52 protein-coding genes and 2 tRNA genes (2 of these 54 only partly in view) are annotated in these 55059 nt (G+C 70.4%); 34 read left to right on the top strand and 20 right to left on the bottom strand.

The annotated features are described in order from the left end of the window. A protein-coding gene (locus ACG04Q_RS11570) for an alpha/beta hydrolase (protein ID WP_394511072.1) crosses the window boundary here: on the top strand, window positions 1-356 show its 3' end. Its footprint begins 466 nt before the window's first position; the window shows 356 of its 822 coding nt (coding positions 467-822); its start codon lies off the left edge, out of view; its stop codon occupies window positions 354-356. Here the strand turns inward: ACG04Q_RS11570 and ACG04Q_RS11565 are convergent. From ACG04Q_RS11565 to ACG04Q_RS11555, 3 genes are all read right to left on the bottom strand, one after another. Beyond that, window positions 346-966, bottom strand: a complete 621-nt coding sequence (locus ACG04Q_RS11565) for an LON peptidase substrate-binding domain-containing protein (RefSeq protein WP_394511071.1) — start codon at window positions 964-966, stop codon at window positions 346-348. The genes ACG04Q_RS11570 and ACG04Q_RS11565 overlap by 11 nt on opposite strands. Before the next feature lie 6 nt (window positions 967-972). Continuing rightward, entirely contained in the window at window positions 973-1890 is a 918-nt protein-coding gene (locus tag ACG04Q_RS11560) for a patatin-like phospholipase family protein (RefSeq protein ID WP_394511070.1), read from the bottom strand. A gap of 251 nt (window positions 1891-2141) precedes the next feature. Beyond that, window positions 2142-2567 carry an Lrp/AsnC family transcriptional regulator gene (locus ACG04Q_RS11555; RefSeq protein ID WP_394511069.1) on the bottom strand — a complete coding sequence of 142 codons (426 nt, stop codon included), beginning with the start codon at window positions 2565-2567 and terminating at the stop codon, window positions 2142-2144. A 125-nt stretch (window positions 2568-2692) separates the two neighbouring features. Between ACG04Q_RS11555 and ACG04Q_RS11550 the strand changes: the two genes are divergently transcribed. Then, complete coding sequence (locus tag ACG04Q_RS11550) at window positions 2693-3730, top strand: ornithine cyclodeaminase (protein ID WP_394511068.1); 1038 nt, start codon at window positions 2693-2695, stop codon at window positions 3728-3730. An 8-nt stretch (window positions 3731-3738) separates the two neighbouring features. On the opposite strand, the gene ACG04Q_RS11545 is transcribed toward ACG04Q_RS11550, so the two are convergent. Then, window positions 3739-6660, bottom strand: coding sequence for an HD domain-containing phosphohydrolase (locus tag ACG04Q_RS11545; protein WP_394511067.1), 2922 nt, complete (start codon window positions 6658-6660; stop codon window positions 3739-3741). Between the two features lie 273 nt (window positions 6661-6933). Here ACG04Q_RS11545 and ACG04Q_RS11540 point away from each other — a divergent pair, with 273 nt between their 5' ends. The 15 genes from ACG04Q_RS11540 to ACG04Q_RS11470 all read left to right on the top strand — a co-directional run bounded on the left by ACG04Q_RS11540 (window position 6934) and on the right by ACG04Q_RS11470 (window position 20380). Beyond that, window positions 6934-7506, top strand: a complete 573-nt coding sequence (locus ACG04Q_RS11540; protein ID WP_394511066.1) for an outer membrane beta-barrel protein — start codon at window positions 6934-6936, stop codon at window positions 7504-7506. 65 nt (window positions 7507-7571) lie between these two features. Then, window positions 7572-8495 (top strand): DNA-binding protein YbiB, encoded by a 924-nt coding sequence (gene ybiB, locus ACG04Q_RS11535; RefSeq protein ID WP_394511065.1) that lies wholly within the window; start codon window positions 7572-7574, stop codon window positions 8493-8495. Window positions 8496-8610: 115 nt separating this feature from the next. After that, window positions 8611-9378, top strand: a complete 768-nt coding sequence (locus tag ACG04Q_RS11530) for a sulfite exporter TauE/SafE family protein (RefSeq protein ID WP_394511349.1) — start codon at window positions 8611-8613, stop codon at window positions 9376-9378. A 2-nt stretch (window positions 9379-9380) separates the two neighbouring features. After that, window positions 9381-11096, top strand: a complete 1716-nt coding sequence (locus tag ACG04Q_RS11525) for a nitrite/sulfite reductase (protein WP_394511064.1) — start codon at window positions 9381-9383, stop codon at window positions 11094-11096. A gap of 7 nt (window positions 11097-11103) precedes the next feature. Next, the gene (locus ACG04Q_RS11520) at window positions 11104-11598 is read left to right on the top strand and encodes a DUF934 domain-containing protein (RefSeq protein WP_394511063.1); all 495 of its coding nucleotides are present in this window, start codon (window positions 11104-11106) and stop codon (window positions 11596-11598) included. Window positions 11599-11639: 41 nt separating this feature from the next. Then, entirely contained in the window at window positions 11640-12353 is a 714-nt protein-coding gene (locus ACG04Q_RS11515) for a phosphoadenylyl-sulfate reductase (protein WP_394511348.1), read from the top strand. Next, window positions 12350-13315: a sulfate adenylyltransferase subunit CysD gene (cysD, locus tag ACG04Q_RS11510; RefSeq protein WP_394511062.1), complete on the top strand. Its 966-nt coding sequence runs from the start codon at window positions 12350-12352 to the stop codon at window positions 13313-13315. Before ACG04Q_RS11515 ends, cysD begins: the two co-directional genes overlap by 4 nt. Further along, the gene (locus ACG04Q_RS11505) at window positions 13315-14604 is read left to right on the top strand and encodes a sulfate adenylyltransferase subunit 1 (protein ID WP_394511061.1); all 1290 of its coding nucleotides are present in this window, start codon (window positions 13315-13317) and stop codon (window positions 14602-14604) included. The genes cysD and ACG04Q_RS11505 overlap by 1 nt, the downstream gene beginning before the upstream one ends. Before the next feature lie 5 nt (window positions 14605-14609). Further along, window positions 14610-15371, top strand: a complete 762-nt coding sequence (gene cobA / locus ACG04Q_RS11500) for a uroporphyrinogen-III C-methyltransferase (RefSeq protein ID WP_394511347.1) — start codon at window positions 14610-14612, stop codon at window positions 15369-15371. Beyond that, entirely contained in the window at window positions 15368-15691 is a 324-nt protein-coding gene (gene fdxA, locus ACG04Q_RS11495) for a ferredoxin FdxA (protein WP_394511060.1), read from the top strand. The genes cobA and fdxA overlap by 4 nt, the downstream gene beginning before the upstream one ends. Window positions 15692-15717: 26 nt before the next feature. Continuing rightward, complete coding sequence (locus ACG04Q_RS11490) at window positions 15718-16806, top strand: NAD(P)/FAD-dependent oxidoreductase (protein WP_394511059.1); 1089 nt, start codon at window positions 15718-15720, stop codon at window positions 16804-16806. 371 nt (window positions 16807-17177) lie between these two features. Next, on the top strand, window positions 17178-19328 hold the full coding sequence (locus tag ACG04Q_RS11485) for a TonB-dependent siderophore receptor (RefSeq protein WP_394511058.1): 2151 nt from the start codon (window positions 17178-17180) through the stop codon (window positions 19326-19328). A 33-nt stretch (window positions 19329-19361) separates the two neighbouring features. Continuing rightward, a tRNA-Asn gene (locus ACG04Q_RS11480) sits at window positions 19362-19437 on the top strand. A 67-nt stretch (window positions 19438-19504) separates the two neighbouring features. Further along, window positions 19505-19580 (top strand) — tRNA-Asn (locus tag ACG04Q_RS11475). A gap of 227 nt (window positions 19581-19807) precedes the next feature. After that, complete coding sequence (locus tag ACG04Q_RS11470; protein ID WP_394511057.1) at window positions 19808-20380, top strand: hypothetical protein; 573 nt, start codon at window positions 19808-19810, stop codon at window positions 20378-20380. 112 nt (window positions 20381-20492) lie between these two features. On the opposite strand, the gene ACG04Q_RS11465 is transcribed toward ACG04Q_RS11470, so the two are convergent. Together ACG04Q_RS11465 and ACG04Q_RS11460 are read right to left on the bottom strand one after the other, a co-directional pair. Further along, entirely contained in the window at window positions 20493-21008 is a 516-nt protein-coding gene (locus ACG04Q_RS11465) for a hypothetical protein (protein WP_394511056.1), read from the bottom strand. 143 nt (window positions 21009-21151) lie between these two features. After that, window positions 21152-21925 carry a spermine/spermidine synthase domain-containing protein gene (locus ACG04Q_RS11460; RefSeq protein WP_394511055.1) on the bottom strand — a complete coding sequence of 258 codons (774 nt, stop codon included), beginning with the start codon at window positions 21923-21925 and terminating at the stop codon, window positions 21152-21154. A gap of 171 nt (window positions 21926-22096) precedes the next feature. Between ACG04Q_RS11460 and ACG04Q_RS11455 the strand changes: the two genes are divergently transcribed. The 3 genes from ACG04Q_RS11455 (at window position 22097) to ACG04Q_RS11445 (ending at window position 24136) form a co-directional block, all read left to right on the top strand. Beyond that, entirely contained in the window at window positions 22097-22282 is a 186-nt protein-coding gene (locus ACG04Q_RS11455; RefSeq protein ID WP_394511054.1) for a ribbon-helix-helix protein, CopG family, read from the top strand. A gap of 165 nt (window positions 22283-22447) precedes the next feature. Next, window positions 22448-22789: a zinc ribbon domain-containing protein YjdM gene (locus ACG04Q_RS11450; protein ID WP_394511053.1), complete on the top strand. Its 342-nt coding sequence runs from the start codon at window positions 22448-22450 to the stop codon at window positions 22787-22789. Window positions 22790-22828: 39 nt separating this feature from the next. Next, the gene (locus tag ACG04Q_RS11445) at window positions 22829-24136 is read left to right on the top strand and encodes a leucine-rich repeat-containing protein kinase family protein (protein WP_394511052.1); all 1308 of its coding nucleotides are present in this window, start codon (window positions 22829-22831) and stop codon (window positions 24134-24136) included. 14 nt (window positions 24137-24150) lie between these two features. On the opposite strand, the gene ACG04Q_RS11440 is transcribed toward ACG04Q_RS11445, so the two are convergent. The 5 genes from ACG04Q_RS11440 to ACG04Q_RS11420 form a co-directional block, all read right to left on the bottom strand. After that, window positions 24151-27366, bottom strand: a complete 3216-nt coding sequence (locus tag ACG04Q_RS11440) for a di-heme oxidoredictase family protein (protein ID WP_394511051.1) — start codon at window positions 27364-27366, stop codon at window positions 24151-24153. Window positions 27367-27551: 185 nt separating this feature from the next. Further along, a complete protein-coding gene (locus ACG04Q_RS11435) occupies window positions 27552-28223 on the bottom strand; it encodes a TorF family putative porin (RefSeq protein ID WP_394511050.1) in 672 nt (223 codons plus the stop codon). Between the two features lie 26 nt (window positions 28224-28249). Continuing rightward, window positions 28250-29446, bottom strand: a complete 1197-nt coding sequence (locus tag ACG04Q_RS11430; RefSeq protein WP_394511049.1) for a S8 family peptidase — start codon at window positions 29444-29446, stop codon at window positions 28250-28252. After that, a complete protein-coding gene (locus ACG04Q_RS11425; protein ID WP_394511048.1) occupies window positions 29443-30051 on the bottom strand; it encodes a zf-HC2 domain-containing protein in 609 nt (202 codons plus the stop codon). Before ACG04Q_RS11425 ends, ACG04Q_RS11430 begins: the two co-directional genes overlap by 4 nt. Further along, window positions 30048-30671, bottom strand: a complete 624-nt coding sequence (locus ACG04Q_RS11420; protein WP_394511047.1) for an RNA polymerase sigma factor — start codon at window positions 30669-30671, stop codon at window positions 30048-30050. The genes ACG04Q_RS11425 and ACG04Q_RS11420 overlap by 4 nt, the downstream gene beginning before the upstream one ends. A gap of 69 nt (window positions 30672-30740) precedes the next feature. On the opposite strand from ACG04Q_RS11420, the gene ACG04Q_RS11415 reads away from it, so the two are divergent. From ACG04Q_RS11415 to ACG04Q_RS11395, 5 genes are read left to right on the top strand one after another with little or no spacing between them, the layout of a single operon-like run. Beyond that, complete coding sequence (locus ACG04Q_RS11415; protein ID WP_394511046.1) at window positions 30741-31904, top strand: MlaE family ABC transporter permease; 1164 nt, start codon at window positions 30741-30743, stop codon at window positions 31902-31904. Then, entirely contained in the window at window positions 31891-32748 is an 858-nt protein-coding gene (locus tag ACG04Q_RS11410) for an ABC transporter ATP-binding protein (protein ID WP_394511045.1), read from the top strand. Before ACG04Q_RS11415 ends, ACG04Q_RS11410 begins: the two co-directional genes overlap by 14 nt. A 5-nt stretch (window positions 32749-32753) precedes the next feature. Then, window positions 32754-33722: an MlaD family protein gene (locus ACG04Q_RS11405; protein WP_394511044.1), complete on the top strand. Its 969-nt coding sequence runs from the start codon at window positions 32754-32756 to the stop codon at window positions 33720-33722. Further along, window positions 33719-34291, top strand: a complete 573-nt coding sequence (locus ACG04Q_RS11400) for an ABC-type transport auxiliary lipoprotein family protein (protein WP_394511043.1) — start codon at window positions 33719-33721, stop codon at window positions 34289-34291. Before ACG04Q_RS11405 ends, ACG04Q_RS11400 begins: the two co-directional genes overlap by 4 nt. A gap of 32 nt (window positions 34292-34323) precedes the next feature. Further along, on the top strand, window positions 34324-35136 hold the full coding sequence (locus ACG04Q_RS11395) for an alpha/beta hydrolase (protein WP_394511042.1): 813 nt from the start codon (window positions 34324-34326) through the stop codon (window positions 35134-35136). Between the two features lies 1 nt (window position 35137). Here the strand turns inward: ACG04Q_RS11395 and ACG04Q_RS11390 are convergent, their stop codons facing one another. Both ACG04Q_RS11390 and ACG04Q_RS11385 read right to left on the bottom strand, forming a co-directional pair. After that, window positions 35138-35428 carry a hypothetical protein gene (locus tag ACG04Q_RS11390; protein WP_394511041.1) on the bottom strand — a complete coding sequence of 97 codons (291 nt, stop codon included), beginning with the start codon at window positions 35426-35428 and terminating at the stop codon, window positions 35138-35140. A gap of 10 nt (window positions 35429-35438) precedes the next feature. After that, complete coding sequence (locus ACG04Q_RS11385) at window positions 35439-36038, bottom strand: GAF domain-containing protein (RefSeq protein WP_394511040.1); 600 nt, start codon at window positions 36036-36038, stop codon at window positions 35439-35441. A 192-nt stretch (window positions 36039-36230) separates the two neighbouring features. Between ACG04Q_RS11385 and ACG04Q_RS11380 the strand changes: the two genes are divergently transcribed. The 6 genes from ACG04Q_RS11380 (at window position 36231) to ACG04Q_RS11355 (ending at window position 43143) form a co-directional block, all read left to right on the top strand. Further along, complete coding sequence (locus ACG04Q_RS11380; RefSeq protein WP_394511039.1) at window positions 36231-37187, top strand: sugar kinase; 957 nt, start codon at window positions 36231-36233, stop codon at window positions 37185-37187. Window positions 37188-37192: 5 nt separating this feature from the next. Then, the gene (locus tag ACG04Q_RS11375; RefSeq protein WP_394511038.1) at window positions 37193-38533 is read left to right on the top strand and encodes a pectate lyase family protein; all 1341 of its coding nucleotides are present in this window, start codon (window positions 37193-37195) and stop codon (window positions 38531-38533) included. After that, complete coding sequence (locus tag ACG04Q_RS11370) at window positions 38530-40131, top strand: family 43 glycosylhydrolase (protein ID WP_394511037.1); 1602 nt, start codon at window positions 38530-38532, stop codon at window positions 40129-40131. Before ACG04Q_RS11375 ends, ACG04Q_RS11370 begins: the two co-directional genes overlap by 4 nt. A 12-nt stretch (window positions 40132-40143) precedes the next feature. Further along, a complete protein-coding gene (locus ACG04Q_RS11365) occupies window positions 40144-41103 on the top strand; it encodes a TRAP transporter substrate-binding protein (protein WP_394511036.1) in 960 nt (319 codons plus the stop codon). 202 nt (window positions 41104-41305) lie between these two features. Further along, entirely contained in the window at window positions 41306-41833 is a 528-nt protein-coding gene (locus ACG04Q_RS11360) for a TRAP transporter small permease (RefSeq protein WP_394511035.1), read from the top strand. 11 nt (window positions 41834-41844) lie between these two features. Continuing rightward, window positions 41845-43143 (top strand): TRAP transporter large permease, encoded by a 1299-nt coding sequence (locus tag ACG04Q_RS11355; protein WP_394511034.1) that lies wholly within the window; start codon window positions 41845-41847, stop codon window positions 43141-43143. Here the strand turns inward: ACG04Q_RS11355 and ACG04Q_RS11350 are convergent. Further along, window positions 43092-43895, bottom strand: coding sequence for a substrate-binding periplasmic protein (locus ACG04Q_RS11350; RefSeq protein ID WP_394511033.1), 804 nt, complete (start codon window positions 43893-43895; stop codon window positions 43092-43094). The genes ACG04Q_RS11355 and ACG04Q_RS11350 overlap by 52 nt on opposite strands. A gap of 47 nt (window positions 43896-43942) precedes the next feature. Between ACG04Q_RS11350 and ACG04Q_RS11345 the strand changes: the two genes are divergently transcribed. The 3 genes from ACG04Q_RS11345 to cutA are packed head-to-tail and all read left to right on the top strand — an operon-like array spanning window position 43943 to window position 45816. Continuing rightward, a complete protein-coding gene (locus tag ACG04Q_RS11345) occupies window positions 43943-45037 on the top strand; it encodes an alpha/beta hydrolase family protein (RefSeq protein WP_394511032.1) in 1095 nt (364 codons plus the stop codon). 18 nt (window positions 45038-45055) lie between these two features. Then, window positions 45056-45508: a transthyretin-like family protein gene (locus ACG04Q_RS11340; protein ID WP_394511031.1), complete on the top strand. Its 453-nt coding sequence runs from the start codon at window positions 45056-45058 to the stop codon at window positions 45506-45508. Further along, window positions 45505-45816 carry a divalent-cation tolerance protein CutA gene (gene cutA / locus ACG04Q_RS11335; protein ID WP_394511030.1) on the top strand — a complete coding sequence of 104 codons (312 nt, stop codon included), beginning with the start codon at window positions 45505-45507 and terminating at the stop codon, window positions 45814-45816. Before ACG04Q_RS11340 ends, cutA begins: the two co-directional genes overlap by 4 nt. Before the next feature lie 3 nt (window positions 45817-45819). Here the strand turns inward: cutA and ACG04Q_RS11330 are convergent, their stop codons facing one another. The 6 genes from ACG04Q_RS11330 to ACG04Q_RS11305 form a co-directional block, all read right to left on the bottom strand. Next, window positions 45820-46590 carry a rhamnogalacturonan acetylesterase gene (locus ACG04Q_RS11330; protein ID WP_394511029.1) on the bottom strand — a complete coding sequence of 257 codons (771 nt, stop codon included), beginning with the start codon at window positions 46588-46590 and terminating at the stop codon, window positions 45820-45822. A 157-nt stretch (window positions 46591-46747) separates the two neighbouring features. After that, window positions 46748-48055, bottom strand: coding sequence for a pectate lyase family protein (locus tag ACG04Q_RS11325; protein WP_394511028.1), 1308 nt, complete (start codon window positions 48053-48055; stop codon window positions 46748-46750). Window positions 48056-48123: 68 nt separating this feature from the next. Next, complete coding sequence (locus ACG04Q_RS11320; RefSeq protein WP_394511027.1) at window positions 48124-51057, bottom strand: TonB-dependent receptor domain-containing protein; 2934 nt, start codon at window positions 51055-51057, stop codon at window positions 48124-48126. 166 nt (window positions 51058-51223) lie between these two features. Then, complete coding sequence (locus ACG04Q_RS11315) at window positions 51224-54025, bottom strand: pectinesterase family protein (protein ID WP_394511026.1); 2802 nt, start codon at window positions 54023-54025, stop codon at window positions 51224-51226. Between the two features lie 31 nt (window positions 54026-54056). Continuing rightward, entirely contained in the window at window positions 54057-54614 is a 558-nt protein-coding gene (locus tag ACG04Q_RS11310) for a PEP-CTERM sorting domain-containing protein (RefSeq protein ID WP_394511025.1), read from the bottom strand. 11 nt (window positions 54615-54625) lie between these two features. Beyond that, window positions 54626-55059: the 3' end of a TonB-dependent receptor gene (locus ACG04Q_RS11305; RefSeq protein WP_394511024.1), read on the bottom strand. The gene runs 2542 nt beyond the window's last position; only the last 434 of its 2976 coding nucleotides appear in the window; its start codon lies off the right edge, out of view; the stop codon is at window positions 54626-54628.

Here is a 55059-nt window from a genome sequence, read left to right as displayed (position 1 = left end):
GTCTGGCGGTGGGCAACGGCCTGAAGCCCGACTGGATCAGCCGCGACCCGGCCGTGGTGGCGGCCTATGCCAGCGATCCGCTGGTGCACGACCGCATCACCGCGCGCCTGACGCGCTTCATCGTCGACGCGGGCGAGCGCGTCATTGCCGACGCGCCGCGCTGGCGGCTGCGCACGCTGCTGATGTGGGCCGGCGCCGACCGCTGCGTGGCGCCGCGCGGCAGCGAGGCGTTTGCGGCCGCGGCGCCGGCCAACGTCGTCGCGACGCGGCCCTGGCCCGGGCTGTTCCACGAGATCTTCAACGAGCCGGAGAAGGACGACGTGCTGCGCGTGCTGACCGACTGGCTCAACCGCTGAGCGCGTCGAGCCGGTCCACCACCAGCTCCAGCCGCAGCAGCGGGTTGTCCATCGCCATCAGGCGCTGACGCTCCTGCGCCGGCATGGGCAGCAGCTCGGCCCAGCGGTTGGCCAGCCAGCCGGCGTCGTCCCACGCATAGGGCGGCTGCAACGGCAGCTGCTCGGGGCCGGCGCGCTCGCGCCAGTTCTCCAGCAGGTCCTGCAGCTGGCGCGTAGCGGAGCGCAGGTCCTCCGGCACCGGCACGGCCACGTCCTGCGCCAGCAGCTCGGGCACCCCCACCCACAGCCCGTGGTTCAGGCAGCGCGAGCTGCGCAGCCGAAAGCGCTGCGTGCCGCGCGTGTGCAGCTGGATCAGCCCCGGCTGCTCGTGCGCGAAGTGCTCGATGCGCGCCAGCGTGCCGACGGTGTGGAAGGCCTCGCGCTGGAAGCCCGCCCCGTCGCGCTGCCGCACCTCCTGGCCCTCGGTCAGGGCGACGACGCCGAAGGCATGGCCTTGCGCGTGGCAGCGCTGCACCATGTCGAGATAGCGCGGCTCGAAGATGCGCAGCGGCAGCCAGCCGCCGGGGAACAGCACCGAGCGCAGCGGGAACAGCGGGATCTCGGTGTCCATGCGCCGCTACCTCGTCCGTTCGGCGATGCGCTGGCGGATCAGCGGCAGCACCGCCTGCGCGGCCTCGCGGCCGGCCTGGATGGCGCGGCGGCGCGCGGTGAAGTCGGCGCTGGAGACGCCGTCCAGCCGCGGGCGCACCAGCACGTCGGCGTCGCGCAGCTCGAAGCTGTTGATGCTGCGGCCCATGATGGAGAACGTCTGCATCAGCATGCGGAAGGCGTCGCCGGGCGGGTCTTTCTCGGGCGGCGACGTGATGTCCACCGCGATGACCAGCTGCGCCCCCATCTCGCGCGCGAAACGCACCGGCACCGGCGACACCAGGCCGCCGTCCACGTACTCGCGCTGGCCGATCCTGACCGGCTGGAACACGGCCGGCACGGCGCTGGACGCGCGCACGGCCGTGCCCGTGTCGCCGCTGCGGAACAGGATGGGCGAGCCGTCCGACAGATCGGTCGCAACGATGCCCAGCGGCACCACCATCTGCTCGATGCCCTTGCCGCCGGTCTTGTCGCGGATGAAGCGCGCCAGCGCCTCGCCGCGGATCAGGCCGCGCAGCGGGAACGACCAGTCGGTGATGGCGCCCTCGTCCATGCCTTCGGCCAGCGACTGCATCTCCTTGCCGTTCCTGCCCGACGCGTAGAGCGCCGCGACGAGGCTGCCGGCCGATGTGCCGGCGACGAGGTCGACCTTGATGCCGGCCTCCTCCAGCACCTGGATGACACCGATGTGCGCGAAGCCGCGCGCGGCGCCACCGCCCAGTGCCAGGCCCAGGCGCGGCGGCCTGGGCACGGGCTTGACGACGGGCGCGGGCTCCACGGGAGGTGGCACGACGACCGGCTGCTGCGGTGTCAGCACGGGCACGGAACAGGCGGCAAGCGCCGCGAGGACCAGAGCAAGAGCGAGAGATGAGAAACGGCGAAACATGGCTCACATCATCTCAGCAGCGCGTGTGATTCTTGCGGGCCGAGCGCCGGGCCGCTCCCAAGCCGGCCCGCCTGGCGATGTGCTTGCCGGTCAATCCGGCAAGCATCGCCGTCCCCTCGGGGGCTGTGGCCGGACAGATGGAGCCCAGTGGGCTCGATGTGCCTGCCGAAGCGCTGCGGCGCAAGCCGCGGCGTGGTCCCAGACCGGGCTTGCCGCGTTCAGCAGGCAAGACCGGGCGAGGGGCCCACGTTTCAGCCGAGCTTGTAGCTCTGCAGGTGAATGGACGTTTCCGTGCCGGCAATGCCCTTGATGAGGCGTACGCGCTCCAGCACGTCTGCCAGCTCCTGCAGGCTGGAGCTGCGGATCTCGGCCAGCAGGTCCCAGCGGCCGTTGGTGTCGAACAGGCCGGTGATGCCGGGCTCGCCCAGCAGCATGGCCACCACCTCGCGCGTGCGGTTGCCTTCCACGGTGATGCTCATCCACGCGGTGATCTGGTCGGGCACCGAGTCGGGCCGCAGCCGCACCGTGTAGCCGGTGATGACGCCGCTGTCCTCCAGCCGCGCGATGCGGTTGGTGATCGTGCCGCGCGACACCTTGAGCTTGGCCGCCAGCGTCGCGACGCTGGCACGGGCATCGGCGCGCAGCAGCGCCAGCAGTTGCTGATCCAGGGCATCCATTTTGTGCAAATCGGCAATTTCCACTGCCATTTTGCCAATAGCCAATGCATTCCTCGTCAGGAATTGCGCTTCTGTTTGGCGAGACGCGTCGGAAGAATCGCCATCAACCACTTCAGGAGACCTCCATGACCACACTGCTGACCACCCAGGACATCGCCCGCATCGTGCAGCGCGTCGGCCTTCCCGATTTACTGCGCCGCCTCATCGGCTACCTGGAGGCCGACTACCTGCGCTGGGCCGAGTTCGACAAGACGCCCCGCGTCGCCGCCCACTCCGCCGACGGCGTCATCGAGCTGATGCCCATCGCCGACGCCAGCCTGTACAGCTTCAAGTACGTCAACGGCCACCCCAAAAACCACCGCGTCGGCCTGCCGACGGTGATGGCTTTCGGCGTGCTCGCTGACGTGGCCACCGGCGCGCCGGCGCTGCTGTCCGAGCTGACGCTGACGACGGCGATGCGCACCGCCGCCACTTCCGTCATGGTGGCCAAGCGCCTGGCCCGGCCAGACAGCCGCGTGATGGCGCTGATCGGCAACGGCGCGCAGAGCGAGTTCCAGGCACTGGCCTTCCACCACCTGCTGGGCATCCGCGAGCTGCGGCTGTTCGACATCGACGCCGCCGCCACCGCGCGCCTGGTGCGCCACCTGCAGGGCACGCCGGGCCTGACGCTGACGGTCTGCGCCTCCACCGCCGAGGCCGTGCGCGGCGCCGACATCGTCACCACCGTGACCGCCGACAAGACCAACGCGACCATCCTGACGCCCGACATGATCGAGCCCGGCATGCACATCAACGGCGTGGGCGGCGACTGCCCCGGCAAGACCGAGCTGCACCGCGGCGTGCTGGAGATGGCGCGCGTCATCTGCGAGTTCGAGCCGCAGAGCCGCATCGAGGGCGACATGCAGCAGATGCCGGCCGACTTCCCCGTCACCGAATTCTGGCGCGTGCTGGCCGGCCAGGCGCCGGGGCGCGAGTCGCCCGAGCAGGTCACCGTGTTCGACTCGGTGGGCTTCGCGCTGGAGGACTTCTCGGCGTTGCGGCTGCTGCGCGACGTCAGTGTGCAGCTGGGCCTGGGCGCGCCGCTGGACCTGATCCCGCAGATGGCCGACCCCAAGAACCTGTTCGGCGAGCTGCAGCTGCACGGCCAGCGCCAGGCGGCCTGAGCGCGGCGTCAGGGCAGGTAGGCGTCGACGTCGGCGAGGTCCACCAGGTCGCGCGGCATGAAGCGCCGCGCATAGGCCAGGCACACGCCCGAGCGCAGGAACAGCGCGAACAGCTCGCCATCCAGGTGGCCGTCGGCCACCATCTGGCGCATCAGCGCCAGCGCCTCGGACAGCCGCTTGCCGGCCTTGTAGGGCCGGTCGCTGGCCGTCAGCGCCTCGAAGACGTCGGCGATCGCCATCATGCGCGCCTGCGGGCTCATCGCGCTGCCCATCAGCCCGCGCGGGTAGCCCTTGCCGTCCATGCGCTCGTGGTGGCCGCCGGCGATCTCGGGCACCGTCTTCAGATGACCCGTGAACGGCAGTGCCTCCAGCATCTTGATGGTCTGCACGATGTGGTCGTTGATCTTGTAGCGCTCCTCGTCGTTGAGCGTGCCGCGCGACACCGACAGGTTGTGCAGCTCGCCGCGGTCGTAGAGATGCTCGGGCTGGGCGAGCCGGAAGCCCCAGCGGTTGTCCGCCGCCAGCTGGTCGCCCTCCGGGCGCGGCACGATGTGATCGGGCCGGTCCTGCAGCAGCGCCTCGGCCACCGGCAGCGGCGGGCGCACGCGGGGCCGCCGCGCGGCCTCGGCCGCGGACAGCCCCAGCCCGTCGTCCAGCGTGCGCAGCCAACGCCGCGCGCCGATGCGGCGCAGCCGCTCGACGGTGGCCGGCTCCTGCCGCTCACCGCCCTGGTTGCAGGCGGCCACGAAGGCATAGTCGTCGTCCAGCGTGGCCTGTGCGGGCGCCGCGGCCGCGCGGGCCCGCGCCGTGCCGGCCTCGCCGGCCTCGGCCTGCAGCGCCTCGATGAGCGCATCGCGCTTGAGCACCTCGAAGCGCATGCGGATCTCGTGGATGCGGTTATAGATGGTCTCCAGCTTGGTGGCCTTGTCGACGACGTACTCCGGCGTCGTGACCTTGCCGCAGTCGTGCAGCCAGGACGCGATGTGCAGCGCCTCCCACTGGTCGTCGCTCATCGAGAAGCCGGCGTACGGCCCGTCGGTCGCATCGCAGGCGGCGCGGGCCAGCATCTTGGTCAACTCGGGCACGCGCTGGCAGTGGGCGCCGGTGTAGGGGCTCTTGGCGTCGATGGCGCCGGCCACGAGCTGGATGAAGCTCTCCAGCAGCTCCTTGCGCGCGCGCAGCAGTTGCTGGTTGTCGATGGCCACGGCCGCCGTGCCCGACAGCGCCCGCACGAAGGCCACGCGCGCCTCGCCCAGTGGCTGCGGTTCGCCCAGGGCCGGCAGCGGGAAACTCAGCGTCAGCGTGCCGATGGTCTCGTGCTGGCGGCTCTTCAGCGGCAGCGACAGCAGCCGCAGGCGGGCCGCGCCCAGGCTGGAGAACAGCGCGCCGTAGGCCGCAAGGTGGGCGGGGTCATCCCAGCCCAGCTCCACCTCCACCGCGTCATTGGCACGCAGCGCCTGCACCGGCGCGCCCAGGCTGTCGGCCACGCTCAGGTCCCAGCTGCGGCCGGCGCCGAGCTGCAGCTCGCCCTGCAGCCACACGGCGGCCGGATGCAGCATGCTGCCGTCGTCGGCCAGCAGATGCACCGCGCCGCCGCTGGCGCCGGTGACGGCGATGGTCTCGCGCAGGATGAGGTCCAGCAGCCGGTCGAAATCGCGCTCGGCGCTGAGCGCGCCGCTGATGTCCAGGAAGCGGCGCAGCGAGTGCTTCATGGCCGTCATCGCCGTGGCCAGCCGGTCCACCTCGCGGATGCGGCTGCGGCGCGGATCGGGGCCGCCGAAATCGAAGCGCTCAATGGCCTCGGCCTGCCGCGCCAGGTGGCGCAGCGGCCGTGAGACGCGGTCCGCCAGCAGATGGACGATGGGCAGCAGCAGCAGCATCAAGCCCAGCGAGATGTAGAAGCCGTGGCGGCGGCTCTCGATCTGGTAGGCCTGCAGCTCGTCGCGCGGCGAGGCCATCAGCAACACCAGCGGCGCACCGGCCTGCACGGCGCCGGCCAGCGGCAACGCGTGGCTGACCCACTCGCGCCCGTCGACGACCTGCACCGGCGCGAGGCGCCCCTCGCCGTCGCGGCGCTCCCACAGCGCGCGCATCAGCGGCGAACCGGCGTCGCGGATGTTGGGCAGGCGCCGGCTCTCCGCCAGGCTGGGCCGGCGCCGCGCCTGGGCCAGCACCTCGCCGGCCGGGGTGGCGATCAGGAGCTCGGCCGACGGGCTGATCTGCGGGCGGTCCAGCATCTCGCCCAGCGCCTGCAGGCTGACGTCGGCGCCGATGACCACGTCGCCGCGCGCCTGGGCCAGCGTGACGCCGGGCTCGCCCGTCGTGAAGAAGCGGTAGGGCGCGGACTGCACCACGTTGCCCGCCGCCGCCTCGCGGGCCAGCTCGAACCAGGGGCGCGCACGCGGGTCGAAGTCGTAGTCCAGCCGCTCGGCAACGCGCAGCTCGCGCATGTCGGCGTCGTAGAAACGGTAATGGCCGCGCACGGTCCCGCCGTCGCGCTCGACGCTCTGCAGCGCGAAAGCGGCCTCGGCCGGCGCGTCCATGCGCCGGCGCGTGGCGGCGTCGCCCAGCCGGCGCAGCAGCACGAATTCACCTCGCGTCGTGCCGGCGTAGACGGCCGACACCGCCCCATTGCCGCTCAACGTGGCACTCAGCTCCGGCAGCGCCCGCAGCCGCTCGGCGGCGCTGCCCGCGCGGCCCAACGCGCCGGCAGCCAGCAGCGCCACGCTGACCCGCGCCGGCCGCAGCTCGGTCTCCACGACCCCTGCGGCCTCGCGCCCGATGCGCCGCGCGGCCGCGCCGGCCTGCTGCAGCATCAGCGCGTCGCTGCGCGACGCCTCGTACAGCATCAGCACGCCATACACCAGCGCCACCAGCCCCACCATGAGCGAACTCAGCGTGATGTAAAGCGTCTTGGGCTTGATCTGCATGGAGACCGAGTATCTGCGCCGCAACCACCGGGGCCGATGACTGCGGGCCGGCGGCGGCGATGGGCAATCTTCACCTCGGCAGGCGCGCCCTGCCGTTTCTCCCCTTGCGTTTGCTTACGGCCGGGGGCCCGAGTCCGTCGCCCGCGGGCGGCCTGCTCCTACAGCAAGGAGGTTGCGGCTGCGCCGACGATGCCTCCACGCGGCTCCGTCGCGTTTCCCGACGCAGCGCCCCCCAGCGCTGCACCCGATGACTGAAGCAGGAAGCAGTACGACATGAAAAAGATCGCCCTCACCCTCGCCGCCCTGGCCCTGGCCGCCGGCGCCCATGCGCAGATCGGCGCCAACAGCACGCAGCCGCATGCCTACGGCCTGCTCTCGCTGGGCCAGAGCCGGCTCAACGTCAGCTGCGACGGCAGCCTCGCCTGCGACAAGAGCGCCACCGGCGGCAAGGCCATGCTGGGCTACTCGTTCGGCAACGGCTTCGCGCTGGAAGGCGGCTATGCCAACTTCGGCAAGTTCCGCGCCTCCAGCGGCCCGCTGTCGGTGAGCGGCAAGCCCGAGGCCGTGGTGCTGGGCGGCGCCTACACCGCCGAGTTGACGCCCGACTGGGCGCTGACCGGGCGCCTGGGCGCCGCCTACGTCCGCACCAAGCTGCATGCCGACGCGGGCGTGTTGTCCGGCTCCGACCGCGAGAGCAAGACGCAGCCCATCGTGGGCCTGGCGCTGAACTACGCGCTGACGCCGTCCACCCGCGTGGAGTTGGGCATCGACGCGACGCGCGCCGAGTACCAGGGCGAGCGCACCAACCTGCGCATGGTGTCGCTGGGCGCACGCATGGCGTTCTGACGCGGCCCCTCTCGCACCGGCCCCGGCCGCCTCGCGCGGCCCGGGCCGTTTCTACACTCGCGGGGATGGACTACGCCCCGTTGATCAAGGAAGTGGGCCGCGGCACCAAGGGTGCCCGCGACCTGACGCGCGACCAGGCCGAGCAGCTGTTCGGCGAGATGCTGGACGGCACCGTGCCCGACATGGAGCTGGGCGCGCTGCTCATCGCGATGCGCATCAAGGGCGAGAGCGCCGACGAGGTGGCGGGCTTCCTGACGGCCATGGCCGCCCGCACGGCCCCGGTGGCAGCCCCGCCCGGGCCCCGCACCGTGCTGCTGCCCAGCTTCAACGGCGCCCGCAAGCAGGCCAACCTGATGCCGCTGGTGGCACTGCTGCTGGCCCGCGAGGGCGTGCCGGTGCTGATCTTCGGCCGGCACGACTTCGACAGCCGGCACAGCCCGTTCGAGCTGCTGGAGGCGCTGGGCCTGCCCGCCAGCGCCTCGCTGCCCGAGGCCGAACAGCGCCTGGCCACCCAGCGGCTGGCCGTGCTGCCTTTGCAGATGCTGAACCCGGGGTTGAACAACTTGATGGCCTTGCGTCCCCGCCTGGGCCTGCGCAACAGCTCGCACAGCCTGGCCAAGCTGCTGGACCCGTTCCCCGCCGGGCGCGGCGTGCGCGTCGTGGCCGTCACGCACCCGGAGTACCTGGACAGCATGGGCCAGGCGCTGCCCGGCCTGACCGCCGGCGGCGGCCGGGCGCTGCTGATGCGCGCCAGCGAGGGCGAGGCCTACGCCCATCTGCGCCGCAAGGCCCACCTGATCGGCTTCCAGGACGGGCAGACGGCGCCGCTGCACCCGGACGACACGGCCGACCTGGACTGGCCGCTGTCGCCCGCCTGCGCGCCGGCGGAGAACGCCGCGCTGATCCGCGCCATGCTGACAGGCACCGAATTGGTGCCACCCCGCATCGCCGAACAGGTCGCGGCGCTGAAGGAACTCGCCACAAACTGAGGTTGCTTATTCAGCTCGGGCATATAGGCCCAAGAATTAAATCGTTCTGCGGCGCTGCAACATTCCCTAGAGTCGCGCCCTCGGGTGACATGGAGTCGCCCCAGGGGGCGGCGTGCTGGACGGAATTGCAATTGCGAGTGGACTGGGGGTCGGCCTCATCGTCGGGATCACCGGCGTGGGCGGCGGCTCGCTGATGACACCGCTGCTGCTGACCGTCTTCAAGCTGAACCCGGCCGTCGCCATTGGCACCGACCTGTGGTTCGCGTGCCTGACCAAGGTCAGCGGCTCGGTCGCCCATGCACGCCACGGCCATGTGAACTGGGCCATCGTGCGCCGGCTGCTGGCTGGCTCCGTGCCGGCGTCCATCGCCACCATCGCGCTGATGCATCTCACCGGTGTGACCAAGGGCTGGGCCTCGGCGCTGACCTTCTCACTGGGCATCGCGCTGTTGCTGACGGCGGTGGTCGTCGCCTTCAAGGCGAGCTGGCAGGCGCTGGGCCTGCGGCTGGAGCGCTGGCTTCCCGAGGCCCGCAAGCCGGCGCTGACCGTCGCCAGCGGGGTGGTCCTGGGCGTGCTGGTGTCGCTGTCGTCCATCGGCGCCGGCGCGATCGGCGCGACACTCATCCTGTTGATCTACCCGCGCCTGAAGGCGCGCGACATCGTCGGCACCGACATCGCCCATGCCGTGCCGCTTACGCTGGTCGCCGGCATCGGACACGCCAGCCTTGGCAACGTGAACTGGGAGCTGCTCGTGTCTCTGCTCGTCGGCTCGCTGCCCGGCATCTGGCTGGGCGCCCAATTGACCCGCCGTCTGCCGGACGGCGTCGTGCGCAGCCTGCTCTGCGCCTCTCTTCTGATGGCCGGCTGGAAGGTCATCCATTAACCATGTATCAATACACCGACTTCGACCGCCGCTTCGTCCACGCCCGCGCCGCGCAGTACCGCGACCAGCTGGAGCGCCACCTGGCCGGCACCCTCGGCACCGACGAGTTCCGCGCCCTGCGCCTGCAGAACGGCTGGTACATCCAGCGCCACGCGCCCATGCTGCGCGTGGCCGTGCCCTACGGCGAACTGTCCTCGCGCCAGCTGCGCCAGCTCGCCCGCATTGCCCGCGAGTACGACCGCCAGCCCGACGGCCCCTTCGCCGGCCAGGGCGGCTACGGTCACTTCACGACGCGCCAGAACCTGCAATACAACTGGATCCCGCTCGTGAAGAGCGCCGACGTGATGGACCTGCTCGCCGAGGTCGATATGCACGGCATCCAGACCAGCGGCAACTGCATCCGCAACATCACCAGCGACGCCTTCGTCGGCATCGCGCCCGACGAGATCGTCGACGCCCGCCCCTACGCCGAAGTGCTGCGCCAGTGGAGCACGCTGCATCCCGAGTTCGCCCACCTGCCGCGCAAGTTCAAGATCGCCATCTCCGGCGCCCAGGAAGATCGCGCGGCCATCGGCTGGCATGACATCGGCCTGCAACTGAAGAAGAACGCGGCCGGCGAGGTCGGCTTCCAGGTCTTCGTCGGTGGCGGCATGGGCCGCACCCCCATCCCGGGCGTCGAGATCAACGGTTTCGTGCCGTGGCACCACATCCTCGTCTACATCGAGGCCATCGTGCGCGTCTACAACCTCGCCGGCCGCCGCGACAACCTCTACAAGGCCCGCATCAAGATCCTCGTCAAGGCCGAAGGCCAGAAGTTCTTCGACGCGGTCAACGAGGAATACCAGCGCATCCTGGCCGGCGACCCGGCCGGCCATGAGCAGATCATTCCGCAGGCCGAGCTGGACCGCGTGGCGGCCTGCTTCGTCGACCCGGCCGGCGTGAAGCCCGAAGCGCCCGTGCAGCTGGACACCAGCGACCCGGCCTTCGCCCGCTGGCTGCAGCGCAACGTGCATGGCCACCGCGTCAGCGGCTACCGCGCCGTCACGCTGAGCCTGAAGCGCGTGGGCATCGCCCCCGGCGACACCAGCGCCGACGTGATGGACACGGCCGCCGCGCTCGCCGACCGCTTCAGCCACGGCGAGCTGCGCGTGTCGCACCGCCAGAACCTCGTGCTGCCGTGGGTGCGCGAGGCCGACCTGCCCGAGCTGTTCCAGGCCGCGCGCGCCGCCGGCTTCGCCACGCCCAACGCGGGCCTGCTGACCGACCAGATCGCCTGCCCCGGCGGCGACTTCTGCGCGCTGGCCAATGCCCGCTCGCTGCCGCTGGCCGCCGAGATCGCCGAGCGCTACCAGGACATCGACGAACTCGAAGACCTCGGCGAGATCGACCTGCACATCAGTGGCTGCATCAACAGCTGCGGCCACCACCACAGCGGCCACATCGGCATCCTCGGCGTCGACAAGGACGGCACCGAGTGGTATCAGCTGACGCTGGGTGGCGGCGACGGCACGCACCTGGCCGGCGGCACCGTGGCCGGCAAGGTCATCGGCCCCAGCTTCGCGGCCGACGAGATCGCCGATGCCATCGACGCCGTCATCGAGACCTTCAAGCGCGAGCGCCTGGCCGGCGAGCACTTCATCGACGCGGTGAAGCGCCTGGGGCTCGACCCGTTCAAGACCGCCGCGAATGCCGTTCGCGTTTCGACCGCCAAGGCCTGATCAAGCCATGAAGTTCATCAACGCCACCACCTGCCCCTGGAAGCACGCCATCGGCGAAGACGGCCCCAAGCCCGATCCCGATCCGGCGCCCCACCGCCTGCTGTCGCTGGAGCAGTGGCATGCCGTGCGCGCCCACTGGCCGCAGGACGTGCGCGTCGCCATCGAGTTCCCGAACGACGCCGACATCAACCAGCTCGCGCCCGACCTGCCGCGCATCGCGCTCGTCGTGCTGGACTTCCCGAAGTGGACCGACGGCCGCGCCTACAGCCAGGCCCACCTGCTGCGCATCCGCCACCAGTTCAAGGGCGCCATCCGCGCCCGCGGCGAAGTGCTGGTGGACATGATGCAGCTGCTGGCCCGCACCGGCTTCGACGAGGTCGTCATGCGTGGCGACCAGTCGCAGGCCGCGGCGCAGAAGGCGCTGGACCTGTTCGCGCCGGTCGGCTTCTACCAGGGCGACGTGGCCGAGACGCGCCCGTGGTTCCTGAGGAGCGCAGCGTGAGCGACGGCGTCAGCAGCCTGCCCTGGGCCGCCGCGCCTGCGGTGGGTAACGCCATCGGCCTCTACGCGAAGTGGACGCCGGCGCTCGACGCCAAGATCGAGGCCGCGCTGCAACGCCTGCGCGACGCCAGCATCGAGCACGGCGACGGCCTGGTGCAAAGCAGCAGCCTGGGCGTGGAAGACATGGTCATCACCGACCTGATCTCACGCACCGGCCTGCCCGTGCACATCTCGACGCTGGACACCGGCAAGCTGCACGCCGAGACGCTCGCGCTGCTGCCGCAGATCAAGGACCGATACGGCTTCGACGTCGAAGTCTTCAAGCCGATCGCCGAGGCCGTCATCGAGTTCGTCAAGCGCGAGGGCGACGAGCCGATGTACAAGAGCATCGAACTGCGCAAGGCCTGCTGCGGCGTGCGCAAGATGGAGCCGCTGGGCCGCATGCTGGCGGGCCGCTCGGCCTGGATCACCGGCCTGCGTCGCGAGCAATCGGGCGCACGCGGCGATGTCGCGTTCGATGAAGACGACGGCAATGGCCGCCGCAAGATCAGCCCCATCGCCGACTGGACTTGGGGCCAGGTCTGGGCCTACGTCGAGAAGTACGCCGTCCCCTACAACCCGCTGCATGACCAGTTCATGCCCAGCATCGGCTGCGCGCCCTGCACGCGCGCCATCGCCGTCGGCGAGGACTTCCGCGCCGGTCGCTGGTGGTGGGAAGACTCATCCAAGGAATGCGGCCTGCACGCCAAATCATGAATGCTGCTGTGAAACCTGAACAACTCATCGCCGACGTCGACCACGCGCACCTGGATGCGCTGGAAGAAGAGGCCATCTTCATCCTGCGCGAGGTGGCCGCGAGCTTCGAGCGCCCCGCCCTGCTGTTCTCGGGCGGCAAGGACAGCTGCGTCGTGCTGCGCCTGGCCGAGAAGGCCTTCAAGATGAAGAACGCCGCGCACCCCAGCGGCTACTCGGGCCAGCTGCCCTTCCCGATGGTGCACATCGACACGGGCCACAACTTCCCCGAGGTCATCACCTTCCGTGACCAGCGCGTCGCCGACATGGGCGAGCGCCTGATCGTCGGGCACCTCGAAGACAGCATGGCCCGCGGCACCATCCGCCTCGCCCACCCGCTGGAAAGCCGCAACGGCCACCAGACGGTCACGCTGCTGGAGACCATCGAGGAGCACAAGTTCGACGCCCTCATCGGCGGCGCCCGCCGCGACGAGGAGAAGGCACGCGCCAAGGAGCGCATCTTCAGCCACCGCGACAGCTTCGGCCAATGGCAGCCCAAGGAGCAACGCCCCGAGCTGTGGACGCTGTTCAACACCCGCATCCGCCCGGGCGAGCATTTCCGCTGCTTTCCCATCAGCAACTGGACCGAGCTGGACGTGTGGCTCTACATCGCCCGCGAGAACATCCCGCTGCCGCCCATGTACTACGCGCATGAGCGCCAGGTCATCCGCCGCAAGGGCCTGCTGGTGCCGCTGACCGACGTGACGCCGCCCGAGCCCGGCGAGACCGTCGAGACCGTGCAGGTGCGCTTCCGCACCGTGGGCGACATGACCTGCACCTGCCCGGTCGAGAGCCCCGCCGCGAATGCGAGCGAGGTCGTGGCCGAGACGCTGACCGTGACGGTGAGCGAACGCGGCGCCACGCGCATGGACGACCGAACCAGTGAAGCTTCCATGGAGAAGCGCAAGAAGGAAGGGTATTTCTGATGAAGGCGCTGCGATTCCTCACGGCCGGTTCCGTCGACGACGGCAAGAGCACGCTGATCGGCCGCCTGCTGTTCGACGGCCAGGCCATCCTCGCCGACCAGCTCGACACGCTGGAGCGCCGCGCCGCCGGCCGGCCCATCGACCTGTCGCTGCTGACCGACGGCCTGGAGGCCGAGCGCGAGCAGGGCATCACCATCGACGTGGCCTACCGCTACTTCGCCACCAAGACGCGCAAGTTCATCATTGCCGACGCCCCGGGCCATGAGCAGTACACGCGCAACATGGTCACGGCCGCCGCCGGCAGCGACGCCGCCGTCGTGCTGGTGGACATCACCAAGCTGGACCTGACACAGGATGACGTGCCGCTGCTGCCGCAGACGCGCCGCCACTCGCTGCTGGCCCAGCTGCTGCGCGTGCCCAGCCTCGTGTTCGCCGTCAACAAGATCGACGCGCTGGACGACCCGGCTGCCGGCTTCGCCAAGGTGAAGGCCGCGCTGGACAAGTTCGCCGCTGCCGCCGGCCTGAACGTGGCGGCCACCGTGCCCGTCAGCGCGCTTCGTGGCGACAACGTGACCCAGCCGCTGGACGCGCCCTGGTGGACGGGCGAGAGCCTGCTGCAGGTGTTGGAGCGTCTGCCCACGCTGAGCGAGCGCACCGACGCGCCGCTGTCGCTGCCCGTGCAGTACGTGCAGAAGGACGCCTACCAGTCCAACGGCACCGGCGTGCAGCCGCGCGTGCTGTGGGGCCGCATCGCCCACGGCGCCGTGAAGGCCGGCGACACCATCGAGGTGCTGCCGTCGAAGCAGACGGCCGTCGTCGCCGAGGTTCGCCTGGCCGGCGAGACGGTGGAAAGCGCCGCCGCCGGCGACTCGGCCGGCCTGGTGCTGGACCGCCAGCTGGATGTGAGCCGCGGCGACTGGATCGTCACCCCCGGCTCGGCCACGCAGACCAAGACCTTCCCCGCGACGCTGGCCTGGCTGGACACCGAGGCCGCCAAGCCCGGCCGCAAGTACTGGGTGCGCCACGGCAACCGCTGGGTGCAGGCGCGCATCTCGGCCATCGACTCGGTGCTGGACATCAACACGCTGACGCCGCAGGACGCGCATGAGCTGCCCGTCAACACCATCGGCCGCGTGCAGATGGAAGTGCAGCACGAGCTGCCCGTCGAGCCCTTCGTGGACAACCGCGTCGGCGGCGCGCTGATCGTCGTCGACCCGGCCAGCCACCGCACCAGCGGCGCGCTGCTGGTGGACGTGCAGCCGGCGGCCGCCGCCGAAGAAGACTGGTGACGGCGATGGGCGCCGCGGCGGGCCGTGTGATCTTCGTCAGCGCCGGCCCCGGCGCGGCAGACCTCATCACGGTCCGCGGCGCCCGCGCGCTCGCCACGGCCGACATCGTGCTGGCCGACGCGCTGGCCGACCCGGCACTGCAGGATCTCGCGCCCAACGCGCGCTGGACCTATGTCGGCAAGCGCGGCTTCGAGCATTCGGCCAAGCAGGCCGAGATCAACGCACTGCTGGTGCAGGCCGCCCGCGAGCATGCCGTCGTCGTGCGCCTCAAGGGCGGCGACGCCAGCGTCTTCGGCCGCCTGGAAGAGGAACTGCAGGCGCTGGCCGACGCGGGCATCGCCAGCGAAGTCATCCCCGGCGTCACCGCCGCCTCGGCCGCTGCAGCGCTGACGCAGCGCCCGCTGACCCGGCGCGGCCGCGGCCGCAATGTCAGCCTGACGACGGCCATGACGGCCGAGGGCGAGCTGCGCGCGGCGCTGTCGGCCGACACCGAAGTCTTCTACATGGCCGGCCGGCAGCTCGACACGCTGGGCCCCAAGCTCATCGCCGCCGGCTGGGCCGCCGACACGCCCGCGCTGGTCGTCAGCCGCGCCGGCTGCCCCGACGCCCTGACCAGCGAGCACGCGCTGGCCAACCTCGCCAACGCCGCACCTTTGCACGGCGGCCGGCCGGCCGTTCTCATCGTCGGCACGGGCGCCCTGCCGGCGTCCAATAAAATCATCGTTTCGCCTGAACAGGCACCCCTTACCTCTCAGAGCCGCTCATGACCCACGTCGTCACCGAAGCCTGCATCCGCTGCAAATACACCGACTGCGTCGACGTCTGCCCGGTCGACTGCTTCCGCGAAGGCCCGAACTTCCTGACCATCGACCCGGACGAGTGCATCGACTGCGCCGTCTGCATCCCCGAGTGCCCGGTCAACGCGATCATGCCGGAGGAGGATGTGCCGGGTGACCAGATCCACATGATCAAGATCAACGCGGACCTGGCCAAGAACTGGCCCAGCATCACCAAGCGCAAGCCCGCCCTGCCCGACGCCGACGAGTGGAAGGACAAGACGGGCAAGCTGAACGAACTGATCCGCTGAACCCCGGCGCGCCGCGCCGTCTTCGCATGCAAGACCAAGCCTCTCCGCGCCCGGATGCCATCGAGACCGACGCCGTCATCGTCGGCGCCGGGCCCGTAGGCCTGTTCCAGGTCTTCGAGCTGGGCCTGCTGGAGATCAAGGCCCACATCATCGACAGCCTGGCCTACCCCGGTGGCCAGTGCATCGAGCTATACCCCGACAAGCCCATCTACGACATCCCGGCCGTGCCCCTGTGCACCGGCAAGGAGCTGACGGACAACCTGCTCAAGCAGATCGAGCCGTTCGGCGCGACCTTCCACCTGGGCCAGGAAGTCACCGTCGTGCAGAAGCAGGCCGACGGCCGCTTCTTCGTCGAAACCAGCAAGGGCACGCAGTTCCTGACGAAGACGGTCTTCATCGCCGGCGGCGTGGGCAGCTTCCAGCCGCGCACGTTGAAGGTCGAGGGCGTCGAGCCCTACGAGGGCTCGCAGGTCCACTACCGCGTCAAGGCGCCGAACCAGTTCGCCGGCAAGAACCTGCTCATCATCGGCGGCGGCGACTCCGCGCTGGACTGGGCACTGAACTTCTGCGCCGCCCACGAGGACGGCAACCCGCACAAGGCCGAGAGCGTCATCCTCGTGCACCGCCGCGACGGCTTCCGGGCCGCACCGGCCAGCGTCGCCAAGATGCAGGCGCTGTGCGATGCACAGGAGATGCAGTTCATCGTCGGCCAGACGGTGGGCATCGACGAACGCGATGGCCAGCTGACCGGCCTCAAGATCGCCGGCAACGACGGCATCACGCGCGTCGTGCCCTGCGACCAGGTGCTGGCCTTCTTCGGCCTCAGCCCCAAGCTGGGCCCCATCGCCGAATGGGGGCTGGCGCTGGAGCGCAAGCAGATCGTCGTCGACACCGAGAAGTTCGAGACCAGCGTGCCGGGCATCTTCGCCGTCGGCGACGTGAACACCTACCCGGGCAAGAAGAAGCTCATCCTGAGCGGCTTCCACGAGGCCGCGCTGGCCGCGTTCGGCGCAGCGCCCTACGTGTTCCCCGACAAGCGGGTGCATCTGCAGTACACGACAACCAGCCCGAAGCTGCACAAGGTTCTCGGCGTCGACTCCCCCGTCTTCGACTAAGGGTTGGGGCTTGCGAAATGACGCCACAGCGGCGTTGCACGGGCTTGCCGTGGCGATGCCACTGTCTGCGCCCGCGCGCCTTGCTGTGACGCCATTGCGCAAGCCTGGCAGCGGCCGCGAATAGAATCCGCTTCACGCGCCATCTCTGTGTGGCGCGTCTTCGCTAGGGGTGTTGATGGCCTGGTGCCATCGACTGAGACAGTCCCTTTGAACCTGACTGGAAGCGCGGCAACGCGCTTCAGAGTCCCCAATAGGGGATTCGAGGTAATCCTCGCGCAGGGAAGCAGCCGAATCGCAGCCCCCATCCTGTTTCGTCTCCCGGGGGCCTGGCGTCTTCAGTGTTTGCCGACCTGCCATCGCTTCGCATTCCGATGGCAAGACCTACTCTCTCCCTCATCGCCACCGCAGCCGCCCTGCTGGCCGCCGGCGCCGCCTCCGCGCAATCGCTGCCGCAAGTCAGCGTGACCGGCAAGTCCGTCGAGGCCGTGCCCAGCCTGTCCGGCTTCAACGAGGCGCCGGCCCGGCTGCCCATGCAGGCGCTGAGCCTGTCCGCCGAACGACTGGAAGACCTGGGCATCACCCAGCTGTCCGGCATCACCAAGCTGGACGCGTCCGTCTCCGACGCCTACAACGCCGTCGGCTACTGGTCGCAGCTCAAGGTCCGCGGCTTCGACCTCGACAACCGCTTCAACCTGCGCCGCGACGGCCTGCCTGTCAGCGGCGAGACCGCGCTGTCGCTGGTCAACAAGTCGGCCATCGAGGTGCTCAAGGGCAGCTCCGCCATGCAGGCCGGCACCAGCTCGCCGGCCGGCCTCGTCAACTTCGTCGTCAAGCGACCGCTGGCCGAGGACGGCACGGCGCTGATGCTCAACGTCGTCCAGGGCGGCACGGTGGCCGCGAGCGTCGACCACTCGCAACGCTTCGGCAGCCAGCGTGAGTTCGGCCTGCGCCTGAACCTCGCCGCCGCCCACCTGGACCCGCAGGTCAACAACGCCCGCGGCCGCTCGCACACCGCGGCGGTGGCGGCCGACTGGCGCGTCAGCGCCGACACCCTCGTCGAAGCCGAGATCGAGTTCAACCGCCAGAGCCAGCCCAGCCAGGACGGTTTCAGCCTGCTGGGCGACAAGCTGCCGGACGCGAAGGCCATCGACCCGCGGCTGAACCTCAACAACCAGCCCTGGACGCTGCCCGTCGTCTTCGACAACACCCACGCCTCGCTGCGCGTGCAGCAGAAGCTGGGCAACGACTGGCGTGCGCAGGCCCACCTGGGCGTGCAGCGCCTGCGCACGGATGACCGCAACGCCTTCGCGTTCGGCCTGGACTGCAACGAGAACAGCGACTTCTCCGGCGCCTACTACTGCGACCGCTTCGGCCCTGACGGCCGCTTCGACCTCTACGACTTCCGCAGCGAGAACGAGCACCGCGACACGACGTCGCTCGACATCTCCGCCAGCGGCCCCGTGCAGCTGGGCGGCCTGCGCCACGACCTGACCGTGGGCGGCCTGAGCAGCCACTTCAAGAGCCGCTTCCAGCGCCAGGCCTACAACTTCACCGGCATCGGCAACCTCAGCGGCAACGTCGTCACCGCGCCCAGCCCCGCGCTGACCGGCGAGAATACCAACCGCGACGAGCGCAGCAACGAGCTCTACCTGCGCGACCGCGTGGTCCTGGGCGCCGACACCAGCGCCTGGCTGGGCCTGCGCCACTCCCGCCTGCAGCGTGAGAGCGTGCGCACCGACGGCTCGCGCGCGACGGACTACTCGCAGGGCGTTACGACGCCATGGGTCGCCGTCAGCCACGCCATCGCCAGCGACTGGCTGGTCTACGCCAGCTGGGGCCAGGGCATCGAGAGCGAAGTCGCGCCCAACCGCGCGCGCTTCAAGAACCGCGGCCAGGCCCTGCCCGCGCTGAAGAGCCGCCAGACCGAGATCGGCCTGAAGACCGGCACGCAGCGCGTCGAAGGCTCGCTGACGCTGTTCGACATCCACCGCCCCGCCTGGCGCGACGTCGTGCTGCCCGGCTTCACCGAGTGCAGCGCCAACGACAGCTGCGAGCGCCGCGCCGACGGCCAGGCCCGCCACCGCGGCGTCGAGGCCAGCGCCGACCTCAAGTGGAGCGGCGGCGGCGTGTTCGCGAGCGCCATGCGCCTGCAGGCCCGCCGCCACGGCAGTGCCGACACCGCGCTCAACGGCCTGCGCCCCGCCAACGTGCCGGAGACGACGATAAAGGTGCACGTGCGCCAGGACCTGCTGCCCGGCCTGCAGCTGCAAGCCGGCATGCGCCACGAGGGCCGCCGCTTCGCGACGCCCGACAATGGCGTCACCGTGCCCGCCTGGACCGTGGCCGACGCGAGCCTGCGCTACACGCAGCTGCTGGGCGGCCAGACCTGGATCTGGCGTGCCGCGGTGGACAACCTGGCCAACAAGCGCGCCTGGCGCGAGTCACCGTGGCAGTTCGATCACAGCTACCTCTACCCGCTCGAAACGAGAACTTTCCGCGCAAGTCTCGAAGTTCGACTCTGACCGCGAAAAAACTGCTATAGTCGTGGGCTCTGTTCCTCGATAGCTCAGTCGGTAGAGCGCCGGACTGTTAATCCGTAGGTCCCTGGTTCGAGCCCAGGTCGGGGAGCCACAGAATTGCATCGCAAGATGCCAAGACGCATGACGCAACCGCTTGTCATGCCGACATACAAATCCATTCCTCGATAGCTCAGTCGGTAGAGCGCCGGACTGTTAATCCGTAGGTCCCTGGTTCGAGCCCAGGTCGGGGAGCCAAATCAAAGCCTCACATGCGAAAGCGTGTGGGGCTTTTTCTTTTTGACCGCATGTGGCGCGGCGCGCGCTTTTGCAGTGATTGGCATCCGCTTTTGCAGTAACTGGCAGGCGCTTTTGCAGTGATTCAAGCCGGATTTAACAGCTGAGCCTCGACAAGTTGTCCACAGGGGCTGTCCGGATGACCATCGAGTACCCTCCTCCCAGAATCAGTCTAGGGAGGAACTCACATGGCAATCGAATGGGCAGTTGTCGGCGAAGTGGCTAAGCCGCTGTTTGGCGCCTTAGTCGGGGCGCTCGGGAAGTCTTGGGCTGAGAGGAAGCCAAAGGTGATCACCTTCTATGGCAGCGTCAGCACTCACGAAGTTCGATTGCCGGGCCAAGATCCATTTAGGGTGTTCACGCACGAAGTGGTCGTCCGCAACATCGGGAAGAAGCCCGCCAAGAATGTGCGCTTGCCTCACCTGAATCCGCCGGACTACTTTGTCCGGCCTCCGACCCAGTATGCAATCGAGCCGAATCCTTCAACCGGGTCATCAGACATCGTCATTCCACTGATGGTGCCGGGCGAGGAGGCGCTGGTTTCCTATCTTTACCAGCCGCCTATGAAGGCTCACGACGTCAACTTGCCCATCAAGCATGACGATGGTTTTGCACTCGTGAAAGACGTGCACTTGCAGCCGAAGCTTCCTGTTGCTGTCGAGCGCACTGCCGCTGCGCTCGTCTTGTTGGGCTTGGGCACGATGGGATACATGCTCTACCTAGGTGTTCGGGCAGCACTGCGCTTTGCAGGGTGGCCGTGATACCGGCGCCGCCTGCCAGCCGAACTGAGGAACTCTTGCCAGATCGCTGGAAGGCGGATTCAACAGGCAAATGATGTGTCCGACCGACACCAACAAAGCAGGGCGCCGCTGCTCACTGCAACCGCAGTGCTTCGATGTGCAGGCCCAAAGGCGAGGTGACACCAACTGCCAGCAACCTCTTGCCGGCAAGCGCCTCACCCTGCGCTAGAAGAGGGTCTGCGCACAGTCGTGACTTGACGTTCATGTACTCCACTTCAACCCGCTGAAGGCAAAGCGTCCGCCGGGACTCGTACCTACCGACGCTCACGACCTGAAGTTCGACAGCCGACTGTTTGCGCGCAAGCAGCCGACTCGCGCCCGCAACCCAGCCTTGGCCCGAGATGAACAGCAGGCCTGCGAAGCAGAGAATGAAGGCAGGCCAAACAAGCCACCTGACCCAAGCGGTGGGATATCGGGAACGCACTTGCGCACGGAGCCGTGTTGAAGTCATGAGAAGCGCCGATGGAGCGACGAGCATCGGTGCAAGCATCGCTGTGGGTATCGAATAGACCGCGAGAAACTGTTCCCCGAAAACGCTGTCAAGCAGCAGCCCGCCAACGGCAAGGATCAGCAGCAAGATCAGGCGCACAACACCACGGTGACGCATCTTTGACTGGGACTGATAGCGAGGTCAGATTGTCATCGCTGGCCGCCTTGAAACAGGGGCTGACGACTTGCCCAGACGCATACCTTCAGCCCTTTTGATTGAAGCGCACTCCTGTGCGGAGTGCATCAACCGCGCCCCACCCCGTCAAACACCGCCTTCCGCAGCTCAACCATGACTTCTGCGATGCTGGGCGCCAGCTCTTCCCAGGCGGCGGCATCGAAGTGGCGGGGGCGGCGAAGCTGCGCGGTCTGGGCGCGCTGCAGCCGGCGGCCGTCACAGCCGAAGACGATGCTGTTGCCGCAATCCCGGTCACACAGGACGAGCACGCGGCCGTCGAATGCGCGGCGGATGCGCTCGACGTGCAGGGCGTAGTCGCAGTGCCCCATGTGCAGGTTCACGACCAGCAGGCCTTCCGGCTGCAGTGAGTCGCGGCAGTCGTCGTAGAAGGCTTGCGAGCACAAGGCGGGCGGGATGCCGTCGGGGTCGTAGCCGTCGACCATCAACACGTCCAGGCGATGCGGCGGCGAGCGCACGAAGTCCGCGCCGTCGCCGCGGCGCACCGCGAAGAGGTGGTCATCCGGCGGCACGTGGAACACGTCTCGCAGCGCGATCACGTGCGGGTTGATCTCGACGACGTCGATGCGCGCCTTCGGCAGGTAGGCGCGGCAGAACTTGGCCAGCGAACCACCGCCGAGACCGATCATGCCGATGGTCTCCGGCCGGTCGTTGAAGAGCAGGAACCCCATCATCGTGCGGGTGTAGTCCAGGTCCAGCGCCAGCGGCCTGCGCGACTGCATCCGGCTCTGGATCTCACTGATCGAGAAGTGAAGCGCCTTCGTCGTCAGCGTCTCGTAGACGAAGGGCTTGACGTGGTCCTCGGCATTGGCGGTATCGGGCATGGTCAGCGAAGTGGTCGGGGATGGGGCTGGCTGCGCCGGGCGGCATGGACAGCCACTGGCGCGCCCAGCCTGCGATGCCGCGCCGCGGCCGGAGCTATCCCGGCAAGCGGCCCGTTTTATTGGCATTTGATGTGCTCGTGATTATCATGCCGTTAACATAGAAGGCACACCATGGAGCAGAAAACCGCACGACTGACCGTCCTCATCGACCCGGACAAGAAGAAGGCCTTCGAGACGCTTTGCGCGCAGCAGGACGTCACGCCGTCGCAGGTGGTCCGCCGCCTGATCCGCGACTACCTGGCGGCCCACGGTGTCGACTTCGGTCCGGGTGGCGCCAAGGCCCCCGAGGCCGGCTGACCCGTTGCCGCGCGGAGCGCCGGCCTGTCGGGCATGCCGGGGGATGCCAGCTGCATGGCGACGCAGCCACCGGCAGAACCCGGTCGGCCTGCCAGCGCGGCCAACCCGCAGGCGTCCGGCACGTGACGCGCTTCCATTCGACACACTGAACCCCTACCGAACCCCATGAGCACCCTGCCCGCCTGCCCCAAGTGCCAGTCCGTCTACACCTACGAGGACGGCGCCCAGCTCATCTGCCCCGAGTGCGGCCACGAATGGTCGGCGCAGCCGGCTGAGGCGACCGCAGAGGAGTCCCGCGTCATCAAGGATGCCGTCGGCAATGTGCTGCAGGACGGCGACACGGTGACCGTCATCAAGGACCTGAAGATCAAGGGCTCGTCGCTGGTCGTGAAGGTGGGCACCAAGGTCAAGAACATCCGCCTGACCGACGGCGACCACGACATCGACTGCAAGATCGAAGGCATCGGTGCGATGGGTCTGAAGTCGGAGTTCGTGCGCAAGGTCTGACCCTGCAGCTTCGCCACCCCTGAGACAAAGTAGGCACGCTTGAACACCCTGGAGCAACTTCGCGCAGGCAACTTGCACGGCGCGCAGCGCCTGACCCTTCGCGCCAAGTTGCGCGAACTGCCGGCCGAGGTCTACACCCTCGCCGACACGCTGGAAGTGCTGGACCTGTCCGACAACGAGCTGGACGACCTGCCCGCCGACCTGCCGCGGCTGCACCGGCTCAAGGTCATCTTCTGCTCCGACAACCGCTTCACGCGGCTGCCCGAGGTGCTCGGGCGCTGCGAGGCGCTGGAGATGGTGGGCTTCAAGGCCAACCGCATCGTCGACGTGCCGGCCGCCGCGCTGCCGCCGCAGTTGCGCTGGCTGATCCTGACGGACAACCGCATCGAGACGCTTCCCGACGAGCTGGGCCGGCGGCCGCGGCTGCAGAAGGTGGCGCTGGCCGGCAACCGGCTGCACGCACTGCCGGCGAGCCTGGCGGCGTGCAGCAACCTGGAGTTGCTGCGCATTTCCGCCAACCAGCTGGGCGCCCTGCCCGACTGGCTGCTGGCGCTGCCCCGGCTGACCTGGCTGGCCCATGGCGGCAACCCGTACAGCGCCACGCAGGAAGCGCAGACGCTGGCCCACGCCCCGGCACCGCTCGTGCCGTGGGCCAGCCTCGACGTGCAGGCGCTGCTGGGCGAAGGCGCGTCGGGCCACATCTACCGCGCGGCACACGCGGACCGGGGCGCCGTGGCGGTGAAGGTCTTCAAGGGCGAGGTGACGAGCGACGGCCTGCCGTCCACGGAGCTCGCGGCCTGCCTGCAGGCGGGGGCGCACCCGCAACTCATCCCGGCCATCGGCCGGCTGAGCGGGCACCCGGCCGGCGCCGATGGCCTGCTGATGCCACTGGTGGGCCCCGAGTTCCGCACGCTGGCCGGGCCGCCCAGCCTGGCGTCGTGCACGCGCGATGTCTACGACCCCGCGCTGCGCCTGTCGCCCGCCGTCGCGCTGGCGATGGCCGCCGGCGTCGCCGAGGCGCTGGCGCATCTGCACGAGCGCGGCCTCACGCACGGCGACCTGTACGCGCACAACCTGCTGCACGACGGCCAGGGCCGGGTGCGGCTGGGCGACTTCGGTGCCGCGTCCTTCCTCGCCAGCGTGCCTGCGGCGCAGGCCGCACGGCTGCGGGCGCTGGACGTGCGCGCGCTGGGCTGCCTGCTGGAAGAGCTGCTCGGCTGCTGCGACGGCGGCACCGCGCCGGCAGCGGCCACGGCGCTCGCACAGGCCTGCCTGCAACCGCAGGTGGCGCAGCGCCCGCCGGCCCGCGACCTGGCGCGGGCGCTGCGCGAGCTGGCTGAGGCCTGACGTTCAGCCTGCGGTCACAGCGACCGCAGGAAGGCCAGCACCGCGTCCCGGTCGGCCTTGCCCAGCGCCTCGAAGCGCTGGCGCGACTTCCCGCCCTCGCCGCCGTGCCACAGGATGGCCTCGGTCAGGTTGCGGGCGCGGCCGTCGTGCAGGTAGCCGACCTTGGCAGCATCGCCCATGACCTTCTCCGTGTAGCCGATGCCCCACAGCGGCGCCGTGCGCCACAGCGCGCCGGTGGCCTGGCCCTCCACGTAGCCGTCGGCCAGCCCCGCGCCCATGTCGTGCAGCAGCAGGTCCGTGTAGGGCTTGATGGCCTGGTTGCGCAGTTCGGCGAACAGGTGGCCGGGGCCCGTCTTCATGTCCGTCACATGGCAGGCGGTGCAGCGCATGGCCTGGAACAGCTTGGCGCCGGCGCTGACCTGCAGCGGGTCTACGCGGTGCTCGTCCAGCGGCGCGACGCCCTTGGGGAAGCCGCTGGGCAGGCTGCGCTGCGCCGGCACGGCGACGAGCGCGAGGTAGCGCGACACGGACTGCAGGTCGGCCTCGGCAATGCCGCGCTCGGCCTTGCCCGCGGCACAGGCCACCGGGCCGTTGTTGCACGCACGGCTGGGGTAGACGGGCGACGTGACCGCCATGTCCTGCAGCAGCGCCGCGGCCGTCTGGTGGCGCAGCGAAACCTTGGACGCCTTCCAGCCGAAGCGGCCCAGCCGCACGGCGCCGGTCTCGGGGTCGAAGACGTAGTTGGGCACGCCCTTCACGCCGTCCTCGTCGGCCATGCTGCGGGCGCGGGCCAGGATGTCGCCCTCGGGCACGGCTTCCAGCAGGCCGGTGCCGATCATGGGCTGCGCCGCGCGCAGCGAGAACACCGCCGGCACCGGGCCGTCGAACGCCAGCGTGGGCTTGCGCAGTTCCACCGCCGTGCCGTCGGCCAGCGTCACCGTCTTCGTCTCGAAGCCGCCCACGCGCACGCTGGTGCCCCAGTCCTGCGGCGTGCCGCTGGCCGAGAACGCGTTCATCTGGATGGACGTGCCGTAGCGCGAGTGCGGCAGCTGCTGGCCGGCGGCGTCCAGCATCGCGGTGCGCACGGACATCGCGTCCAGCTTCTGGTTGACGGCGGTCGGCGCCGGGCTGCGGCCGTTGTTGACGTGGCAGGCGATGCAGGCCGACTGGTTGAAGCGCTGGCCCTGCAGGCCCACGGCCGGCGTGTAGCGGTCGTTGCCGGGCTCGTTGTGGTCGCCGGTCGTGAAGTTGGTGTGCACCAGGCGGCGCCCTTCGACGAAGCGCTGCATGTTCTGCATGCCCGCGTGGTTGTGCGGCTGCTGGAACATGAAGAGGCCGTTGTCGGAGTAGTTGTACGACACCGAGCCGTCGCCGCCCGACAGCGTGGCCACCGGCAGCGGCGCGTTCATCAGCCGCGGCTGCACGCCATAGGACGGCCGCAGGCCGGTGCCGACGACATAGGTCCACTCGCCGGCGTAGTAGCGGATGCCGCCGTTGTCGCCGATGGCCTGCATGGCCTGCGTCGTCGAGAAGAACGACGGCGAGACCTCGATGACGTCGCCGACGACCAGCGCGCGGCCCGGCACGCTCTTGCCGTTGGGCATGCCGTCGGCGCCGATGTCGCCATGGCCGGGGTAGCCGTTCACGGTCAGGCTGCAGCCGTTGTTCAACAGGTTGGCGTTGAGCAACTTGCCGTTGGGCGGGTAGGCCACGGGCGGGCAGATCGCCAGGCTCTTGTCGGCCAGCTCGCCGGGGGCCATCCAGCCGTAGCCGGTGACGCCCACGCGGTCGAAGGCGCGGAACCACGCCACGCCGCCCGGCAGCTGCGGCTGCGTGAAGTACTGGTTGACCTTCAGCGTCGGCCTGGTCACACCGGCCACGCGGCTGTTGTCGATGATCTCGAAGCCCCAGGTGCGGTTCTTGAAGTACTGCGGCACGAAGGTCAGAAAGTTGCCCGGGCCTTTGTCGACGGGGTTGCCGGCAGCGTCCACCGTCTCGTTGGGGCCGTAGCCGATCTCGTTCCAGTCCTCGCCACGCTCGCGGCCGTGGCGGGCCAGGCCGCGCACGCCGAAGCGCGTGACCAGCGTGCCGTCGGGCAGCGTGAACTGCAGCGACTCCAGCGGCTCCGCACTCGTCGGCAGCGGCACGAGGCCGGCACCGCTGGCCGGAAACTTGACGGCCGACGTGGCGACGTCGGCCAGCGTGTTGTCGCTGCCCGGCGTCTTGAACTCGGCCTCGAACAGCGAATAGCCGTATTGCGTGGCACGGGCCACGCCCTGCAGGCGCAGGTAGCGCGCGTTCACGCCCAGGTTGAAAAACTCCTCGGTGCCGCCGCGGCCGTTGCTCACGTTGCGGACCTCGGTCCAGGTCTTGCCGTCGTCCGACGTGCGCAGCGAGTAGGCCTTGCCGTAGGCGTTCTCCCAGACCAGCTTCAGGTAACCCACGGCCGTCCTGGCACCGAAGTCGAACTGGATCCACGCGCCGTCCTCGAACGTGCTGGCCCAGCGCGTGCCGGGCTTGCCGTCGATGGCCATCGCGGCGGCATTGCCGGCGTTCTCGACGGCCGACGACGTGGCGGCCACCGGCTTGACGGCAACGCCGGGCTGGCTGGTGTCGACCGGCGATGGTGCAGGCGCCGGCGCAGGGGCCGGTGCGGGCGCGGAAGCCGGCGCGACGCCGGAGAACGCCTGGATCTCGAAGATGGAGTAACCGTACTGCGAGGAGCGCTTGATGCCCTTCAGGCGCAGGTAGCGCCCCTGGCCGCTGAGGCCCGTCCAGTCCTCGCTGCCGCCGGCGCTGTTGGCCACCGCCTTCAGCGTCGTCCAGGCCGCGCCGTCGGCGCTGACCTGCAGCTCGTACTGCGTCGCGTGCGCGCGCTCCCAGTCGATGTGCACGCGGCTGATGGCCACCGTCTTGCCGTAGTCCAGCATCAGCCACTGGTCGTCGCTGAAGCCGCTGCTCCAGCGCGAGCCGTCGTCATGGTCGATGGCCTTGGCGGCGGACAGATCGTCACGCTCCGACGCGCTGGCCGTCACGGCCACCGGCGTCAGCGCCGCCTCGGTGTCGCCGGCGGTTGCGGCCAGCGCTCGGGCGGTGGCGCCGGCGTCGCTGCCCTGCACCGTCGGTTGAGATGACTCGCCGGCGCCACCGCCGCCACAGGCTGCGACCAGCAGGCTGATGGCAAACGGCAAGCCGTGGGTGGATAGATGGCGCAAGACCTGACGCGGCATGAGTCCCTCGTGACGGTATGGTTGTGGAACGCGCCCTGTTGAAAGCGCATTCATCTGCAAGGGCGCGATGCTGCCCATGCGCCGGTGGGCGGTCTACCGCTGTCACTGTCTTCAGGGCATCTCTTGCCTGCCGTTACATGTGCGGCACCCGCGCACACAGCGGGCGCGGCAAGGCTGGCGAGGGCTCAGAGCGCAGTGCTGAGGCTCAGCACAACCGTGCTGCGCCGCGTAGCGCTTGCCCACATGACCGGGCCGCCGCGGCCGGCGGACACCCATGACAGCTGCACTTCCAGCCCCTCGCCCCACTGCCAGGATGCCCCCGCGCGCGCATCCACGCGCGTAGCGCCCCGCGGGTTGTACGGCTGGCTGGCCCAGCGCGACGCGCCACGGCTGTGCAGCAGGCCGACGTGGGCCAGCGCCGCCACTGGCGCCACCGCGGGCCAGCGCAGGTTGGCCTCGGCATAGACCGTTCGCTGGCCGCTGCCGTAATAGTCGGGGGCGTGATGCAGGCGCACGCTCCAGCCCTCGCCCAGCAGGCCCACATAGCCCTCGGCGAAGTCGTAGCGCGACAGGCCCTCGTAGCGGTGCAGCACCAGGCCGGCCTCGGCATCCAGGCCCAGCTTCAGTTCGAGCACGCGCCCGCCGTAGGCCCGCAGCCAGGCACCGCGCCGGTCGGCGTCGAAGCGCACGCGCGCCAGCGACAGGCCGCCGTACCAGCCCGCAGCGCCATCCCAGCCCAGGCCCAACTGCACACCGGGCCGGTTGCCGGTGTACGACACGCCGCGCTCGCGGGCGTCCGTCTGCACGGACAGCGTCGCCCCGACATCGGCGCGCGCGGCGCCGGTCAGCAGGAGCATCAGAAGCAGCGGTCGCGCGGCGGGCATTACTCCGCAGTGTGCACGAGCGATCTGCAGGCCGCATGACGGGGGCCCGCCCAGCGCGCCAGCGTCGCGCAGCCGTCGATGCGCCCCTGCGCCGCCGTCACCAGCGTGGCCTTGGCGTCCAGCTCGCGCGCCAGCGCCAGCAGGCCGGCGGCGTGTGCAGCGGCGAAGGACGAGCCCGTCACCACCGTCCAGCCACCGCCCGGCGCCGTGCTGGGGATGCCGCTGCCCGGCGCCAGCATCGCACCGCTGGGCAGCGGCGGCGCATTGCCCACCACCAGCACGCCGGGGTGGTTGGCCGGGAAGGGACCGTCGCGCCCCGGCAGCGCCGCCACGACGGTGGCGCCGCGCGCCTGCGCCTGGTCCAGCAGCAGCGCCAGCAGCCGGTCGTCGGGCCCGCCCAGGCTCAGGTTGATGATGTGCGCGCCCTGCTGGATGGCCGCGTACAGCGCCTTGGCCAGGCCCAGGCCGGTGCACAGCGTCTGTGCCGGGCTGGCCTGCCAGCAGGCGCGCAGCGCCAGCAGCCGCGCCTGGGGCGCAATGCCGGCAATGCCGGCGCCGTTGTCGGCCCGCGCCGCGATGATGCCGGCCACCGCCGTGCCATGCCCTTCGGCCGGCGGCGGGCGGTCGTCGACGAAGTTCTGGCTGTGCATCACCTGGCCCGCCAGGTCGGGGTGCTGCGTCTCCACACCGCTGTCCACCACCGCCACGCGCACGCCGCGGCCGGTGGCCAGCTGGTGCAGCTCGGCCAGCTGCCACTGGCTGGCGGCCGGCTGCGCGGCGTACAGCGGCTCCTGCGCGCTGCCGCCCTGCGCCTGGTACAGGCCCACGGGCTGCGCCCAGGCCACGCGGCCGTCGTCCGACACGACGCGCGCCACCTCGGCCGACGAGCGCCGGTCGCCCTCGGGCAGCCGCATGACGAAGCAGTCCACGCCGGCCAGCGGCATGGGCCACTCGCTGCGCATCTCCAGGCCGTGCTTCTCCGCCAGGCTCTGCGCCACCTGCTGGCGCGACTGCCGGCCCACGCCGGCGCCGTAGTGGCCGGCGTAGCTACCGTCGGGCCGATAGTGCGCCTTCGGCAGCTGCAGCATGACGAGCACCTGGCGCTGCGCTTCCTCGGCCTGCGCGGCTGCCGGCCGGCCGGTGAGGCAGCAGGCCAGCAGCACCAGCAAGTGCAGCCACAGGCTCGCCCGCTTCATCGTGCCGGCCCCGGCTGCAGCGGCTCGGCCAGCTGCACGATGGGCGCCGCGCGCAGCGCGGCCAGCCCGCGGGCGTCCACGCGCAGCAGCCAGGCGCCGGTCTCTGTCGGCCCGGCGACGACGCTGGCGCCCTGCGCCTGCAGCAGCTCCCTCAACGCCTGCTCGCCGGTGCCGGGCTTGAACATGACCAGCGCGTCCGCCGCCACCGGCACCGTGCCGGCGGCCGACAGGCCTTCGTAGGCCGGCGCGTCCTGCCGCGCCTGCAGCCACAGGCCCAGCAGCAGCGCACAGGCCGCCCCCTGCGCGCCCAGCGCCCAGGGCACCCAGCGCGGCGCGGCGGGCTGGCGAGCCACCGGCAGCAGGCGCGCGTGCAGTTTCGCAAGGCCCGCCTCCACGTCGCCCACGTCCTCGGGCGCGCCCGCGCCGGCCAGCAGTGTCTGCATGGGCCGCTCGGCGGCCAGTTCGTTGCGGCACAGCACGCAGTGCGGCAGATGCTGCTGCACCTTGGCCATGTCGGCCTCGTCCAGCTGGCCGCGTGCAAACCAGGGCAGCAAGGCCTGCACGGCCGCGTGCTCGTCGTGCTCCATCGGGATGACCACACTCATGACAACTCTCCTCCATGCCCGGCCAAATCGTCGAGCAGGGTGCGCAGCCGGCGCCGCGCGTAGAACATCCGCGTCTTCACGGTCTCGGCGGGGCAGCCCACCACCTCGGCGATCTCGCCGTAGGCCATGTCGTGGAAGTAGCACAGCTCCACGACGGCCCGGTGCTCTGGCGACAGCTCGGCCATCGCCTCGCGCAGCCGCCCGCGCAGCTGGCCCAGGCTGAGCTGCTGCTCGGGGCCGGGGCCCGTGTCCGCCGCCTCGGGCAGGTCGTCGTCGTCCACCGGCAGGTCCTGCCGGCTCAGCGCCTTCAACCCCTTGCGGTAGGCGATGCCGAAGATCCAGGTCGACAACTTGCTGCGGCCATCGAAGCCGTCGGCGCGCTGCCACACCACCAGCATCGTGTCGTTCAGCGCCTCCTCGATGGCGTCGGGCTGGCGCATCAGGTGCGTCAGGAAGCGCCACAGCCGCGGGTGGTAGAGGCGGTACAGCGCGTCGAAGTCGGCCCGGCGGCCACGCTTCACGCCGGCCAGCAGCGCCAGCTCGACGGCTTCCGTGGCCGCGCCGCGCTCCGGCGCCGGGGCGGCGTCGCGCTTTTTTCGGATGCTGGACCAGATCGACATGCCGCGTGAGTACCCCGCCACCCTCCAAAGGTTCAACGGGCATCGTAGCCAGCGCGGTATCGTGTCGCCATGAGCGATGCCGGCCTCCTCACGCTGCCCGACCCGGCCGACGCCGGGCCGGCGGCGCGGCCGGATGCAGAACCCCGGCTGCAGGCCGGTGGCCCGCGCGAATGGCGGGTCAGCGGCGACTGGACGCTGCTGGCGCTGCGCGGACGCTACGAGACCTTGCGCCAGCGCATCGCGCAGGCCGTGGCCGACGACGCCGGCGCGCTGTGGGACCTGCGCGAGGTGGGCCAGCTGGACACCGCCGGCGCGCTGACGCTGTGGCAGGGCTGGGGCCAGAAGCCGCCCGCCCGGCTGCTGTGGCTGCCGGAGCATGTGACGCTGTTCGCGCAGTTCATGCAGCCCGCCGCGCTGCCCCGGCGCAAGCCCGGCCTGGGCCCTGGGCTGGAACGCGCCGGCCGCCGCGTGTTGGCCTTCGCCCGCCACGGCGTGGACATCGTCACGCTGACCGGCCGGCTGCTGCTGGATGCCCTGCTGATGCTGAGGCGCCCGTCGCTGATCGGCTGGCGCGAGATCTCGGCCAACGTCTACCGCACCGGCGCGCAGGCGCTGCCGATCACGGCGCTGGTCGGCTTCCTCGTCGGCCTGACGCTGTCCTACCTGATCTCGCGCCAGCTCAAGACCTACGGCGCCGACATCTTCGTCATCAACATCCTGGGCCTGGCCGTGCTGCGCGAGCTGGGGCCGCTGCTGGCGGCCATCATCGTGGCGGGCCGCTCGGGCTCGGCGATGACGGCACAGATCGGCGTCATGCGCGTCACGCAGGAGCTGGATGCGCTGTCGGTGATGGGCATCTCGCACACGGTGCGGCTGGTGGCGCCCAAGGTCGTGGCGCTGGCCATCTCGCTGCCGCTGGTGGCGCTATGGACGAGCGCGCTGATGCTGCTGGGCGGCATGGCCGCGGCCGGCGCGCAGCTGAAGCTGGACCCGGCGCAGTTCCTGCACACGCTGCCCAGCGTCGTCGAGCCGGTGAACCTGTGGCTGGGCTGGGCCAAGTCGGTGCTGTTCGGCAGCCTCATCGCGCTGCTGGCTTGCCACTTCGGCCTGCGCGTGAAGCCCAACACCGAGAGCCTGGGGCAGAGCGTCACGCAGTCGGTCGTCACGGCGATCACGCTGGTCATCGTCGTGGACGCGATCTTTGCAGTGCTGTTTTCCGATGTCGGGGTCTAGCGTGACGGAAGCCATCATCGAAGTCGACAACGTGACGACGGCCTTCGACGGCCACGTCATCCACCGCCACCTCAACCTGACCGTGCACCGCGGCGAGGTCATGGCGCTGATCGGCGGCTCCGGCTCCGGCAAGACGACGCTGCTGCGCCTGCTGCTGGGGCTGGAAGTGCCGCAGGCCGGCAGCGTGAAGATCTTCGGCCACCCGCTGGGCCGCTGCGCCGCGCGCGACCTGGAGCGCGTGCGCTACCGCTGGGGCGTGCTGTTCCAGAACGGCGCGCTGTTCTCGGCACTCAGCGTGTTCGACAACGTCGCGCTGCCGCTGCGCGAGCTCAACAGCGTGCCGCCGGACATGGTCAAGCCGCTGGTGCTGCTGAAGCTCGCCCAGGTGGGCCTGAAGCCCGACGACGCGCTGAAGCGCCCGTCGGAGCTGTCGGGCGGCATGGTCAAGCGCGTGTCGCTGGCGCGCGCGCTCATCCTGGACCCGCAGCTGCTGTTCCTCGACGAACCCACCGCCGGGCTGGACCCCGACAGCGCCAAGCAGTTCGTCAAGCTGCTGCGCAAGCTGCGCCAGGAGCTGGGCCTGACGGTCGTCATGGTGACGCACGACGTCGACACGCTGTTCGCCGTCGTCGACCGCGTGGCCGTGCTGGCCGAACAGCGCATCCTGGCCTGCGGGCCACTGACCGAGGTGGCGCGCCTGCCGCACCCGTTCGTGCGCAACTTCTTCCTCGGCCACCTGGAGCGCTGCGCCGAGGAAGACGTGAAGCGCTTCCGGCTCAGCCTCGACGACACCAGCGAAGAAGGCGGCGTCCCGGCCGTGCTCAGAGAAGACTCCTTGATTTGACTGCCATGGAAAACAAAGCCCACGCCCTCGCCGCCGGCCTGTTCCTCTTGCTGCTCGGCCTGGCCTTGGCCGCCAGCGTCGCCTGGTTCCAGGGCGACCGCACGGCCCGCGTGCGCTACACGGTCGTCGCCCGCAGCGGGGTGCCGGGGCTGAACCTGAAGGCGCCCGTCAAGCTGCGCGGCGTGGAGGTGGGCTGGGTGGACAGCATCGGCTTCGACCCCGAGGACCCGCGGCAGATCCTCGTCGGCATCGTCGTCGACGCCGCCGCGCCCGTGGCCGCCACGACGCACGCGCAACTCGGCCTGCAGGGGGTCACGGGGCTGTCCTTCGTCAGCCTGGAGGAGCCGGCCACCAGCGCGCCGCTGCAGCGCGCCCAGCCCGGCGCGCGGCTGGCGCTCAAGCCCACGCTGCTGGACCGCCTGGCCGAAAGCGGCCCGCTGCTGCTGGCCGGCTTTGCCGAGACGGCCGAGCGGCTCAACAAGCTGCTCAGCGATGACAACCGCGACCAGCTCTCCCGCACGCTGGCGCGGCTGGACCAGACCGCCGCCGACACCAGCCGCCTGATGGCCGCGCTGCAGCCCGCCGCACGCGAGCTGCCCAGCCTGCTGAAGAACGCCGACGGCACCGCGCAGCAGGCGACCGCGGCGCTGCGCGAGATCCAGACGCTGGCCGCCGACGGCCGCGCGCTGGCGCAGGACCTGCGCGCCCGCGCCGCCGTGCTGGACCGCCTGGACGCCGCCGCCCAGCAGGTGCAGGCCACCAGCCGCAACCTGGAACTCGCGCTGGTGGGCGACACGCCGCAGCGCACCCGCTCCGTGCTGGCCGACGTGTCGGCCGCCAGCCGCAGCATCGAGCGCGCCGCGCACGAGCTGGGCGAGCAGCCGCAGAGCCTGCTGTTCGGCCGCGGCGCGCAGCCGCCGGGGCCGGGCGAGGCGGGCTTTGCCGACCGGCTGAAGACCGGTGCCGCCAAATGAGAACCACTGCCCTCCTCCCCCTGCTCGCCGCGCTGCTGGGCGCCTGTTCGCTGGCGCCCACCGCGCCGGCCCGCGCCGTCTACGACCTCGGCCCTGCGCCCGCCGCGGCCGCCGCCGGCGGTGCGCTGGCCTGGCGCATCGCCGACGTGACGGCGCCGACGTGGCTGAGCGGCGACGGCATCGCCTACCGGCTGAACTTCCAGCAGGCGCAGCGGCTGGAGCGCTACCGCGACAGCGTGTGGGCCGCGCCGCCGCCGGCGCTGCTGACGCAGCGGCTGCGCCAGCAGCTCGCCGCCCAGCCGGGCTGCGAGGGCCGGCCCGCCGCGCTGCTGGCCGTCAACCTCGACGAGTTCGAGCAGCAGTTCGGCAGCGCGACGCACAGCCAGGCCGTGCTGCGCGTGCACGCGACGCTGTGGCCCGCCGGCGGCGGCGCCGCGCTGCAGCAACACTGGCGGCTTGAGCGCCCCGCCGCGCCCGACGCGCCGGGTGCCGCGCGCGCACTGGCGCAGGCGGTGGACGACTGGCTGCCGCAGCTGCAGGCCTGGCTGGCCGCCTCGGCCTGCCGCTGAATCCGCCGCGGCGCCCGGCGCGTAACCCGGCCATGACACGCTCGCGACCCTCCCGGCGGCGCCTCGCGCTGGCGCTGGCGGCGCTTCCCGCGCTGGCCTGGGCCGGCGCATCGGCGGGCCTGTGGTGGGGCCAGGAGAAGCTGCTGTTCCACCCCGAGCCGCTGCCCGCCGACACGCCGCTGGCCACCGAAGCGGACGTGCACGAAAGCGTCGTCGACGTGCCGGGCGCGCGGCTGTCGGTGCTGGCGCTGCGCCTGCCCGAGCCGCGCGGCGTGGTGTTCTACCTTCACGGCAACGCAGGCAACCTGAAGAGCTGGTTCGTCAACACCGAGTTCTACCGCCGCACCGGCTACGACCTCGTCATGCCCGACTACCGCGGCTTCGGCAAGAGCACCGGCCGCATCGACGCCGAGGCCCAGCTGCACGCCGATGCGGCCGCCGTGTGGCGCAGCGTGGCACCTCGCTACGCCGGCAAACGCATCGTCATCGTCGGCCGCTCGCTGGGCACGGGCCTCGCGGCCCGGCTGGCCGCGGACGTGCAGCCGGACCTGACCGTGCTGGTGTCGCCCTATGCCAGCATTGCGGGCCTGGCGCGTGAGCACTACCCCTGGCTGCCCGCGTGGGCCGTGCGCTATCCGCTGCGCACCGACCTCGTCGTGCCCCGGCTGCACGGCCCGTTGCTGCTGCTGCACGGCGATGCGGACGCGGTCATCCCGTTTGCCGAGAGCGAGAAGCTGCGGGCCGCCCAGCCGCACGCGCAGCTGGTGCGCGTTGCGGGCGCGGGGCACGGCGACGTACACCATTTCCCGGCCTACCAGCAGGCATTGGCCGAGGCGCTGCGCTGACTCAGACGTCCAGCACGTAGACCGTCGCGGCGGCCCGCTCGGCGGCCGTGTGGCCGGCCAGGGCGCCATCCCACTCGGGGCCGGCGGCGCCTGTCGAGGCCTGCGCGCCGCCGGTCATGTGGGTGATTTCCTCGGTGCCGGCGTCGAACTCGCCGGCCGGTGTGCGGTCGGCCAGGAAGAGCCTCGCCACCGCACCGTCGGCCGAGCCGATGATGACGAGATAGCGCGCCACGCCGCGGTGCGCCTGCTGGGCGTGCCGCGGCGGCACCTCGTGGCCAAAACCGTCGCTCATGCCGTGCTCCTCAAGACGTGCCGCCCAGGGGCAGCGGTTCGGTGGCCGACCAGTCGGGCTGGACGGCCTCCAGGGTCGGGAACGCCGCCCGCTCCCGCCCCTCCACATCCACCTTGCGCGCGACCAGCCGTGCGCACTGGCGCAGGCAGGCCAGCGCGCCGGCCTGCAGGTCGGGCTGCGCCGACGTGCTGAAGCAGCACACGGTGCCATAGATGCTGCCGTCCGCCAGCACCACCGGCGTGCTGAGGTGGGCGCCAATGGCGATGCCCGTGTCCGGCAACTCGCCGCGCGCCACCCATGGGCGGGCGTCGGTCAGCAGCTCGGGCAGGCGGCCCTCGACGACGCGCTGGCAATAGCTCTCCTCCAGCGGCCCGGAGTCGCCCGCCTGCAGGCCCAGCGCGCTGCCGCCCTCGACGAAGCGGAAGACGCGCTCGCCATCGACGAACTCCGACACGAAGACGACGTCCATGCGCAGTTGCCGGCGAAGCAACATCAACACGTCGGTGATGCACCGGTCCAGCGCCGGGTCATGGCTGTCGGACGTGGCCACCAGCAACTCCGAAATACGGACTTCCAGCGCTTGCGGGTCCAGCGGCTCCAGCAGGGACATGGGCTCTCCTCCACCACGGGTTGTCGCCATCATCCCCGCTGCCGCACGGCGGGTCGAGCCGGCATCGCAACAGCCCGTGACCGCACAGGGCCACGGCGTTTCGGTCGCCCGATTGAGCGGCCGGGGTAAACCAGGGGGCGGAGAATGAACCGGGTAAGCTATCTTATTGAACCGTTGTTTCATTTTTAGACCGTGAATCTCTTCCCCTCGACCACGGCGCGGCCCGTGTCCATTGCCGCGCTGGGCGAATGCATGCTGGAACTGCAAGGCCAGGCCTTCGGCAACCTGCGCCAGACCTTCGGCGGCGACACGCTGAACACGGCCGTCTACCTGGCCCGCTGCGGCGGCGCGGGGCTGCGGGTTCATTACGCGACGGCGCTGGGCGACGACAGCCTCAGCGCCGGCATGCTGGAACGGTGGCAGGACGAAGGCGTGCTGACCGGCCTGGTGCAGCGGCTGCCCGGGCGCGTGCCGGGGCTGTACCTGATCGAGCTGGACGACAACGGCGAGCGGCGCTTCCACTACTGGCGCGGCCAGGCGGCGGCACGGGCGTTCTTCGACACGGCGGCGACGGCGCTGGAGGACCAGGCCGACGCGCTGGACGCGCTGTACCTGTCGGGCATCAGCCTGGCCATCCTGCCGCAGGCCGGCCGCGAGCGGGCGCTGGCGCTGATGGCGCGCATGCGCGCCGCCGGCAAGGTGGTGGCCTTCGACAACAACTACCGGCCGCGGCTGTGGGAATCGGTGGCCGACGCGCGCTACTGGTATGGCCGCGCGTTTGCAACGGCCTCGGTGGCCCTCATCACCGCCGACGACCACCAGGCGCTGCACGGCCTGCCCGACCTGGCCAGCGCCGTCAGCGCTGCGCAGGCGCTGCCGGTGCCGGAGATCGCCATCAAGCGCGGCGGGCTGCCCGCCATCGTCGGCGGTGACGGCCAGTGGCAGGAGGTACCCACCGAGACGGTGGCCCGCGTCGTCGACACCACCGCCGCGGGCGACTCCTTCGCCGCCGGCTACCTGAGCCGCCGGCTGCGCGGCGTGGTACCCGCGCAGGCCGCGGCCTTCGGCAACCGGCTGGCGGCGCGCGTCATCCAGCACCCGGGCGCGCTGATCCCGCGCGACGCGATGCAAGACCTGATGCAAGGCTGACCGCGATGCGCCCCCTCTGGACACTGGCCTTCGCGGCCGTCAGCGGCCTCGGCCTCAGCGAGGCCCAGGCCCAGGCCCAGGACACAGCGCCGCTGCACCCCGCCACCTATGTGCACGCCGGCTGGGCCAAGACCACCGGCGGCCAGGGCGGCCGAATCATCCGCGTGACGACGCTGGCGGCCGAAGGCCCCGGCAGCCTGGCGGCGGCGCTGGAGGCGCGCGGCCCGCGCATCGTCGTGTTCGAGGTGGGCGGCGTCATCGACCTCGGCGGCAAGAGCCTGAAGCTGCGCGAAGGCCAGGTCACCATCGCCGGCCAGACCGCGCCCGACCCCGGCATCACGCTGGTCAAGGGCGAGCTGGAGGTGTTCGCGCAGGACGTGATCCTGCAGCACCTCAGCATCCGCCCCGGCGCCTACGGCCGGGCCAAGCGCAGCGGCAACGACCACGACGGCTTTTCCACCGGCGACGGCGCGGCGCGCATCATCGTGGACCACTGCAGCTTCTCGTGGGCCACCGACGAGAACCTGTCGGTCGGCGGCCGCCGCTTCGAGGGCGCCACGCCCGACGACTGGCGCGCCCACACCTCGCACGCCATCACCTACAGCCACAACCTCATCTACGAGGGGCTGAACGAGGCGGTGCACGTGAAGGGGGAGCACAGCAAGGGCTCGCTGATCCACGACAACGCGACGCAGATCCTGCTGCTGGGCAACGTCTACGCGTCCAACCGCGAGCGCAACGCGCTGTTCAAGGGCGGCGCCTGGGGCGCGATGGTCAACAACCTGATCTACAACCCCGGCTGGCGCGCGGTGCACTACAACCTGATCGCGCACGAGTGGGTGGGCCGCCCCTACCAGACCGGCAGGATCACGCTGGCCGGCAACGTCTACCGCGCCGGACCCAACACCGAGCGCCACCTGCCGCTGTTCACGCTGGGCGGCGTGGGCGATGTGCAGCTGTTCGAGCAGGACAACCTCGCGCAGGACCGCCAGGGCCAGCCGCTGCCGATGACGGGCCGCTACACGTCCGGCCCCGCGCAGATCATTCCGGCCCGCGAGGCCTACCTGCCGGCCGGCCTGACCTGGCTGGCGCCGCGCGAGCTGGAGCGGCTGCTGCCGCTGTATGTCGGCTCGCGGCCGTGGGCGCGCGACCCGCTGGACTTCAAGCAGCTCAGCGACATCGCCGAAGACCGCGGCACGCTGATCGACGACGAGACGCAGAACAACCCCGGCGGCCTGCCAAAGCGCCCACCCACGCAGCGCGCGTTCGTCGAGGCCGACTGGAACCTGGCCGACATGAGCCCGAAGGCGGGCTGGCAATCGCTGTTCACGCAGGTCTCGAAATGACCCTGCTGCGCCGTGAGCTGCTGGCGCTGCTGGCCGCGCCGCCCGCCTGGGCCGCGGCCGACTGCAGCGACGCGCCCGGCCAGCCCTACCTGCCGCCGTGCAAGCCGTGGCCGAGGGGCATCGAGGGCCAGCGCCAGGCCGACCAGGGCGACGGCCGCTACCTGAACCCCGTGCTCGCCGGCGACCGGCCCGACCCCACGGTGCTGAAGGACGGTGACGACTACTACCTGACGCACTCCAGCTTCGAGGCCGTGCCCGGGCTGCTGATCTGGCATTCGCGCGACCTCGTCAACTGGCAGCCGGTGGCCAACGCGCTGCTGGAGGCCGTCGGCAGTGTTTGGGCGCCCGACCTGTGCAAGCACGGCGGCCGCTACTACCTCTACCTGCCCGTCAAGGCCCAGCCCAACGACATCCTCGTCATATGGGCCGACCGCATCGAGGGGCCCTGGTCCCGGCCGCAGCCGCTGGGCCTGTCCAGGCACATCGATCCGACGCACGTCGCCGGCGAGGACGGCCAGCGCTGGCTCTACCTTAGCGGCGGCGACCGCGTGCGACTGAGTGCCGACGGGCTGAAGACGGTCGGCGCCATCGAACACATCTACGACCCCTGGCGCTACCCCGAGGACTGGGACGTCGAGAGCTTCTCGCCCGAGGGTCCCAAGATGCTGCGCCACGGCGGCTGGTGGCACATGCTGCTGGCCGTGGGCGGCACCGCCGGGCCGCCGACCGGCCACATGGTCATCGCCGCGCGCAGCCGCACGCTGGACGGCCCGTGGGAGCAGGCGCCGCACAACCCGCTGATGCGCACCACCTCGCCGCGCGAGCGCTGGTGGTCACGCGGCCACGGCAGCCTGGTGCAAGGCCCGAAGGGCGACTGGTGGATGCTGTACCACGGCTACGAGAACAGCTTCCACACGCTGGGCCGGCAGATGCTGCTGGCGCCCGCGCGCTTCAGCGCCGACGGCTGGTTCCACGTCGACGTGGACGACGGCCAGCCGCTGCCCATGCCCGCCGTTGACCGCGCGGTGCCGCACGGCCGGGCGCTGTCCGACGACTTCGCCGGCACGGCGCTCAAGGCCCACTGGCAGTTCCTCAGCGGCAGCGGCCAGATGAGCCGGGTGCGCGTGGCCGACGGCAGGCTGCACCTGCGCGCCACGCCCGGCAAGGGCCCGGGCGACAGCGCGCCGCTGGGCTTCATCCAGGGTGACCCGGCATTCGAGGTCGAGCTGGACGTGGATTTCGACGACGGCGTGCAGGTGGGCCTGCTGATGTTCTACAGCCCGCGGCTGTACGCCGGCATGGGCGCCAACGCGCGGAGCTTCCAGCTGCACCGCTACGGGCAGGACATCCGCGCCGTGCCCAAGCCGGCCGGCATCGCGCGGCGCCTGCAGCTCAAGCTGCGCTGCGCGCGCCATGTGCTGACGCTGTTCAGCCGCGCCGACGGCACACAGCCGTGGACGAAGTTCCCGGTGCAGATGGACGTCAGCGGCTACCACCACAACACGGCCGGCGGCTTCGCCAGCCTGCGCCCGGCGATCTACGCCGCCGGCAGCGGCGAAGCGCGGTTCTCGAACCTGCGCTACCGCGCGATCGATTAAGGAGACAACGACATGAAGAACACCCTCACCCTGCTGGCCGCCGCGCTGCTGAGCACCGGCTCTTTTGCGCTGGAGCTGAAGTCCGCCGACGTGCACAACAGCGACGACTACCCCACCGTCGCCGCCGTCAAGCACCTGGGCCAGGTGCTGGCCAAGAGCAGCGGCGGCGCGCTGACCGTGAAGGTCTTCAACAAAGGCGCCCTGGGCAGCGAGAAGGAGACCATCGACCAGGTCAAGCTCGGCGCGCTGGCGATGACGCGCGTGAACCTCGGCCCGCTGTCGGCCATGTGCCCCAAGACGCTGGTGCCGGCCCTGCCCTTCCTGTTCCGCGACACGGCGCACATGCGCAAGGCTTACGACGGCGCGCCCGGCGAAGAGATCCTGAAGGCCTGCGAACACCAGGGGATGGTGGGCCTGGCGCTGTACGACTCGGGCGCCCGCTCGGTCTACGCGCGCAAGCCCATCAAGACGCTGGCCGACATGAAGGGCGTGAAGATCCGCGTGCAGCAGACCGACCTGTGGGTGGCCGCGATGACGGCCATGGGCGCCAACCCGTCGCCCATGCCCATCGGCGAGGTCTACACGGGCCTGAAAACCAACCTCATCGACGCGGCCGAGAACAACATCCCCAGCTACGAGGGCTTCCGCCACTTCGAGGCGGCCAAGTTCTACAGCCGCACCGAGCACTCGATGACGCCCGACGCACTGTTCATCAGCAAGAAGATCTGGGACAAGCTCAAGCCCGAGCAGCAGGCGCAGCTGCGCGCCGCCGCGAAGGCGTCGGTCATCGTGCAGCGCGAGAAGTGGGACGCGCAGGAAGCCAAGGCGCTCGCCACCGTGAAGGCCGCCGGCGCCGAGATCGTCACGCCCGACCGCGAGGGCTTCCGCCAGGCGGTGCAGCCGGTGATCGCGAAGTTCGTCAACACGCCGGACCTGCAGAAGCTCGTCAAGGCCATTCAAGACATCCAGTGACCCCAGATCCGGCAGTTGAGCGCGCCCGAGGGGCTGGCGAGGCGGGTCGCAGGCAAGGCGCGACGACGCAGCGGGCCCCTGCCCGCAAGGAGAAGCAACGCGGCCGGCGGCACGAAGCGCCAGACCAGCGGGCACGCAGCGGTGCTCACCGAAGTGGTGAGCGTCAACCCATACACACGATGTTGATGGATCGAGACTTTCGATGAGTAGCAAGCGGTCGACTGCCGGATCTGGGGTTCCGGCCTACACGACGTTCTGCGCGGCGCTGTCGCGCTGGTCGCTGCGTGCGGCCGTGCTGGGCCTGGTGCTGCTGGTGGCCTGCGTGCAATGGCAGGTCATCGGCCGCTACGTGATGAACGACTCGCCGACGTGGACCGAGCCGGTGGCGCTGCTGCTGGTGCTCTACATCACGGCGCTGGCCGTGGCCGTGGGCGTGCGCGACGCGGGCCACCTGGGCATGGAGTCCATCGTCGCGCTGCTGCCGCGCGGCGCGCAGCGCGTGGCCGAGGCGCTCATCCACGTCTGTGTCATCGCGTTTGCCGTGCTGATGGCGATGGCCGGCTGGGAATGGCTGACGCTGAAGTGGGACGAGCCCAAGCCCATGCTGGGCGTGCCCGAGGGGCTGGACTTTCTGCCGCTGGTCATCGCCGGCGCGCTCATCGTGCTGTTCTGCATCGAACACCTGATCGCGCTGCTGCGCGGTCACACCATTGAAGAAGCCGGGGTCTGAACGTGGAAGGCATGGAACTCTGGATCATGTGCGGCAGCTTCGTGCTGCTGCTGCTGCTGGGCGTGCCGGTGGCGTTCGCCATCGGCCTCGCCTCCATCGCCACGGCACTCGCCGCTGACCTGCCCATGGCCATCGTCTTCCAGAAGATGGTGGGCGGCATGCAGGTGTTCTCCTTCCTGGCGATCCCGTTCTTCATCTTCGCCGGCGAGCTGATGCTGCACGGCGGCATCGCCGAGCGCATCGTCACGTTCGCCAACCGGCTGGTGGGCCATGTGCGCGGTGGCCTGGGCATGAGCAACGTGCTGGGCTGCACGTTGTTCGGCGGCGTGGCCGGCTCGCCGCTGGCCGACGTGTCGGCGATGGGCTCGGTGATGATCCCGCTGATGAAGCGCGAGGGCTACGACGCGGACTACGCCGTCAACGTCACCACGCACGCCGCGCTGGTCGGCGCGCTGATGCCCACCTCGCACAACCTCATCATCTATGTGCTGGCCACCGCCGGCATCGCGGCGGTGAGCGTGTTCAACCTCATCCTCGCGGCGCTGCTGCCGGCGCTGCTGCTGACCATCGCCAACCTCGTGGCCGCCTACTCGGTGGCCGTGAAGCGCGGCTACCCGACGAACGGCGCCTTCCCCGGCTGGGGCCCGGTGTTCTCGGCCTTCGTCGCGGCGCTGCCGGGGCTGCTGGTCATCGTCATCATCCTGGGCGGCATCCTCAGCGGTGTGTTCACGGCTACCGAGTCCGCCGCCACCGCCGTGTGCTGGGCGCTCATCGTCACGGGCATCGCCTACAAGAGCCTGAGCTGGAAGGGTTTCCTGGCCGCCTGCGCCAAGGCCTGCAAGACGACCGGTGTCGTGCTGCTGCTGATCGGCATCTCGTCGGCCTTCGGCTACTTCATGGCGCTGTACGAGGTGCCGCAGAAGACCGGCGAGTGGCTGGAGCAGATGAGCGGCAACAACGCGTGGCTGATCTTCCTGTGGGTCAACGTGCTGCTGTTCGTGCTGGGCACCTTCCTGGACATGGCGGCCACCATCCTGATCTGCACGCCCATCTTCCTGCCCATCTGCATGAAGGCCGGCATGGACCCGACGCAGTTCGGCATCGTCATGCTGCTGAACTGCGCGTTGGGCCTGAACACGCCGCCCGTGGGCAGCACGCAGTTCGTCGGCTGCGCGATCGGCGGCGTGTCGGTGGGCCAGGTCATGCGCTCCATCGCGCCGTTCTACGGCGCGTTGCTGGTCACGCTGCTGGCCGTCACCTACATCCCGGCGCTGTCGCTGGCGTTGCCGACATGGGTGGGCGGCCAATAGCTCGGATAGCGGGAAAGAACACGGCCCCACTCGGGCTGCTGGCGCGCCCGCTGCAGGCCGGCATTGAGGCGCGCCATCAGCGCGGGCTGGCGCTCCAGCGTGCGCCGGCTGACATACACATGCACGGGACTGACCGCCAGCTCCAGCGCCACCTCCACCGCCTCGCCGGGCTCCTGCCCCGCGCGGTGCAGCAGCGTCACGGGGTCGTCGATGACGTAGTCCACCCGCCGCGAGCGCAGCGCCGAAAGCGTCAGGTCGTTGGCATGCAGCGGCAGCATCAGGCCGGCCAGCGCCGGGTCGGCCAGCTCGCGGCGCACGGCCTCGGGAAAGGCCACGCCGCGGATGGCGCCGATGTGCACCGCGCGGCCCTTCAGGTCCGCCAGCCGGCGCGGTGCCGGCCCGGCACCGGCCAGGCCCATCAGCGCCACGCGCTCGTTGCGGTAGGGCTGCGTGAACTCACCCACCGCCAGCCGCTGCGGTGTGGGCGTCGCCGCGGGGATCAGGTCCAGCTCGCCCTGCGCCACGTCCGCCATCTGCCGCGCCCACGGCCGGCGCAGCCATTGCAGCCGCTCGCCGGCGGCCCGCGCCAGCAGCTCCAGCAGCTCCACGTCCAGCCCCTGCGGCGCCTCCGTGGCACCCTTGTGCTGGAACGGCGGGTAGTCGCTCCAGCCGATGCGCAGCGGCACCCGCTCATCCGCCCGGGCCACTCCCGACAGGAGCAGCGGCAGCAGGCAGGCGTGGCGGCGGTGCATCGCCCGACTCTCGCACAGCGCTGGCAGCTTGGCAGCCCCTCGCAACCATGACACCCACCCGCCGCCACCTCCTCGCCGCGCTGGCCGCCGCGCCGCTGCTGGCCCGCGCCGACGCGCTGGACGACACGCTGGCCGCGCTGCAGCGCCATTGGCGCCCCCGCCTGGCCTGGCGGCCCGACGCCGGCTGGCGCGGCCCGGCGCTGGCCGCCGCGCGCCGGCTGATGCTGCTGCCCGGCGACGACGGCAGCGGCTTCGCCACCGAGGTGCGTGCCGAGCAGGCGCGTGGCGGCTACACCGCCCGGTCGCTGACGCTGCGCGGCGCGCTGGGCGACCGGGTGCCGGCCCTCCATCTGCAACCCGATGGCCCCGGCCCGCACCCGGCCGTGCTGCTGCTGCACGACCACGGCGCGCGCTTCGACATCGGCAAGGAAAAGATGGTGCGCCCGCTGGCCGCCAGCGCCTCGGCCGACGCCTGGGTGCAGCGCTACTTCGACGGCCGCTTCGTCGGCGACCTGCTGGTGCAGGCGGGCTTCGCGGTGCTCGCCATCGACGCGCTGGGCTGGGGCGAACGCGGCCGGCCCGGCCTTGCGCGCGACGACCAGCAGGCGCTGACCAACCACCTGCTGCAGCTGGGCCACAGCTGGGCCGGCGTCATCGCCAGCGACGACCTGCGCGCGCACCGCTGGCTGCGCGAGCAGCCGGGCGTCGACGCGAAGCGCGTGGCCGTGCTGGGCTTCTCGATGGGGGCGTTGCGCGCCTGGCAGCTGGCCGCCGTGTGCGACGAGGTGTCGGCCTGCGTCGCCGCGCACTGGATGTGCACACGCGACGGCCTGCTGCGGCCCGGCGAGCACACGCTTGTGGGCCAGTCGGCCTTCAGCATGGCCCACCCGGGCCTGGCCGCCGAGTTGGACCACCCGGATGTCGCTGCGCTGATCGCACCACGGCCGCTGCTGCTGTTCGGGTCGCCGGACGACAAGCTGTTCCCGTGGGACGCCGTGCAGGCAAGCTGGCGGCAGCTCGCGCGCGCCTGGCCGGCCGGGGGGCTGTCCACCACCACGACGGCGGGCGGGCATCGCTTCGACGTGGCGCAGCAGCGCGAGGCTGGCGAGTGGCTGGCACTTACCATGCGCAGGTCTCGGTAACGCCAAAACCTGACTGACATGCCCTCACCCCGCCTGCTCGTGCTGCTGCTGTCGCTGGCCGGCGCCGGCTGCGCGCCCATTCCCCATGCTGCAACGACGATGCCCGCCATCTCGGGGTCATTGACCAGCGCCGGAGCACCGGTGGTCGGGCGTGAGGTATGGGCCGCGCAGGGCACGGATGACTTGCCCTGTGGCCAGCCCTGGGTGAAGGCGACCACCGATCAGAACGGCCGGTTCACGCTACCCCGGCAGACGGAATGGCGGCTGATCTACGCGCCTTCGTTCACCTCGTCCAAACTGATCAAGCTGTGCGTCAGTACGGCCGGCCAAGCCCGGCTCATCTTCCGCGTCGGCTTCATTCCGACGACGCCCCAGGCCATTGAACTGGCCTGCGATCTGGAGACGCCGGCATCGCGGCAAACCCATGGCGGCCTGTGCCGGATGGATGGGATGACCGGGAGCGGAGCATGACGCTGCTGGCCGTCTTCACCACCGTCGCCACGCGCGAGCAGGCCGATGCGCTGGCCCGCGCCGCGGTTGAGCACCGCCTGGCCACCTGTGTGCAGGTGGAGGCCATCCACAGCACCTACCGTTGGCAGGGCGAGGTCGTCAGCGAGCCCGAGCTGCGGCTGATGTTCAAGACCGATGCGCCCCGTTATGCCGCGCTGGAGGCGCTGCTGCGGCAGCAGCATCCCTACGAGCTGCCGGCCATCTTCGCGCTGCCGGTGGCTCAGGCCTCTACCGACTATGCCGCCTGGGTGAGCACCGAACTGCGCTGAAGCTCAGGGCTGCAGCGTCCTGGTGCCGCCCAGCTCCGGCCGCAGCTGGACCAGCCCCTCCAGCACCTGCTCCGAGAACAGCGCCGCGCCCTTCGGGCCGACGTGCGTGCGGTCGAAGCGCGGCGGTGCCTCGGCCAGCGTGTCGGCCGCGGCCTGGCCCATCGCGGCGACGGCGGCGTGGCTGATGGCGTTCAGGTCCAGCACCGGCACGCCCTGCTCGGCCCCCACCTTCAGGATGGCCTCGGCCCAGGGCCGCAGGTCGCTGGGCAGCCCGCCGTCCTTGAAGGTACGGCGCGTCAGCGGCGTCAGCAGGATGACCTCGCCGCCGGCGGCCTTCACGTCCTTCACATAGCCGGCCATGTTGGGGCCGAACTCGGTGGCCAGGTCCGTCGAGCGGCCGGGCTTGCCGGGCTGGTCGTTGTGGCCGAACTGGATCAGCACCAGCGTCTTCTGCCGCGCTCCCCCGTGGGCCTTGCCTTCGTTCAGCAGCGCCAGCACGGTGTCCCACAGCCCTTCGGCGCGGAAGCTCATGCTGGACCGGCCGCCGCGCGCGAGGTTGATGCAGGCAACCTGCTGCACGCGCGCGCACAGCGCATTGCCGTAGCCGCTGCGCGGCGCCATCGTCGAGTCGCCAACGAGGATGAGGCGCGGGCCGGTGGCGACGTTGGCGGTGGTCTCGCCCGCTTTCGGGGCCGACGCGGGAGGTGCGGACTGCGCAAAAGCCGTCAGGCACAGGCCCGCAGCGATGAGGGGAAGGAGTTGCTTCATCTTCATGGCCGTCGTGAATTTTGCATGTCGGGACGAGCGCCGGGCCGCCCCAAGCCGGCCCGGCGGGCGATGTGCTCGCGGCTCGATGCCGCGAGCATCGCCGCCCCCTCGGGGGGCCGGCTGGGCACGCCCGCGTTCAGCAGGGCGAGACCGGACGGGGGGCTCACAGATTCGGCCAACCGGCCTTAGGAGACATGTCGTCGAGGTTCCAGTCTTCGGCCTTGAACGCGCGCTTCGTCGGTGCGTGGCGCGGGTAGCCCAGCGCGTTCTCCACTTCCGAGTCGATCAGCCGGCCCTTGCCCTCGGCCATGTCGGCCAGCAGCTTGGCGTCCAGCGGGTCGCGCGCCCAAGGGCGGGCGCCCACCAGCGGTGGCAGCGCGCGCGCCAGGTCGGAGGCGGGGCGGATGGCCAGGCCGGGCGGCAGGTCCGCCTGCGGCAGCACGATGAGCTTGCCCGTCGTCTGCGCGTTGTTGCCCAGCAGCGGCACGGGGCGGCCGTGGGCGTCGTGCGCGAGGTTGTCGGTCATGTGCAGTTCCAGGTCGCCCTGACCCAGCATCGTGAAGAAGGCCGTGCCCGCCACCGTGCTGGGGCCATGGCGCATCGCGTTGCCCACCAGCGTCAGCCGGCCCACCTGCCAGGGCTGGCCGGCCCACTCGTTGGCGAGCAGGTTGTAGTGCACGCCGCGGTCACCGGGGTTGAAGATGACGTTGTTGACCATGGCCCCCTGCGCGCCGCCCTTGAACAGCGCGTTGCGCTGGCGGTTGGACGCGTAGACGTTGCCGTAGAGCAGCACGCCGCTGGTGTTGTCGTGGATCAGCGAGCCCTTGCTGTGCTCGCCCTTCGCGTGCACCGAGTTGCCCAGGCCCTCGTAGATCAGGTTGTGGCTGTAGGTCATGCGGTGCGACGTGGCGCGGCGCCAGTCCTCGGGCGTCTTGCCGTCGAAGCGCGGGCCGCTGGCCGACAGGTTCTCGTCGGTCGCCCACGAGAAGCTGCAGTGGTCGACGATGACGTCGTGCGCGCCGGCTATGCCGGAGATGCCGTCCTGGTCGCCGCCGCCCTTCTTGGGCCGGCCGAACTCGCCGGGGCGGAAGCTCAGGTGCTGGATGACGACATCGTGCGTGGCGATGGTCGTCTCGGCCTTGATGATGTGGATGCCGGGGTCGGGTGCAGTCTGGCCGGCCAGCGTCAGGAAGGGCTGCGTGATCTTGAGCGGCTGGCCGCCCATGTCGATGACGCCCCCCACCTCGAAGACGACGATGCGCGGGCCGCTCGCCTCGATGGCTTCCTTGAGGCTGCCGGGGCCCGAGGGCGCCAGCGTGGTGACCTTGATGACGCGGCCGCCGCGGCCGCCCTGGGTCTGCGTCCAGCCGCGTGTGGCGATGCCGGCGGTGGCCGGCACGGCCACGGGTTCGGCGGCACTCAGCGACGCGGCCAGCGCCAGCGCGGAAAGGGCAAGGGTTCTGATGAGCATGGGGCTTGAATGAAAAAGGCGCGCAAAGACCGGTGAGCCCTTGCGCGCGTGTCAGCGGAGAAGCCGGCTTAGAAGAACGTGTACTCGGCCGAGAAGCGGTAGCTGCGGCCCAGGATGTCCGCACCGCTGGTGAGGTAGCCGTTGTAGTTGCCGTTGGCCGTCAGCACCGGGTACACGTTGGTGAGGTTGTTGATGCCGAACACCAGCTTCACGTTCTTGATGCCCGAGAACGCGGCGCTGACGTTGTACTGCTTGTAGGGCTTCACGTCGGTGTAGGTGGAGCCGGCGCGCGGGGTCAGGTCGGTCAGGCCGCTGCTGTAGCGCTGCGACAGCTGCGTGGACCAGTTGCCCAAGCGCCAGTTCACGGCGGCCGTGTGCTTCCAGCGGTAGATGATCTGCTGCGTCGTGGCCAGGCCGGCGTTGGGGCCGGTGTAGCGCGCGTCGGTGGTCAGGATGCCCACGTCCTGCAGCATCTCGCCGCCCTTCTCCACCGAGAAGGCGTACTTGTCGTAGTAGGTGCCGTCCAGCTTGAAGTTGAAGACGCCCCAGCTGTTCGTGCGCAGCTGGTAGGTGGCGGCGACGTCCAGGCCGCGCATGTCCATGTCGCCGCGGTTGGCCTGGCTGGTCAGGATGTGGTCGATGGTGCCGTCGGCCTTGCGCAGGATGTTCGCGCTGTACTTGCCCGGCTGCTGCTGCACCTCGGCCAGCGTCAGCGCGCCCAGCACGTCGTTGAGCTTGACGCTCCAGTAGTCCACCGTCACCAGCAGGCCGCGCACGGGCTCGAACGCGCCGCCGACGGCCCAGCCCTTGGACTTCTCGGGCTTCAGGTGGCTGTTGTCGGGCGACTTGGTCCAGTAGTCGGTGGTGGCGTTGCAGACCTTGACCGGGTCGGTGTTCGGTGCGGCGGTGCCGGAGCCCGCGATGAGCGGCGTCGGGCTGGGGCACAGCACCGGGTCGTCCATGACGATCTGGCGCACCTCGGGCGTGGGGTTCTGGATGTCCATGATGGACGGTGCGCGGAAGCCCGTGTTGGCGGACGCGCGCAGCATCACTTCCGTCGTGGGCTGGAAGCGCACCGACAGCTTGGGGTTGACGGTCGTCGTCTTCAGGTCGCTGTAGGTGTCGGAGCGCACGGCGCCGTTGACGCTCCACTGCTTGGTCAGCGGCGCGTCCAGCTCGATGACGGCGGACTTGATGTTGCGGTGCAGCTTGGCAGCCACGCCGGTGGGGTTCTCGCCGACGATGTCGTCCTTGACGACGACGCCGGCGCTGCTGATGTTGTAGTTGCCGTTGGGCAGCTTGGCGACGTAGTCCAGCGGCGCGGCATGCACCTTGGCCTCGTCGCGACGCAGCTCGCCGGTGACGGCCAGCGTCAGCGGGCCACCGCCCAGCTGCATCAGCTCGCGCGTCAGCGTCGCGTCGACGGACTTGTTGAAGGCCTCGTTCTTGCGGTAGACGTAGTCGCGCAGTTCGATGCTCTTCAGGTACTCCAGGCCGGCGGCGTCCTGCGGGCCGAACGGGTTCAGGATGCCGTTGGTGAAGCCCTCCTGCGCCTTGCTGAACAGGATGTAGCCGCCGCCCGTCGCGGTGTTGCGCTGCGAGTGACCGTAGTTCAGGCCCACGCGGTAGTCCCAGTTCCACACCGAGCCCTCGGCGGCCAGCACGAGGCGATCATTCACCTGCTCGTCGTTGCGGTAGGCCGACCCCAGCTCGCCCGGCCCCCACTGGAAGTACACCGTCCGGTTGTTCATGTTCAGCGGGCTGACGACGCCGGGCGTCTTCACCGGGTCGATGAACATGGTGGGCGAGTTGGTGCCCAGACCCGTGTTGCTGCCGATGACGTTGACCAGCGGCGTGATGCCCTTGCCGGGGTAGAACTTGCTGGTGGAAGGAATCGTGTAGTAGGTGACCGGCTCGTTGGACGAGCTGTTGATCTGCATGCCGCGATACTTCTTGACCGTGAAGGCGGAGTGCAGCAGTTCGGCACTGATCCGATGGCCCTGGCCCAGGTTCATCGTGGCCTTGCCGAACATGTTGGTGATCTCGCTGCCGTCGCTCACCGCCGTGAAGAAGTTCGGGTCGCGGTAGCAGCCGGGCGCATAGGTGGGCGGCGTGTTCAGGCTGGCCGCGCCCAGCGTGGGCAGCGAGTACGGTGCCACGCAGCCGGTGGCGAAGCTGGAGTTGTAGTTGTTGTTGTTCGCACCGCCGGACGCCGATGCCGGCGCGAAGCCGTAGTTGGCGATGGGGCTCTGGTTCTTCGCCGAGGGCGCCACCAGCAGGCCCAGTTGGTTCAGCGCCGAGCCGTCGAACAGCTCGGGCCGGTCGCCCTGCATCAGCGCGCCCTTGCTCTGGAAGTCGTAGGCGCCGTAGACGTTCCAGCCATCGGCAGCGAGGTCGCCGATGCCGGCGATGAAGCCGATGGCGTTGGTCTGGCCCACGCTGGAGCGGCGCGGCGCGTTCAGCTCGACCTTGATCTTGGCGCCCTGGAAGCTGTCCTTGGTGACGAAGTTCTGCACGCCGCCGATGGCGTCGGAGCCATAGATGGACGACGCGCCGTCGCGCAGCGTCTCGGCGCGGTCCAGCGCGATGCGCGGGATGACGTTGGCCGACACGTACTGGTCCTGCAGCGGCTCGTTGGCCAGGCGGCGGCCGTTCAGCAGCGTCAGCGTGCGCATCGGGCCCAGGCCGCGCAGGTTCAGCACCGGGCCGGCCGCGCCGGAGTTGGTGCCCAGCGACTGCGATTGCGGCAGCTCCAGCAGCAGGTCCTTCAGCTCGGTATGGCCGCGGGCCTCCAGCTCCTCGGACTTGTTGACCGACACCGGCAGCGCCGTCTCGCCGGCCAGGCGCTTGATGGACGAGCCCGTCACCGAGATGCGCTCGATGGTGTTGACCGGGGTGGCGGGGGCGTCGGCCGCCTGGGCGTGTGCGCCGTGGACAAGGCTGAGCACGGCGGCAGCACAGAGGCTGAGGCGGGCGGTGGCGGGCAGGCGGTTCGAGGTCATCTTGTCTCCTTGAGTCGTTGGTGTTGGATTGGGCCGAGCGCCGGGCCGCTCCCAAGCCGGCCCGTCTGGCGATGTGCATGCGGCTCGCGGCCGCATGCATCGCCGTCCCCTCGGGGGACCGGCCGGGCACGCCCGCGTTCAGCGGGGCGTGACCGGACGAGGGGCTTCAAGGAGCGGGCACCCAGCCGCCGGGCGAACCGGTGGCGATGGTGGAGCGCTGGAAGATGTCGGCGCGGCTGGTCAGGCCGGCGGTGCTGTCCAGCGTCTTGGCGAGCTGCACGGTGGCGGGTGAACCGCCGACAGTCACCGTCGCCAGGCCCAGCCGGGCGCTGGTGTCCAGCGGGTTCCCGTCCAGGTCCTTGCTGCCCCACTCGCGCCAGCCGGCGGCGTCGGTGGCGCCGCCGTTGGCGGTGCCGGCCCACGGCGGCGGGTTGCTGCTGCAACTGCCCTGCCCCGTGCCGGTCTTGCTGGTGCCGGTGCCGCTGCACCAGCCGACGGGCAGGATGTGCGGGCCGATGCGCGTGTTGATGAAGGCGATGTTGTCGACGTAGGCGGTGCTCGTCGTGCCGCCGCTGCGCGCCAGGTAGGCCGACGTGACACCCGGGCCGGCCGTGAGCTGACTGTTCAGGAACACGAAGCCCGTGTCACCCGCCGTCGCGCGCGCCTGCAGGATGTAGCCCGGCGAGCTGCTGGACGCGTCAAGCACGCTGCGGATCTCGCAGTCCTCGAACAGCGCGGCCATCACGTTGCCCCAGATGAAGTCCACGTTGCCGGCTACCAGCGACTTGTAGACCCACGCATAGCCCTTGAGCTGCAGCGTGTCCTGCTCGCTGATGAAGTTCATCTCGCGCGCCACCAGGCGGTGTGCGGCGGCCGTCGTGCTGGTGTTGAAGTAGATCGCCTCGGCCTGGTTGTCGTAGAGGGACGCGCGGGCGTGCGGATTGATGAGCGTGAAGCCGCGCAGCGTGAGCAGGTCGGCGTTCTCGACCAGCAGCACCGCGCGGCCGCCACCCAGCACGCGGTGGCCCGCCACGCGGCCCGTGCTGAGGGCCGTGCCGGCCGACGCGGCGCTGGCGCCGCTGCCGCTGTTCAGCGACTCGAAGTTCAGCCGGCCCACCTGCACGCCATCACGGCTCTCGCCGACGAGGCTGAGGTTGGCGACGTTGCGCAGCACCAGCAGCTCGGGGTACAGACCGTTGCGGATGGCGATGGTCTTGGGCGTGGCGACGGTGTTGCAGCCGTTCGCCGCCGGGCTGCCTGTGGAGCACCAGGTCATGACCCAGTTCAGCGCACCCTGCACGGTGCGGAAGTCCGCCGCCGTGCCGTCGTCGTCCACCGTCACGCTGGTCTTGCTGGCCGGCGCGCTGCGCGTCGTGAAGTTCCAGGTCAGGCCGGTGAAGGCCGAATTGTTGATGCGGCCGTTGAATGCGGCGGCGTCGACCGTGACGGTGTAGGCCGTGTCGAACGCGAGCCGGTTGTTGTGCAGGCGGATGACGGCCTGGTTGCCGCTGAGGCTGACCGGGCGGTACCAGACGAAGCGCGCCCGCGCGGCGTTCTCCGGCATGGCGCCCAGCGCCAGCGCGTCGATCTCCAGGTTGGTGCGTGCGATGACGGTCTGCGTGTCGGTGGCCGACGGCGCGGTGGACAGGTCGATGCGGTCCACCACCGCCCCGTCGCTGGCGCGGCGCACGGTGATGGCGCCGTTGCCAATCGTCGGGGCCGCGTCGAACGCGATGGCCAGCAGCGTGTCGGTGTGTACGCCGGTGGCGTTGCGTGCAGGCTCCACGCTGCCGGGCGTGACGCCCACGTTGCCGCTGCCGCTCACGTTGGTCGTCAGCTTGCCGGCACCGGCGCGGGCCAGGTTGTTGGCCTTCACGAGGGCCGCCGGCCGCGGTGTGAACGCGTAGGGCACCGTCCAGCCCACCGACGTGGGCACCGCACAGGCGCCCAGTGGCGCGCCGTTCAGCGTGGAGCCGGTGTCGGCGAAGCTGCTGGCGGCGTCGGGGTTGAGCGTCTGCACGACGCTGGCGCAGCCCGGTGCGGCGCCGGCAATGGCGTGTACGTTGGCGTGAGAGATCACGCGCGCGCCGGCACCGACGCCCACGCTGTAGCTGTGCCCGTAGGGCGACACGCCCTTCGTGCCGACGTGGTAGTTGTTGAACAGGTGGACCTGGCCGAAACGCACGCGTGGGCTGCGCTGCGTGACGTTGGAGAACACGTTGTTGGCAATCGTGATCTTCAGGCGCCCGATGTCGGCCGTGTAGCTGTCGGAGTGGCCGATCAGCATGGTCTTGTCGTGGCGGTCGATGACGTTGTGGCTGACCGTCACGTAGTTGGCGCCGCGCGTGATGTCGATGGCGCCGTCGTGGCACTGGCGCAGCTTGCCGTTCTCGATGGGCAGTTGGTCGTCGGTGATGGGCGCGTCGGTGATGGTGTTGTGGTCTATCCATACGCGCTCGGCGCCCTGCAGCGTGATCGCGTCGTAGGCCGAGTTCCACGCGCCGGTGGCACCGTCGGTCGGGTCCCACACGGGCGCCACATCGCACGGCGCCATGATGGCCAGGTTGCGCACGATGACGTTGGCCACGCCGATGATCTCGATGCGGCCGTTCACCAGCCCCGCACCGGGGCCGGCGCCGATCAGCGTCGTGTTGGAGGGCAGCCTCACCATCGCGCGCTGATCCTGGTCGGCATGGCTGGCGAAGGGCACACCTTCGCTCATGTCGATGCTGCCGACGACCTTGACGATCTTGGGCAGGCTGCCGCCGTTGGCCAGCGCCGTGAGCAGCTGCTGGCGGTTGGTGACGGTGTAGACCTGACCCGCCGCAGCCGCCGCGCCGCCCGTGGTGCCGCCGCCTAAAGCGGCGAAGCCGTCGGCCGGGGCCACCTCGCGGGCTGGGTCGGTCTGGGAAAGTGCCGGCAACGGCAGAGCCAGCAGCGCGCTCAGCGCCGCAGCGAACATCTTCATGACGGTCTCCTGAAAAGGAGGAAGGCGTTGTTTACCGGCGGATACGACGTCGCGCGGCGAGACTGAGCAGCCCCAGGGCCAGCAGGGCCGCAGGCTCGGGCTCGGGCACGGGGGCCAGAGCCAGTTGGGCATCGACGTAGGCGTAGGACGCGTCGATGCGGGCATCCGTCAGCGTGAGGCGGACGGACTGCGGGCCGAGCAACTGGAACTGCACGGTGCCCGAAAGCAGTTGCGCTGGCGCGCTGAGCGTGGGCAGGCCCAGCCTCAGCGACGCATCGGCAAACCTGAGGTCGATGACGTGGGTGCCCAACAGGCCGGTGCCCGAGTTGTCCCACAGCCGCAGCGAGCCATCGCTGCCGAGGTCCAGCGCGAGGCTGTAGTCGGCGGAGACGAACTCGATGTCGCTGTCGATCAACGGCACCGCCAGCCCGGCGACGTAGGCCTGGGCGGCCTCATCGAAGCCCAGCAGGCCGGCGGCATCGCCGTCCAGCGCGCCGGCGACGGGCGTGCCCGGCACCAGCACGGCGGCCGAGGCCGCCGACGCCGCCATCAGAACCCCGGCCGCGGCAAGCAGTGAGAGGCGCTTCATGGCGTGCCCGCTCAGAACTTGTAGCGACCGCCGACGATGAACTCGCGGCCCGTGTAGTTGTTCACCACCACGTTGTCCATGGCGCGCGAGATGAACTGGTCGTTGGGCTGGTTGGTCAGGTTGGTCGCCTCGAAGGTGACTTCCAGCTGCTTGTTGATCTTGTAGCCCATCGACAGGTCGACGTTGAAGGTCTTGTTCTTGCCCGCCACGTCCTGGTTGTTGCCGGCCGGCACGGCCGTCAGGAAGGCCGAACGCGCCGAGGTGGACACGCGGCCGCTGAAGGTGCCGTCGTCGTAGTAGACCGACAGGTTCCAGGAGCGCGGCGACAGGTTGACCAGGTCTTCGGTGACGGTGGCGGCACCCACGGCCGTCGTCGACAGCGAGTACTCCATCTTGGACTTGACCTGCGTGTAGTTGGCCAGCAGACCGAAGTTCTTGCCCCAGC

The organism is Pelomonas lactea, from assembly GCF_043555885.1.
Lineage (GTDB): Bacteria > Pseudomonadota > Gammaproteobacteria > Burkholderiales > Burkholderiaceae_C > Pelomonas > Pelomonas lactea.
This window is presented reverse-complemented; position numbering and strand designations above follow the sequence as displayed.

Coding starts and splice junctions, on each gene's coding strand:
- ACG04Q_RS11565 (WP_394511071.1), bottom strand. CDS start 966: ATGGACACCGAGATCCCGCTGTTCCCGCTGCGCTCGGTGCTGTTCCCC.
- ACG04Q_RS11560 (WP_394511070.1), bottom strand. CDS start 1,890: ATGTTTCGCCGTTTCTCATCTCTCGCTCTTGCTCTGGTCCTCGCGGCG.
- ACG04Q_RS11555 (WP_394511069.1), bottom strand. CDS start 2,567: ATGGATGCCCTGGATCAGCAACTGCTGGCGCTGCTGCGCGCCGATGCC.
- ACG04Q_RS11550 (WP_394511068.1), top strand. CDS start 2,693: ATGACCACACTGCTGACCACCCAGGACATCGCCCGCATCGTGCAGCGC.
- ACG04Q_RS11545 (WP_394511067.1), bottom strand. CDS start 6,660: ATGCAGATCAAGCCCAAGACGCTTTACATCACGCTGAGTTCGCTCATG.
- ACG04Q_RS11540 (WP_394511066.1), top strand. CDS start 6,934: ATGAAAAAGATCGCCCTCACCCTCGCCGCCCTGGCCCTGGCCGCCGGC.
- ybiB (WP_394511065.1), top strand. CDS start 7,572: ATGGACTACGCCCCGTTGATCAAGGAAGTGGGCCGCGGCACCAAGGGT.
- ACG04Q_RS11525 (WP_394511064.1), top strand. CDS start 9,381: ATGTATCAATACACCGACTTCGACCGCCGCTTCGTCCACGCCCGCGCC.
- ACG04Q_RS11520 (WP_394511063.1), top strand. CDS start 11,104: ATGAAGTTCATCAACGCCACCACCTGCCCCTGGAAGCACGCCATCGGC.
- cysD (WP_394511062.1), top strand. CDS start 12,350: ATGAATGCTGCTGTGAAACCTGAACAACTCATCGCCGACGTCGACCAC.
- ACG04Q_RS11505 (WP_394511061.1), top strand. CDS start 13,315: ATGAAGGCGCTGCGATTCCTCACGGCCGGTTCCGTCGACGACGGCAAG.
- cobA (WP_394511347.1), top strand. CDS start 14,610: ATGGGCGCCGCGGCGGGCCGTGTGATCTTCGTCAGCGCCGGCCCCGGC.
- fdxA (WP_394511060.1), top strand. CDS start 15,368: ATGACCCACGTCGTCACCGAAGCCTGCATCCGCTGCAAATACACCGAC.
- ACG04Q_RS11490 (WP_394511059.1), top strand. CDS start 15,718: ATGCAAGACCAAGCCTCTCCGCGCCCGGATGCCATCGAGACCGACGCC.
- ACG04Q_RS11485 (WP_394511058.1), top strand. CDS start 17,178: ATGGCAAGACCTACTCTCTCCCTCATCGCCACCGCAGCCGCCCTGCTG.
- ACG04Q_RS11470 (WP_394511057.1), top strand. CDS start 19,808: ATGGCAATCGAATGGGCAGTTGTCGGCGAAGTGGCTAAGCCGCTGTTT.
- ACG04Q_RS11460 (WP_394511055.1), bottom strand. CDS start 21,925: ATGCCCGATACCGCCAATGCCGAGGACCACGTCAAGCCCTTCGTCTAC.
- ACG04Q_RS11455 (WP_394511054.1), top strand. CDS start 22,097: ATGGAGCAGAAAACCGCACGACTGACCGTCCTCATCGACCCGGACAAG.
- ACG04Q_RS11450 (WP_394511053.1), top strand. CDS start 22,448: ATGAGCACCCTGCCCGCCTGCCCCAAGTGCCAGTCCGTCTACACCTAC.
- ACG04Q_RS11440 (WP_394511051.1), bottom strand. CDS start 27,366: ATGCCGCGTCAGGTCTTGCGCCATCTATCCACCCACGGCTTGCCGTTT.
- ACG04Q_RS11435 (WP_394511050.1), bottom strand. CDS start 28,223: ATGCTCCTGCTGACCGGCGCCGCGCGCGCCGATGTCGGGGCGACGCTG.
- ACG04Q_RS11430 (WP_394511049.1), bottom strand. CDS start 29,446: ATGAAGCGGGCGAGCCTGTGGCTGCACTTGCTGGTGCTGCTGGCCTGC.
- ACG04Q_RS11425 (WP_394511048.1), bottom strand. CDS start 30,051: ATGAGTGTGGTCATCCCGATGGAGCACGACGAGCACGCGGCCGTGCAG.
- ACG04Q_RS11420 (WP_394511047.1), bottom strand. CDS start 30,671: ATGTCGATCTGGTCCAGCATCCGAAAAAAGCGCGACGCCGCCCCGGCG.
- ACG04Q_RS11415 (WP_394511046.1), top strand. CDS start 30,741: ATGAGCGATGCCGGCCTCCTCACGCTGCCCGACCCGGCCGACGCCGGG.
- ACG04Q_RS11410 (WP_394511045.1), top strand. CDS start 31,891: ATGTCGGGGTCTAGCGTGACGGAAGCCATCATCGAAGTCGACAACGTG.
- ACG04Q_RS11405 (WP_394511044.1), top strand. CDS start 32,754: ATGGAAAACAAAGCCCACGCCCTCGCCGCCGGCCTGTTCCTCTTGCTG.
- ACG04Q_RS11400 (WP_394511043.1), top strand. CDS start 33,719: ATGAGAACCACTGCCCTCCTCCCCCTGCTCGCCGCGCTGCTGGGCGCC.
- ACG04Q_RS11395 (WP_394511042.1), top strand. CDS start 34,324: ATGACACGCTCGCGACCCTCCCGGCGGCGCCTCGCGCTGGCGCTGGCG.
- ACG04Q_RS11390 (WP_394511041.1), bottom strand. CDS start 35,428: ATGAGCGACGGTTTTGGCCACGAGGTGCCGCCGCGGCACGCCCAGCAG.
- ACG04Q_RS11385 (WP_394511040.1), bottom strand. CDS start 36,038: ATGTCCCTGCTGGAGCCGCTGGACCCGCAAGCGCTGGAAGTCCGTATT.
- ACG04Q_RS11375 (WP_394511038.1), top strand. CDS start 37,193: ATGCGCCCCCTCTGGACACTGGCCTTCGCGGCCGTCAGCGGCCTCGGC.
- ACG04Q_RS11370 (WP_394511037.1), top strand. CDS start 38,530: ATGACCCTGCTGCGCCGTGAGCTGCTGGCGCTGCTGGCCGCGCCGCCC.
- ACG04Q_RS11365 (WP_394511036.1), top strand. CDS start 40,144: ATGAAGAACACCCTCACCCTGCTGGCCGCCGCGCTGCTGAGCACCGGC.
- ACG04Q_RS11360 (WP_394511035.1), top strand. CDS start 41,306: ATGAGTAGCAAGCGGTCGACTGCCGGATCTGGGGTTCCGGCCTACACG.
- ACG04Q_RS11355 (WP_394511034.1), top strand. CDS start 41,845: ATGGAACTCTGGATCATGTGCGGCAGCTTCGTGCTGCTGCTGCTGCTG.
- ACG04Q_RS11350 (WP_394511033.1), bottom strand. CDS start 43,895: ATGCACCGCCGCCACGCCTGCCTGCTGCCGCTGCTCCTGTCGGGAGTG.
- ACG04Q_RS11345 (WP_394511032.1), top strand. CDS start 43,943: ATGACACCCACCCGCCGCCACCTCCTCGCCGCGCTGGCCGCCGCGCCG.
- ACG04Q_RS11340 (WP_394511031.1), top strand. CDS start 45,056: ATGCCCTCACCCCGCCTGCTCGTGCTGCTGCTGTCGCTGGCCGGCGCC.
- cutA (WP_394511030.1), top strand. CDS start 45,505: ATGACGCTGCTGGCCGTCTTCACCACCGTCGCCACGCGCGAGCAGGCC.
- ACG04Q_RS11330 (WP_394511029.1), bottom strand. CDS start 46,590: ATGAAGATGAAGCAACTCCTTCCCCTCATCGCTGCGGGCCTGTGCCTG.
- ACG04Q_RS11325 (WP_394511028.1), bottom strand. CDS start 48,055: ATGCTCATCAGAACCCTTGCCCTTTCCGCGCTGGCGCTGGCCGCGTCG.
- ACG04Q_RS11320 (WP_394511027.1), bottom strand. CDS start 51,057: ATGACCTCGAACCGCCTGCCCGCCACCGCCCGCCTCAGCCTCTGTGCT.
- ACG04Q_RS11315 (WP_394511026.1), bottom strand. CDS start 54,025: ATGAAGATGTTCGCTGCGGCGCTGAGCGCGCTGCTGGCTCTGCCGTTG.
- ACG04Q_RS11310 (WP_394511025.1), bottom strand. CDS start 54,614: ATGAAGCGCCTCTCACTGCTTGCCGCGGCCGGGGTTCTGATGGCGGCG.